Genomic DNA, 56770 nt, shown 5'->3' with positions numbered 1-56770 from the left:
TACCCGCCGCATCGGCTCGGTCGCGGGCTCGGCACCAATGCGCTGATCGTCGGCGTGTCGTTCGCGGTCGGGCCGACGGTGGCGTCGCTGATTCTGTCGGTCGCGACGTGGCCGTGGCTGTTCGCCGTCAACGTGCCGCTCGGCGTGCTCGCGCTCAGCTTCGCGATGCCGGCGCTGCCGCATACCACGCAGGGGCGGCATCAGTTCGATCCGGTGGCGGCCCTGCTTAACGTGGTCACGTTCGCCGCGCTGATCTTCGCGCTCGGCGAGGCGGCGCAACGCGCGTCGATGCAGATCGTGCTCAGCGCCACGGCGATCGCGGTCGTGTTCGCGCTGCTGCTGATTCGCCGCGAGGCGGGTCACTCCGCGCCGATGCTGCCCGTCGATCTGTTCAAGCGGCCGGTGTTCGCGCTGTCGGCGGTGACGGCCGTCTGCTCGTTCGCCGCGCAGAGCCTCGCATTCGTGTCGCTGCCGTTCTATTTCGAGGACGTGCTGCTGCGCAGCCAGGTCGAAACCGGCTTCCTGATGACGCCGTGGCCTGTCGTGGTCGCACTCGCCGCGCCGCTCGCGGGCGGCCTGTCGGACCGCTATCCGCCGGGGCTGCTCGGCGCGGTCGGGCTCGCGGTGCTGTCGGCGGGGATGGCCTCGCTGGCGATGCTGCCCGCCCATCCGCACGTGCTCGACATCGGCATCCGCATGGCGATCTGCGGCGCGGGCTTCGGTTTTTTCCAGTCGCCGAACCTGAAGGCGCTGCTGGCGAGCGCGCCGCCGGAGCGCAGCGGCGGCGCGAGCGGCATCGTCGCGACCGCGCGGCTAATCGGCCAGGCGACCGGCGCGGCGTTGGTCGCGCTGTGCTTCGGCATCGCCGGACGCCAGCATGGACCGACGCTCGCGCTCGGCCTCGGCGCTTTCTTCGCCGGCGCCGCGAGCCTCGCGAGCGGCTTGCGGCTCTTCGCGCCATCGCATCGCGCGGGCGTGCAGGCGAAGGCGGCGGTCAAGTGAGATGTGCGCCGGACGGCGCGTGAGACGAGGATAAAGCTTGCATGAAGCGCGGCTCGAACGAACCGCGCATGAGTTGAAGCCGGTGCGGGAAGACGAGGCGGCAACTATGCGAGCCGCCTCGCTTCCGACCATTGCGGCGCGATCAACGTGCCGCGAAATACCCTTTCACCGCGGCAATGAACGTGTCGATATCGTCGCGCGACACATCCATGTGCGTGACGAAGCGCGACGCATACAGCATCTGCGTGAGGATGCCCCGCTCCTTGAGCCACGCTTCGAGCGGCGCGCAATGCTGTTGCGGAAACTGCGCGAACACCATGTTCGTCGCGACCGACTGCACCTTCACCTGCTCGATGCTCTCCAGCCCCGCCGCCAGATGCGCGGCGTTCGCGTGATCGTCGGCAAGACGCTCGACGTTGTGATCGAGCGCGTACAGGCACGCCGCCGCGAGCACGCCAGCCTGGCGCATGCCGCCGCCGAGCACCTTGCGCCAGCGATGCGCGACGTCGATCAGCGCGCGGCTGCCGACCAGCACCGAGCCGACCGGCGCGCCCAGTCCCTTCGAAAGGCAGATCGACACCGAATCGAACGGCTCGGTGAGCGCCGCGACCGGCTTGCCCGACGCGACCGCCGCGTTGAACACGCGCGCGCCGTCGAGGTGGGTCGCGAGGCCGCGCTCGCGCGCGAGCTGCGTCGCGTCGGCGACGTACTGCTCCGGCAGCACTCTGCCGCCGATCGTGTTTTCCAGCGCGAGCAGCCGCGTGCGCGCGAAGTGATCGTCGATCGGCTTGATCGCGGCGGCGATCTTCTCGAGCGGGATCGAGCCGTCGGCGGCGTTTTCGAGCGGCTGCGGCTGGATGCTGCCGAGCACGGCCGCGCCACCGCCCTCGTATTTGTAGGTGTGCGCGAGCTGGCCGACGATGTATTCGTCGCCGCGCGCGCAGTGCGCCATCAATGCGGCGAGGTTGCTTTGCGTGCCGCTCGGGAAGAACAGCCCCGCTTCCTTGCCGGTGCGCTCGGCCAGCGTGGCCTGCAGACGCAGTACGGTGGGGTCGTCGCCCCAGACGTCGTCGCCGACTTCGGCCGCCGACATCGCCGCGAGCATCGGCGGAGTCGGGCGGGTAACGGTATCGCTGCGCAAATCGATCATTGTGTGTCCCTGTGCGTCCATGGATGACAACCTACGGCAGCCGGCCGCGCGTGCATTCCGGGAGGAACGCGTACGCGCCGGCAAACGAGCCATACAGTGTATTCAATTCAGGCGACGCTGAAAATCGGCGCGTCCCCGCAAAGCGCGCCGATCCGGCTGCGAGGAGTCGATAGACGCTAACTCAATAGACGCGACGGGGATGCTCAGCCGCCGGGCTTCGGCAGCCACTGCAGCGGATCGACCGGCTGGCCGTTCTGGCGCACTTCGAACTGGATCGACGCCGCACCGCGGCTATCGACCCCGACCTCGCCGATCGTCTGCCCTTGCGCGACCGCGTCGCCTTCCTTGACGAGCAGCTGGCTGTTCTGGCCGTACGCGGTGATCAGCGAGTCGTTGTGCTTGATGATGATGAGCGGGCCGTAGGCTTCGATGCCGGTGCCCGCGTAGACCACGCGGCCGGTCGCGGCGGCCTTGACCGGATCGCCGGGTTGCCCGCCGATCACGATGCCGTTGGACTTGCCCGGCGCGAACGCGCGCAGGACCGGTCCGCGCAACGGCCATTGCAGCACGCCCTGCTGCGGCCCGGCCGCGGGGGCCGGCGCACCGGGGACGGCGCCCGGCGGCACGTTCGCCGTCGCGCCCGGCGCGGCCGGCGCACCCGGCGCCACCGCAACCGGCGGCGTGACCACGCTGCCCGAGGCCATCGGCGGAGAAACGCGCAGCACCTGGCCGGGCGCGACCGCGGCGTTGACCGGCAAGCCGTTCCAGGCTGCGATTTCCTGCAGCTTGCGTCCATAAGCCGAAGCGATGCCGGCCAGCGTGTCGCCCGGATTGACACGGTAGAAGCCGGCAGGAACCGGGACGTTCGCGAGGCTGGTCGCGCTCGACGGCGCGTTGTTGTAGAACGGCGTGCTTTCCCACGGCATCGTCGTGCAGCCGCCGATCGCCACGCCGAGCGCCGCCGCCATCAGCACGCGGATCGCCGTCGGTTGCCATTGTTGTGTCATCTGATTTTCCTCGACGTGTGTCTCGTTCCGATTCAACCGACGCCTTAGCAATTGCCGTTCCGCCACGCTTGCATAAGATCGCGGCTGTCTGTAGCCGCCTGGATATTATGCGCGCGCACCATACGCACGCCGCGCTGGCGCGCGCCGTCAAACTGACGTGTTCTTCAGACGCTTCCCTGCGTTTCGACGACCAGCACGCGTGCCGTACCGAGCGGATGCGCGACATGCTCGGTGCCAACCGTCGCGTAGAACACATCGCCGGTTTCGAGCACCGTCGAACATTCGACGCCGTCTTCGCGATAGCGCATCTCGACGCGCCCGTCGAGCACGGCGAACACTTCCTCGCCGTCGTTCACGTGCCACTTGTACGGCTGGTCGGTCCAATGCAGACGCGTGGTGATGCCGTTCATGTTCGCGATGTCGAGCGCACCCCAGGCACGCGGCGCGGTAAAGCTTTTGCTGCGGATGATCTTCATGGTCGATGAGCAATTGGCAGGCGCGCAAATCCCGCGGGCGGCACCGTCCGCCCGCGGCGACGGCGCTTGCACGGCTGGCCCTATTATAGGTCGCATGGCCCGCGCGTCTCGGCGAGGGACCTGCCACGGCCGATTCGTCCGATTGTTGCGGGCAATCGGCCATCGCCTATACTCAGTCAAGCCGCGCGGAGCAGTACACGACAACGTTGGGATTCTGGGAGGAATCGAGGATGAACAAAGCCACCTTTCTGGCCGTGCAACTCAACGTCGACGATGTGGCGGCGTCTGCCGGCCTCGTCGAACTGCTGAACACCCATCTGATCTTCGCCGCCGACGTCGCCGAGGCCGCCGATGCGCTCGTGCAACTGGCGAGCGTCGCGAGACTGTCGAGCGGGGTCGAGGCGAGCGTCGAGCTGCCCGCGGTGGCGATCGAGCGTCTGCGCGAGGCGCTCGACAATCTGAGCGGCTACGACGAATCGTGGCTGCTCGCACTGGAGCCGAGCCGCGCGCTGTTCGACGACATCGGTCGGCGGCAGCGAACGCTGCATTGACGCGAATCCGCCGCAGCACGGCGCCGTAAACGACAAAACGCCATCCGATCGAACCGGATGGCGTTTTTTCTTGCCCGCCGCGCTCGCGCTACTCCACGACGCGGCGTCTACAGCGGACTACGACTTCCAACTACACCTGCACACTTCTACTGCGATTAGTTGCCGAAGTACACCGAGTTACGGTTGGCCTTCGCCGGAAGGACGGCGGGGCCTGCTTGCGACGTGCCGACAGCCGGAGCGCCGTAGCCGCTGGTGTCCGCGCGGTTGGCTGCGACGGCGGTGCCGCGCTGCGCATCGACGCGTGCTTGCGCTGCCTGGATATCGAGCGGGTAGTTGACGTCGTTGGCGGACGGGTTGTAGCCGGCCTTTTCGAGTTGGATCAGTTCAGCGCGAACCTGAGCGCGGGTCACCGGCTGGCTGGCTTGAGCGAACGAAGCGACCGGAACAACGAGGGCGGCGGCGATTGCAACTGCGGAAATCAGGGTCTTCATGATTAACCTCCAAATGACTTGTTGTGTGGTGCGCTTCGGGGTTTCTGCTTTTCCCTCAGCGATTGAAAACAAGTTTAGAGGCGTCACGATCTAGGGTAAACCCTTAAATGAGCGAAACTCTATTCCTCCTGGCGCAATAATCGTTTCGCATTTGCTCAAGCTTACAGATAACCCACGATGTATCTGGTAATAATGCAAGGCTCCGTTGCTGATCCCAGATGAACAACGGCCCGGCGCGCTGTCACCATCACGCGCGCCGGGCCGTTTTTTCGACTGCTAGCTCCACTGCGCGTGGAAGCTGCCCGGCTTGTCGATGCGTTCGAACGTATGCGCGCCGAAGAAGTCGCGCTGCGCCTGCACGAGGTTCGCGGGCAGACGCTCCGAGCGGTAAGCGTCAAAATATGCGATCGCCGACGCGAACGCCGGCACCGGCACACCAGCGTTGACCGCAGCCACCACGACTTCGCGCAACGCAGCCTGATAGTTCTTCGCGATGTCGCGGAAGTACGGATCGAGCAGCAGGTTCGCGAGCGCCTTGTCCTTCGTGTAGGCGTCGGTGATCTTTTGCAGGAAGCGGGCGCGGATGATGCAGCCCGCGCGGAAGATCTTCGCGATCGTGCCGTAGTCGAGATCCCACTTGTATTCTTCCGACGCTGCGCGCAACTGCGCGAAGCCCTGCGCGTACGAGATCACCTTGCTGAAGTACAGCGCGCGGCGCACCGATTCGATGAACGCCTCTTTCGCGCCTTCGAGCGGCTTGGCCTGCGGACCTTCGAGCACCTTGCTCGCGGCCACGCGCTGCGTCTTCAGCGACGACAGCACGCGCGCGAACACCGCCTCGGTGATCAGCGGCAGCGGCGCGCCGAGGTCGAGCGCGTTCTGGCTGGTCCACTTGCCGGTGCCCTTCTGCGCGGCACGATCGAGGATCACGTCGACGAGGTCCTTGCCGGTTTCGTCGTCCTTCTTGCTGAAGATCTTCGAGGTGATTTCGATCAGATAGCTGTCGAGCTCGCCCTGGTTCCACTCGGTATAGACCTTGCCGAGTTCCTCGTTCGACAAGCCGACGACCTGCTTCAACACCGCATAGCTTTCGGCGATCAGCTGCATGTCGCCGTACTCGATGCCGTTGTGCACCATCTTCACGAAGTGGCCCGCGCCGTCCGGTCCCATGTACGCGACGCAGGGCTCGCCGTCCGGCGCCTTCGCGGCGATCTCGGTGAGGATCGGCGCGACGAGGTCGTACGCGTCGCGCTGGCCGCCCGGCATGATCGACGGGCCTTTCAGCGCGCCTTCCTCGCCGCCCGACACGCCGGTGCCGATGAAGTGCAGACCCGCCTTCGCGAGTTCCTGGTTGCGGCGGATCGTGTCGGTGAAAGGCGTGTTGCCGCCGTCGATCAGGATGTCGCCTTTTTCGAGCAACGGCTTGAGCGAGGCAATGGTTGCGTCGGTCGGCTCGCCGGCCTTGACCATCATCAGAATGCGGCGCGGCTTTTCGAGCGAGTCGACGAACTCTTCCAGCGTGAAAGCCGGCACCAGTTTGCGGTCCGGATATTCGGCGATGAGTTCGTCGGTTTTCGCGCGGCTACGGTTGTAGACCGACACCGCGTGGCCGCGGCTCTCGATGTTGAGCGCCAGATTGCGGCCCATCACCGCCAGCCCCACCACGCCGATTGCCTGTTTGCTCATTTGAATTCTCCAGAGTCCAATAAATGTCGTGGCGCCGCGCTGCGAAAACACCGGCGCGGCGTCGAGGGTGAAAGGATAAAAGAAATGCGCGCTTGCCGCTTGATGGCGGGCAAGCACGCCAGTTGCTCGTGCTGCTGCGGTGCTCCTGCCGTGCTCCAGCTTGCGCGTAACGCCAGATAGACAGGTATTGTGCGCGCGTCGGCGCTTGCGCGGAGGGTTCGGATTGTGATCGGACTGAGGTTTGGCGGACCCCATGAACGAATACGCGACCCGCCGATCTACCCGCTACCCTGCCCGCTTCCTCAACACCAGACTGAAGTTGTTCGCGGGCATCGCGACCACCCGTTCGCACGTGAGCCCGGCCGCGTCGCCGAGCGCGACGACCGCTTCCATATCGCGCACGCCCCATCCGGGATCGCGACTCTTCAGCCACTGCTCGAACGCTTCGTTGCTCGGCGCCGTATGCGCGCCGCCACGCCGGTAAGGACCATATAGATAAAGCACGCCGCCGTCGACGAGCCGCCGCCCCGCGCCGTCGACGAGTGCCTGCGCCGCGCTCCACGGCGAGATGTGGATCATGTTGATGCAGACCACCGCATCGAGCGCATCGACGCCCCAGTCCGGCTGATGCACGTCGAGCGCGAGCGGCGCGCGCACGTTCGCGAGCCCCGCGTGCGCGGTCCACGCGGCAATCGATTCGCACGCTTGTTCGTCGGCATCGCTCGGCTGCCAGTCGAGACCGGGCAGCGCGCCGGCGAACCAGATTGCGTGCTCACCGGTGCCGCTCGCGATTTCGAGCACACGGCCGCGCGCCGGCAGCGCATCGCGCAGCACGGCGAGGATTGGTTCGCGATTGCGTTCGGCGGATGGCGAATATTGCCGGGCGTCGGTCATGGTCGGCCTTGCGTTCTGGTTTTGCGATGTGCGTTAGTACAGCGTGGCGCGCACGCGTTCGGGAAGCTCGCGATCGTAGGCGGCCGCGTCGAATTGTTCGCCGTCGTTCGCGGCGATGATGTGTTGCAGGATCTCGCCCGCGCTCGGCAGTTCCGAGCGCTCGATATGACGCGCCGGCTCCCACAGCTGCGAGCGCACGATCGCCTTCGAGCAATGAAAGTACACGGCATCGACGTCGATCAGCAGCACGGTGCGCGGCAGTTTACCGGCGACCGCGAAACTGTCCAGCAGCGCCGCGTCGTTCGAGACTCGGCCGCGGCCGTTTACGCGCAAGGTCTCGCCGATACCCGGAATCACGAACAGCAGCGCGAGGCGCGGATCGGCGATGACGTTGCGCAAGCTATCGAGCCGGTTGTTGCCGGGTCGGTCCGGCAGCGCGAGCGTGCGTTCGTCGACGACGCGCACGAAGCCCGGCGCATCGCCGCGCGGCGAGCAGTCGAGACCGGCGGGGCCGCTCGTCGCGAGCACCGCGAACGGCGCGGCCGCGATGAACGCGCGGTAGTCGTCGTTGACATAGGGGATCTCTTTGCGCAGCGAGCGCTCGGCTGGCTGTGCGTACAGAGCTTCGAGTTGTTCGATCGTCGTCAGCATGCGGTTTCCTCGGGTTTTAATTGTGATTCGCGGAACGTACTCGTTTTCAATCGCCCGCCAGCAACGCAGCGAGCGCGCTCAAGGTATCGCCGCACGGCGCGGCCACCTTCAGAGACAACAGCGGATCGGCGCGGGTGCGGCCCAGATTGATCGCCGCGATCGGCTTGCCCTGCCGCTGCGCCCACACGCAGAAGCGGTAGCCGGAATACACCATCAGCGACGAGCCGGCCACCAGCACCGCGTCGGCCGCATCGAGCGCATGCGACGCCGCAACGACCCGCGCCTTCGGCACGTTCTCGCCGAAGAAAACCACCGACGGCTTCAGCAGCCCGCCGCAGTTCGAGCATGCCGGCACGCGAAAACCGCCGAGATCGTGCCACTCGAGATGCGCGTCGCCATCGGCGGCGGCTTCTGCCGTGACGTCGAGCAGCGCGAGGTTGTCGGCTTCGAGCGTCTGCTGGATCGCTGCGCGCGAATGCTGCATGCCGCAGTCGAGACAACTGACTCCGTCGATGCCGCCGTGCAGCTCGATCACGTCGCGGCTGCCCGCGCGCTGATGCAAGCCGTCGACGTTCTGCGTGACCAGCGTCGGCACGTGACCGGCCGCTTCGAGCCGCGCGAGCGCGACATGCGCGGCATTCGGTTGCGCGCGCGCGACCAGCGGCCAGCCGACCATGCTGCGCGCCCAGTAGCGCTGACGCATCGCCAGCGTGCCGAGGAACTCCTGCAACGTGATCGGCGGCGAGCGCTTCCATGCGCCGTTGTCGTCACGATAGCCGGGGATGCCGGAGTCCGTGCTTATGCCCGCGCCGGTCAGCACGAACAGGCGCGGATGACGCTGCACGAAGCGATGCAGATCGTCGAGCGTGTGCGGGTCGGCGAGGGATTCGGTCGGCGTGAGCTGAAGGTCGGTCATGACGGGGACGTGGAGTTGCTTGTGCGCATCAGCGGTGTGGGTTCGGTTTGCCGCGCCTGGCGGTCGAGCGACGCGCGTCCGCTTGCGGCTTCGACTTCGCGCCGTGCGTGTCGGGCCGCCGCGCGGGCCGCGCTTTCTGCGCCTGCCGCTTCTGCCACGCAGCCAGCGCGATCTCGTAGCGCTCCAGTGCTTCGTCGTAGAGATCGAACACGCACTGCGTGCAGCCGCTGTGACAGCAGTCGTCGAGATCGGGCCGCACGGGCGGCTGCGGCGGCGGGTCGTCGCTGGGTTTGGCGCGGGGCACGGCGCGTGGCTTTGCTTCGAGAGACGGCGGAGCGCCCAGTATAAGTTGAACGCGCGCGCGCCGCTCCCGGTTGCGAGACGGTGCTGCGCGCCGCTCAGCCGCGCCCGACGAACGGCATCTTGCTCGCCATGATCGTCATGAACTGCACGTTCGCCGACAGCGGCAGGCTCGCCATATGCAGCACCGCATCGGCGACGTGCTGCACGTCCATCAACGGCTCGACCGCGATCTCGCCGTTGGCTTGCGGCACGCCCCGCGCCATCCGCGCGGCCATCTCGGTTCCCGCGTTGCCGATGTCGATCTGCCCGCACACGATGTCGTATTTGCGGCCGTCGAGCGACACCGCCTTCGTGAGCCCGGTAATTGCGTGTTTGGTCGCCGTGTAGGCGGCGCTGTTCGGACGCGGCGCGTGCGCCGAGATCGAGCCGTTGTTGATGATGCGGCCGCCGCGCGGGTTTTGCGTCTTCATCAGGCCGAACGCCGCGCGCGTGCACAGGAATACGCCGTTCAGGTTGGTGTCGACGATCGAGCGCCATTCGTCGATGCTCACTTCGTCGAGGTCGACGGGCGAGCCGTTGCGTCCCGCGTTGTTGAACAGCACGTCGAGCCGGCCGAAGCGTGCGCGGATCGTGTCGAATAGCGCGGCGACGCTGTCGGCGTCGGTCACGTCGCACGACACCGCGAGCGCGTCGCCGTGCTGCGCCTGCGCTTCCTGCGCGACCGCATCGAGTGCGGCCTGGCGACGCCCGGCGAGCACCACGCTATAGCCGTGCTTCGCAAGCGTCAGCGCGCACGCGCGGCCGATCCCGCTGCCCGCGCCCGTCACCAGCGCCACTTTGCCGTTTCCTGATTGCCACATCGCGCATCTCCTGTTGTATTGGGTCGGGACGCGCGCTTTTGCCGGCAACCGGTCCGATCGCCATCGACACGCGCGCCGCTTTTCGCTCCGCACCATACAACAGCGCATCGGCGATCGCAAACCGCAGCAGTCTTTCAGCGCGCTTGCGGCCGGCACGTGGCCGCCGACCGTGGCACGTCGGCGCGCGCAACAGTGGTATCGTTCGCGGTTGCGCATCGCGCGCAAGATTCACAGCCTTCCGTGGACCGACGAAGGCGTACTGGAAGCACGTTTCGATGAATGAATACCCGAACCCGCAGCGCCGCTGGCCGCGCAGCCGCAACTCCGCACTGCTGAACGGCACGATCGGCTGGCACGTGATCGTGCTGATCGGCGTGGCTGTTGCACCGGCCGCGTGGCCATGGTGGCTCGCCGCGATCGTCGCGAATCACGCGCTGTTTACGATCACCGGATTGTTGCCGCGCACGACGCTGCTCGGACCGAACTGGACCCGCCTGCCCGCGAGCCCGCGCAACGAGGATGCGATCGCGCTGACCATCGACGACGGCCCCGACCCCGTTGTCACGCCGCAAGTGCTCGATCTGCTCGACGCGTTCGATGTGCGCGCGACGTTCTTCTGCATCGGCTCGAAGGTCGAGCGCTATCCGCAGCTCGCGCGTGAGATCGTCGCGCGTGGACATGCGCTCGAAAACCATTCGCAAGTGCACGTGCATACGTTTTCGGTCACGTTTCCGCACGCGTTGACGCGCGAGATCGCCGCCGCGCAACGCACGCTCGAAACCGTCAGCGGCGCGCGGCCGATGTTCTTCCGCGCGCCCGCCGGACTGCGCAACCTCTTTCTGGAGCCGGTGCTGCGCAAGCTCGATCTGCGTCTCGCCGCATGGACACGGCGCGGCTACGATACGCGCGAGCGCAACCCGCACGTGGTCGCGCGGCGGCTGCTCGATGGCCTCGCCGCGCGCGACATCCTGCTGCTGCACGATGGCAACGCCGCGCTGACGGTCGAAGGCCAGCCGCTGATTCTCGCGGTGCTGCCGAGCGTGATCGAAGCGGCGCGCGAGCGGCATCTGCGGTTCGTCACGCTGCGCGAAGCGCGTGTCGATGCGTGACGATCGCACGTGAAGTGACACTCACCGCAAACAGCGCTACACGCGAAAATCCGCCGCCATATCCTCATCGGTACGCGCTTCGAGCTTGCCGCTGCGGCACGCTTTGATGAACACGTCGTAGTCGCGCTCCACCTGATCCGCATAAGCGCTCGCGTAGCCGCTCAGCGCTTCGGCGAACTGATCGCCGCGGCCGATGTACGCGCTGATCTCGATCGCCTGCCCGCTCGCCTTCGCGTGCGCGCGCGCCATGATCCAGCCGCATAGCCGCGCATAGCCGTCGAGCAGATCGCTGTCGAACAGCTCGATATTCGCGGACAGCCTCATGTCGCGCAGTTGGCGGAAATAGAACTGCCGCCCGTGCGGTCCCGTCCCCCAGCCGAGGAACACGTCGCTCGCGGTTTGCAGCAGCCGCTGTCCTTGCACGACGCGCTCGCCCTGATGCTTGACCGCCGGCGACTTATAGAACTGCGCGATCACCGATGGCCGCGCCTCCTTCATCTGGAGGAACAACGGCTTGCCCATGTGATCGACGAGCAGCACGACCAGACAACGCGTGCCGACGCTGCCGACGCCGGCCACTTTGAACACGACGTCGTGCCTCGTGAAGTGATCGAGCAGTTCGCGCCTATCGTGCGACATCGACTTGCGGTACTCGCCCCACACCTGCTCGATCGTCTTTTCGACGTTGCCGGTCCGGTAGGTTTCGGTTTCCTCGGCCGTAAACAGCGTGTTCGCACCGAGCACATGAAACAGCGCGGGCGGCGTGTCGTGGATGGTCCAACGATTGCCATCGAACGACGCCATTTTTTCCAGCAGGCTTTCGTGCGTGCGGCTCGCGGCCTTTTCCATGGCGCGCCGCACCGCGCGCCGGCGCTCGGGCGCCAATGCGATCTCGGCCATGCGGTCGAACGTGATGCGGTCGTACCACAGGTCGAGCGCGCCGAACTGCGCGTATTGCGCGACGCGATCGCGATACGAGCCGACCGCGGTCATCACGAGACTCTCGGCGGTGCCGCGGCTCAGGCGCATCTGCCGCGCAGCCACGACGAGGCCCGCGCACAAGCGTTTCAGGTCCCATTCGAACGGGCCGATCGAGACTTCGTCGAAGTCGTTCAGGTCGAAGACCAGCTGCCGCTCGGAAGTCGCGAAGCCGGCGAAATTCATCAGATGGCCGTCACCGCAGATCGGCATGCTGAGCCCGCTGTCGTGCACCTTGCTCAGATCGTGCGCTTGCAGAATCGCACTGCCGCGATGGAACGCAAACGGCGAGGCTGCCATGCGCCCATAGCGCAGCGGCACCAGCTTCTCGACGCGCTCCGCGCTGCTTTGCTTCAGCAGCTCGATCGGGTCGCGGTGCAACTCGCCGACCGCCCGATGGCTCGAGCGTTTCGAACGCTCGCGTGCGGCGCGGCCGCGCGCTTCCCGTTCGGCAATGGTGCTGGCTTTCATGCTTTCTCTCCGTTTTTGCTTTCCGCGCATCGCGTGGTTAAAACCGAGCGTTGCACGCGCAATCATAACGGGTTCGAAAACGGCATCGGTAAAAATGTTCCGGCGCTTTGCCCGCACCCGGATTCGCGCTCATCGCACTCAAAAGCGGACAAACTTACCGACTTTCTGCAACCGAAACTAACCGTTTGGTGAAATTTCATTTTTAGTCGCGCCATGCACTTCAGCAAACGCGAAGCGCGCCGTATACCCATCCATGCAGAAGTTCGCGACGCACGAAAAGCCCTTGAAAAAGGGCCCGTTCCGCACTGTTCACTAACGTGCGTCGCGCAAGGGAAAACGGAGAAAGCATGTTTGTCGCAATCGGGTGGGTGTTGGTAATCGGTTCTGTGATCGGAAGTTTTGTTGGCGTCGGCGGACATCTGCCGGCACTCGTTGCCATTCGAATTGCTATGTATTTTCGGTGCGGCAATCGGCGCGTTCGTCGTTAGCAATCCGACTTCGACGCTGAAGAAAACCATCAAGGTACTGCCGTCGTGCTTCAAAAGCGGCGGCTATACGAAAGAGAAATATCTGCAGTTGATCGCGTTGCTGTATGAACTGCTGCAAAAGGCGCGCAAGGAAGGGATGATGGCGCTCGAAACCGACGTCACCAGCCCGGAAGAGAGCGTGATTTTCCAGAAGTACTCGCACGTGCTGGAGGATCATCATCTGCTCGATTTCATCGTCGACTATCTGCGCATGATTTCGGGCGGCAACGTCAATGTGCACGAAATACAGGACCTGATGGACGAGGAACTGGCCACGCATCACGCGGAAGCGTCGGTGGCGGCCAACGCGATCCAGAAGATGGCCGACGGCCTGCCCGCGTTCGGCATCGTCGCCGCGGTGATGGGTGTCGTGCACACGATGGGCTCGGTCGGCGCGCCGCCCGCCGTGCTCGGCGAGATGATCGCGGGCGCGCTGGTCGGCACCTTCCTCGGCATTCTGCTTGCGTATGGTTTTATCGGCCCCGTCGCCGATCTGCTGAACGCGAAGGGTCGCGCTGAAGCCAAGCCTTATCAATGCGTGAAGGCTGTACTGCTCGCATCGCTGTCCGGCTACGCGCCACCGGTCGCGGTGGAATTCGGCCGCAAGGTGTTGTTCACCGCCGACCGCCCGAGCTTCCAGGAACTCGACGACGCGGTGCGCGCGACGAAGATGCCGAAGTCGGCCTGACCCGGGGCGGCAACATGAGAGAGAAAAGATCGCGCGCGTCGCAGTTAGAGACGCCCGCGCCGGTCATCGTGCGCCGTTCGAGGAAGGTCGATGAGCACGGCGCGCACCACGGCGGCGCATGGAAGATCGCCTACGCCGACTTCGTCACCGCGATGATGGCGTTTTTCCTGCTGATGTGGCTGCTCGGCTCGACGTCGAAATACCACAAGCAGGGCATCGAGGATTACTTCAACACACCGCTGTCGAGCCTGCTCGGCGGCAAGGAAGGCACCGCAGCGGCGCGGCCGAGCGTCGTGCAGGGCGGCGGGCGCGATATCTCCGATACGCGGCCCGGCGTCGGCACGAAGAGCCAGAGTGAGCCGACGCCGCCGCGCGCCGCGACGCCCGCCGCCACGCCGATGGATGCCGAGCGCTTGCAGCAGCTGAAGGCGAAACTCAGCGCGCTGATCGAGCAGAGCCCCGTGCTGAAGGCGTTCAAGGACCAGATCCGCATCTCCATCACGAACGAGGGCCTGCGCATCGAGATCGTCGATTCGCAGAACCGGCCGATGTTCGCGTCCGGCAGTTCGAAGCTGCAACCGTACGCGGTCATGATCCTCGCGCAGATCGGCGCGGCGCTGAACGATGTGGACAACCGCATTTCGATCGCGGGCCACACCGACGCGGTGCCCTACACGGCCGGCCCCGAAGGCTACTCGAACTGGGAGCTGTCGTCCGAGCGTGCGAATGCCGCGCGCCGTGCGCTGGTGGCCGGCGGCATGCGCGGCGAAAAGCTGCTGCAGGTGCGCGGCCTCGCCGACGTGCTGCCGCTGAACAGCCATGTCTCCGACGAGCCGACCAACCGGCGCATCAGCATCCTCGTGCTGAACAGGGCCGCGGAGCAGGCGTTCTTCCATGACGGCGGCCGTAGCACGCTGGATGAATCGTCACCAGTGAGCGCGGCGCTTCCGGCCTTGTCGGCGCGGCTGCAACCGGATTTGCGACCCGCCACCGTCACCCGTAGTACCCCGTAGCATTTTCGCAACCGCCGGCTCGCATACGCGCGAAAGCACATGCGAGCGCGCGCGCACCGCGCGTAGAATCGAGCGCATGCGCCCTACTCTCGTTCCGCAGCGCGAATCCGACCTGCCGCTGCATACGCCCAGTGTGTCGTCGCTGACGTTGGCGGCAGTCATTGCGCTGATCGCGTGGATGGCGATCCTCGCGCAAGCCGACCTGACGATCGATCGCACGCTCGCGCGCGGGCTCACCGTGTTCGATGCGCTCGCGCGCATGAGCAGCTACCTGACCAATCTGACGGTGCTCGCCAGCGCGTTCTGCTTCACCTGCGTCGCGCTATGGAAGCACCGCTCGCCGCTCGTGCGCTTTTTCCGGCAGCCGACCGTCGTGACCGCGGTGGTCGCGTACATGGTGTTCGTCGGCATCGCGTACAACGTGCTGTTGCGCGGACTGTGGCCGCTGTCACCCTACCGGCGCCTGCTCAACGAGTCGCTGCACAGCGCGCTGCCGATGCTCGCCGCGCTCTACTGGGTGCTGTTCGTGCCGCGCTTCCATCTGCGCTTGCGCCACTGCCTGTTGTGGCTCGTCTATCCGCTCGCCTATCTCGGCATCACGTTCTGGCGCGGCAGCCTGTCGGATTTCTATCCGTATCCGTTCATCGACGTCGAAACGCTCGGGCTGCGCCAGGTGCTGGTCAATTCCGCGCTGCTGTTCGGCGGTTTTCTGATGGTGCTGGCCGTGTTCGTCGGCATCAATTCCAGGCGCCGACGATGATGTTCCAGCACATTCCATCTGGCCGGATGCGTTGCGCCGCGTTGCCGGGCGCACTTCTTGCACCCCTTTCGTCACTGACGCAGGCTGACGCCGCACTGGCGCGGCTTGCGCGGCGCCCTTGTGCGGGCGCGTTGCAATTGCAGCGCGCCCGCACGTAAATATGACAACAGGAGCGATGCATATGGACACGAATTCAGCGGCAGGCGCGGTAAAGGAAGTCGCCGGCAAGGTGCAAAGCGCGGTCGGCGACGCAGTCGGCGACACCAGCGCGCAGGTGGCAGGCAAGGCGCGCGAATTGAGCGGCAAGGCGCAGCAGTTATGCGCGAACACGACGAGCCTCGTGCGCGACACGACAGCCGAAAACCCGTTCACGACGCTGGCTGTCGTCGCACTCGCCGGGTTCGTGATGGGCGCGCTGTGGTCGCGCGGCGGTCGCGACTACGACTGATGCAGGCGCGGCGCCGGATCTTAGGCGCCGATCGACAGTGCGAAGCAGTCGCACCAAGGCGGGCGGTCCGCGGCAAGCGGATCGCCCGCTGCTTTACTAGCCGCTCTTCTTCTTGCGGCTGGGACCCATCTCCAGTTCGATCCACGTCGGCGCATGGTCGCTCGCATGCGGTTCGCCGCGCACCCAGCGGTCGACGCCCGCATCGCGCAGACGCGGCGCGAGATCCGCGCTCAGCAGCAGATGATCGATGCGCAGCCCCGAATTCGTGTCCCAATGACGGCGAAAATAATCCCAGAACGTGTACACACGCTCGTCGCCGAAATGCGTGCGCAGCGCATCGGTCCAGCCTTGCGCGAGCAGCTTGCGATAGCGCTCCCGGCTCTCCGGCTGCAACAGCGCGTCCTTTAGCCACGAGCGCGGGTTGTAGATGTCTTCGTCGGTCGGCACGACGTTGAAGTCGCCGGCGATCACGACCGGGTGGCCGCTCTCGTACAGCTGCGCCGCATGCGCGATCAGATGATCGAACCACGCGAGCTTGTAGTCGAACTTGGGGCCGGGCTGCGGGTTGCCGTTCGGCAGGTACAGACACACGATCAGCACGCCGCCGACCGCGGCCTCGATGTAGCGGCTGTGCGTGTCGTCTTCGAAACCGGGCAGACCGCGCCGCCGCTCGAGCGGCGCGTCGCCTTTGGCCAGAATCGCCACGCCGTTCCATGCGCTCTGGCCTTGCCACACCGCGCCATAACCGGCTTCGCGCAATGCGTCGACGGGAAACGCGCTATCCACCGCCTTCAGTTCCTGCAGACACACGACGTCCGGCGCCTCGCGCTCGAGCCATTGCAATAACGCCGCCTGGCGCGAGCGGATTCCGTTGATGTTGAACGTCGCAATGCGCAGCTTCGCCATGATCGTCCCTCCGTCGCCTATGGCACCGCGAGCACCGACCCCATTTTGGCCCGGTTGGCCCGTTGCAAATTTATCACCCGCAACTTTCCATCCTGCTCGAACCGGTCGACATCCGCAGCGAAGCTGCCCGCAAGTCTGATGAATGGCGCTGAAAGCAGATGCTAATTGGAAGGTAAGAGAATGTGTATTCGATTATAATTTTGTGCGCCAGTGAGCCGTCGGTACGACGGCAGCTTCTGGCGAGGCGGGTTGCCCGCCTGCTTTTTACTGACTGACTTGAAATCGTTTCAATGGAAGCTGCAATGAACGCTGCCCCCGCATGCCCGCAATGCGCAATGGAAAACACTTACCCTGACGGCACGCTGTACGTGTGCGCGGACTGCGGTCACGAATGGTCGGCAAACGCCGGCGCCGATGCGAGCGATGAACCCACCGGCAGCGTCGTCAAGGATGCGAACGGCAACGTGCTGGCCGACGGTGATTCGGTCGTGCTGATCAAGGATTTGCGCGTCAAGGGTTCATCGATCACGCTGAAGATGGGCACCAAGGTGAAGAGCATCCGGATCGTCGGCGGCGATCACGAAATCGACTGCAAGACCGACGCCGGCAGCTTCATGCTCAAGGCCTGCTTTCTGAAGAAGGTTTGACGGGCCGTTCGCCGTTGGCGGCCCCGCTCCGAAGCGCGGTCCGCAGTGCATGATTCAATCGAATGGTTGGTTACCCGAGCATACCGAGAATGGCTGAGGATCGAACCTCGTACGACGCGTTCGTCAAATTCATGTCCACGCCAATCAGTGATGGTCAACCGTTCGTGCTGGAGACACAGCACGCGGTGTCGCTGCACTTCGATCACTTCTCCACTCAGAGCTTCATGTCGCTCAGGAACCCGGAGAAGCTCACGCTCGGCTACACGCGCGCGATGATGGGATTTCTGTTGCTGCAGCCCGCCCCCACGCACATCTGCATGATCGGACTAGGTGGGGGATCGCTGGCGAAATATTGCTATCGGCATCTGCCCGAGGTCGCGATCGACGCAGTCGAGATCAGCCCCGAGGTGATCGCGCTGCGCGACGTATTCAGAATTCCCGCGGACGACGCGCGGTTCAAGGTGGTTTGCGCCGATGGCGCGGACTACCTGATGCAGGATGACATCCGCACGGACGTGATCCTGCTCGATGCGTTTGTCGCGGAAGGAATCGCGAGCCGCTGTGCGAACCTCGCATTCTTCGCCGCCTGCCGCGAGCGACTGACCGAGACGGGCGTCCTCGTCATCAACTTCACGGACGATGATCCGGCCATACCGCAGCACCTCGAGTGGCTGAAATCCGTATTTGGCGCTTGCTATGCGCTCGTTCGGTGCGGCGACGACAGCAACTTCGTCGCGTTCGCGTGGAAAAGCGGGCATCGTTTGCCGCCCAGACACGTGCTATTGGAGCGTGCCCTCTCGTTTGCCTTTGCAGACGAAACTCAAGCTGTCCGTTACTGCTCGCCGCCTGAAAGAGGGAGAGCGCCTCGATCCGAAGCGACTGATCTGGCGTGAGCAAGGACAGGGGCACTGGGAAATCGGCGGTTGACCGGCGTGAGGTGTCGACCCGGGCGTTACTTTCCGCGCTTGGCAAGCGGGCTCTTGGTCTTGTAGGTCACGCCGTGACGCTCGAGATACTCGCGGATCAGTTGGCGGACGACTTGTGACGGCGTCAGATCCTGCGCCGAGCAGAGCATTTCGAATGCCTCTTTCTTGGCGGGGTCGATCAGGACGGTCAGGCGTGCGGTTTTCGTTTCCATTGCGAGGACGAGTCGGCAAATATGCTAACCAAATTATAATGCATTTGCCTTCGACGGCACGATCAGAACCGGCATTTCACGCCAGCATTCTGCCGTCCTCCCGTGAGTTCAGTGCCTGCGCTCGAACCGGCAGAGATAGGTCAGCAGATCATCGACGACCGGCACGATCGCCAGTGTGACGAGTGCGCCAGCGAGCGGCACGGTCGACACGTAGCCCACATGCTTGAAACCGATTGCGCCAATCAGGCCGCCCACGAAGAACGACGCGAGCATCGTGCCGTGGATCTTCAGCTTCGCGCGGTTTGCGATGACCGCGTGCTCATGGTCGACGAGTGCCGAGCGATTCCAGTAAAAAAGCTTACCCAACTCGATACCGAGGTCCGTGACGATGCCGGTCATGTGTGTGGTACGGATCTCCGCACCCGACAGCTTCGTGATCATCGCATTCTGCAACCCCATGATGAAGCACAGCAGGATCACGGTCAGAGGGACGAAAAACGCTTCGCGTAGCGCAAGGTGGCTGCCGAGCAGACCGAACAGCAGCAGCAGCGCGGCCTCGACCACCAACGGCAGCACGTACTGGCTTTGCAGGCTGCGGCGGCGCCCCCAGTTGACGAGCACCGCCGAGCACCCCGCTCCTACCAGAAACGACGCCAGCGAACCGATGCCGGCCAGCACGAGCCGCAGGTCGCCGAGCGCCGCCTGGTCCGCGATCGCGGACACGATGCCGCTCATGTGCGACGTGTATTGCCTGACCGCGAGGAAGCCGCCGGCATTGGTGGCGCCGGCGACGAAGGCAAGAGAAAACCCGAGCTGACGGTTCGCGCTCGTGCTGCGGTGTTTTCCCGTCAGGCTTCGAAAGTACTGCGCAGGCATAGGATCACTCAATCGCTTGGAACAACGGCAAAGACGTGGCGAACATGTGGTTCACATGATAATGACATTATCATATCCTGTTATCCAGATTGGTTTCTGATGTCATAATGGGTTTCGAGCGAGGCCGGCAAGCCGGAACTCATTGCGTGCTCCTCGTCCAAACCGAGCGTACTGGAGACATTCCGGATGGCACCCTTCCCGGTCGTCCATTTCGTCCTGCTGGTCGCAGCCGCCTGGCTCGCGGTCGGTACGGTGGGTCTCGGAGTTCTGCATCGCACGCGATTCGTCGCCCACGGGCTGTTTCCGCTCGGCGCGCTCGGAGGTCTGCTGCTGGGAGCGGCGGGACTCGCCGGCATCTTCACCGAACCGACCACCGCAGTGCTGCCCATCGGCCTGCCCGGGTTGCCGTTCCATCTGCGCGTCGATGCGCTATCCGGCTATTTCCTGTTCGCGCTGGGTGTCGTCAGCGCGGGGATCGGCGCCTTTTCCGCCGGTTATTTCCGCAAGGGCGAAGGATCGGCGCCAGGACTCATCTGCTTCGAGTACCACGTTTGCATCGCGAGCATCGCGCTCGTGCTGATCGCCGACGACGCGTATGTGTTCATGGTCGCCTGGGAAACGCTGACGCTGTCCGCGACGTTCCTCGTGATGACCAATCATCGGATCGGCGAGATTCGCCGCGCGGGTTACCTGTATTTCCTGATCTCCCACGTCGGCGCACTCGCGCTGCTGCTTTGCTTCGGCATCCTGCAGGCGCGCACTGGCGACTACACGTTTGCCAACCTGCGCGCGCAGTCGCCCGACGCGTTCTGGGCCTCGCTCGCCTTCCTGTTCGCGTTGGTCGGCTTCGGCGCCAAGGCGGGCGTGTTCCCGTTGCACGTGTGGCTGCCGGACGCCCATCCCGCGGCGCCATCCCCGGTATCGGCGCTGCTCAGCGGGTTCGTGCTGAAGGTCGGTCTGTATGGGCTGATCCGCACCGTGTTCGACCTGCTGCACGTGCAGATCGCGTGGTGGGGGGTGCTGCTGCTCGTGCTGGGTATCGCCACAGCGCTGCTCGGCGTGGTGTTCAGTACGATCCAGGTCGACATGAAGCGTCTGCTCGCGTATTCGTCGATCGACAACATCGGCCTGATGATCGTCGCGCTCGGGCTCGCGGTGCTGTTTCGCGCGTACGGGATGACGGAGCTGTCCGCGCTTGCGCTGACCGCTATGCTCTACCAGATCGTCGCGCATGCGGCCTTCAAGAGCCTGCTGTTCCTCGGCACCGGGGCTGTGCTGCACGCGACCGGCGAGCGCAATCTCGGCAAGCTCGGCGGCCTGATCCGTGTGATGCCGTGGACCGCCTGGGCCGTGCTCACAGGCGTCGCAGCCAGCGCTGGCTTGCCTCCGATGAGCGGCTTCGTTGCGGAGTGGCTGCTGCTGCAAAGCTTCCTGTTCACGCCCGGTCTGCAGAATTCCGTGCTGGCGATGACGGTGCCGATCGCGGCCGCACTCGTCGCGATGACGGCAGCGCTGGCCGGTTACACGATGGTCAAGTTCTTCGGCATCGTCTTCCTCGGGCAGCCGAGAGAAGCAAAACTGAGTCGCGCACACGACGCGAACAGATGGGAACGGCTCGCGTTCTGCTGGTTCGCGGTGGCCGGCGTGCTGCTGGGACTGATGCCCACGCAGTTCGTCAAGGTACTGGACCGGGTCACGCGCGCGCTCGTCGGCGCCGGCATCGGCGCGGAGAATCATGGCTGGCTAATCTTCGTGCCCGTATCGACCGCGCGGGCGAGCTACATGCCCGTCGTGTTCATGCTGTTTTTCGTCGCCTGCTGCGGCCTTGCGTGGGTGCTGGTGCGGCGCTTCTACCACGGTCGGCTGCGACGGGCCGCGCCGTGGAGTTGCGGCTTCCCGTTCACGACCGCGCGGATGCAGGACACGGCCGAAGGCTTCGGGCAACCGATCCGGGAGATCTTCGCGCCGCTGCTGCGCATCGAGCGGCAACTGCCGTCGCCGTTCGACGCGCAGCCGGCCTACCGGGTCTCGGTCGCCGACCGCACGTGGTCGATTCTGTACGACCGTATCGCGGCACTCACGCAACGCGCGGCGGAATGGGCGGGTCGATTGCAGACGGGCCGGATCGCCGTGTACCTGACCTACAGCTTCGCCGTGCTGATCCTGCTCCTGATGCTGGTGAGACGATGGTGACTGTATCCGGCGTGCTATCGCAAAGCCTCGAGATCATCGTGGCGCTTGCCGCCGCGCCACTGCTCACGGGCTGGGTCAACCAGTGCCGCGCGTGGCTGCAGAACCGGCGCGCGCCCAGCATCTGGCAGCCTTACCGGATGCTGCACAAGCTGTTCAACAAGGAGTCGGTCGTCGCTCATGGCGCGAGTCCGGTGTTCCGCGGCGCGCCCTATGTCGTGTGGGCAGCGATGACGCTCGCCTGCGCAGTCGTGCCGACGCTGTCGACCGAATTGCCGCTGTCTCCCGCCGCGGATGCGATCGCGCTCGTCGGCCTGTTCGCGTTCGCGCGCGTCGCGTTGTCGCTAGCGGCAATGGATATCGGCACGGCATTCGGCACGCTCGGCGCGCGCCGCGAGATGCTGGTCGGTTTCCTCGCGGAACCGGCCCTGCTGATGGTGCTGCTGTCGGCCTCGCTGATCACGCAGTCGACCCTGCTTACGAGCATCGTCGCGACGCTCGGCCACAGCGAACTGACCATCTACCCGAGCCTGGCGTTCGCCGGCATAGCGTTCACACTGGTGTCGCTCGCCGAGAATGCGCGGCTTCCCGTCGACAACCCGAGCACCCACCTCGAGCTGACGATGATCCACGAGGCGCTGATCCTCGAATACTCGGGGCGGCACCTCGCGCTGATGGAATGGGCGGCCAGCCTCAAACTGTTCGCCTACTCGTGCATCGGTATTGCGCTGTTCATGCCGTGGGGGATCGCCGCGGCCGGTAATCCGCTCGCGCTGGTGTTCGCGGTGCCGGCACTGTTCGTCAAGCTGATGGTCGGCGGCGCTGCGCTGGCGGTGGTCGAGACCGCCAACGCGAAGATGCGGATTTTCCGGGTTCCGGAGTTCCTTGCGACCGCCTTCCTGCTCGCCGTGATCGGCATGCTCGTCCATCTGCTGCTGGGAGCCTGAATGCACGCCTACGCGACGCAACTGATCAATTTCCTTGCGGCCGTGCTGCTGATGCTGTCGTTCGCGATGCTGAGCCAGCGCCGCATCCTGTCGCTGATCCATCTCTATACGTTGCAGGGTGTCGCGCTGGTGCTGGCAATCCTGATCCTCGGTTTCGTGACGGATGATGCGCATCTGTACGTGTCGGCCGGACTGACGCTCGTGCTGAAGGTCGGCGTGATTCCGTGGATCCTGTATCGGCTCGTGCGCAGGCTCGACATTCAGGCCGACGTCGAGCCGCTGATCAACATTCCGACGACGCTGCTGATCGGCATCGTGCTCGTGATCATCGCGTTCAACGTCGCGTCGCCGATCAGCCAACTCGCGACCTCGGCCGCGCGCGGCACGCTCGGGATCGCGCTGGCGTGCGTGCTGTTGTCGTTCATGGCGATGATCACGCGCGCGAAGGCGGTTCCGCAGGTGATCGGCTTCCTGTCGATGGAGAACGGGCTGTTCTTTGCCGCCACTGCCGCCACCAACGGCATGCCGATGATCGTTGAACTCGGCATCGGGCTCGACGTGCTGGTCGGGATCCTGATTCTGGGCGTGTTCATGTTCCAGATTCGCGAGCAGTTCGACAGCCTGGACATCCATCACCTCGAGAAGCTCAAAGATGAATGACGCCCACGTCGTGCTCGCCGTGCTCGGCATTCCGCTGGTGGCGGCCGCGTCTCTGGCGGCCGTGCGCCCCGCCCGGGTCGCGCGCAACCTGAACGCCGGCTTAAGCTTCGTGACGTTCGCGGCGACGCTCGTGCTCGCCGCGCGCACCGTCGAGCACGGACCGTCGTTCGCGTTCGACCGTGCATTCTTCGTCGATCCCCTGAACGTGTACCTCGTCGCGCTGACTGCGTTCGTCGGCTGGACGACGTCGCTGTTCTCCCGGCCGTACATGCAGATCGAGGAAGCGCGCGGCCGGATGACGGCGACGCGGATGCGCCTCTATCACAGCATGTACCAGTTGTTCATGTTCGCGATGCTGCTTGCGCTGCTGACCAATAATCTCGGCGTGCTATGGGTCGCGATGGAGGGCGCCACGCTCGCGACCGTGCTGCTCGTCAGCGTCTATCGAACCGCTGCAAGCCTCGAGGCCGCCTGGAAGTACTTCATCCTGTGCGGTGTCGGCATCGCGCAGGCCTTGTTCGGCACGATCCTGCTGTACCTCGCCGCGAGCCGGCAACTGAGCGACGGCGATGCGCTGCTGTGGACGAGCCTTGCTGCCGTCAAGACGCACCTCGACCCGTCCATCGTGTCGATCGCCTTCGTGTTCCTGCTGGTCGGCTACGGCACGAAAGTCGGACTCGTGCCGATGCACAACTGGCTGCCGGACGCGCATGCCGAAGGCCCGACGCCGATCTCAGCGGTGCTGTCCGGGCTGCTGCTGAACGTCGCGCTGTACGCGGTGCTGCGCTGCAAGGTGCTGGCGGACGGCGCACTCGGCAATGGCCTGCCGGGACGATTGCTGGTCGGCTTCGGGCTCGTGTCGGTGCTGATCGCGTCGTTCTCGCTGTTTCGGCAGAAGGACGTCAAGCGGCTGTTTTCGTATTCGTCGATCGAGCACATGGGACTGATGACGTTCGCGTTCGGCCTCGGCGGCCCGGTCGCGACATTCGCCGGTCTGCTGCACATGACCGTCCATTCTCTCGTCAAGTCGGCGATCTTCTTTGCCGTGGGCCACGCGGCGCAGAAGGCGGGAACGCAGGCGATCGAAGGCATTCGCGGGCTGCTGCAGGTCAGCCCGACGGTCGGCTGGGGCATGATGCTCGGCGCGCTCGCGATTCTCGGTCTGCCGCCGTTCGGCGTGTTCGCAAGCGAATTCCTGATCCTGACGACCGCGATGAACACGCTACCGTGGACGGCGCCGCTGTTGCTGCTCGGCCTCGCCGTCGCGTTCGCGGCGATCTTCGCGCGCGTGCAGCGAATGGTGTTCGGTGAGACGACGACGGCCAAGCCGCTCGAACATCGCCCCGCACCGCTGCCGGTATTCGTGCATCTCGGCTTGGGGCTGATGCTGGGGCTCTATGTGCCGCCGTATCTGGCAACGTGGTATCGCCAGGCCGCAACGATGTTGGCGGGGTGAACGATGCGACTCGAATCGATACAGCTTGCCGCCACCCGCCTCACACATCGTGCGGGCCAGATTCCCGCAGCAGTGGTGAGCGCCGATGAATCAGCGTGGCTCGAGCTTGCGCGCACCGCGCGATCGGAGCAGCGGCGCCTCGTTGCAATGTGGGGCAGCGAAGCAGTCGAAGACGATTTCTCGGTGAACGCCGCGTATGAATGCGATGACGGCATCGTGTGGGTGCGCCTGCCGATCGGGCGTCAGCAGAGTGCCGGTGGAGACTATCCCGATCTCGCCACCGTTTTCCCTTGCGCGACTCGCATGCAACGGGCGATCTTCGATCTGATCGGCCTGCGCGCGCGTGGCGCCCCGGACACGCGCCCGTGGCTCAATCACGGCAACTGGCCCGATGATTATTTTCCGCTGCAAAGGCAGGCGACCGGTGTCGAAGCCTTCGAGTCGAGCGAGGCGGACTACCCGTTCGTGCAGGTTGCGGGCGATGGCGTACACGAGATTGCTGTCGGGCCGATTCATGCCGGCACCATCGAGCCGGGGCATTTCCGCTTCTCGGTCGTCGGCGAGAAGGTGCTGCGCCTCGAAGAACGTCTCGGCTATGTGCATCGCGGCGTCGAGCGGCTGTTTGAACGGACTCCTGCATCGCAGGGTCATCGGGTTGCCGCCAGAATTGCGGGCGACTCGACCGCCGCGTTCTCGTGGGCCTTTTGCATGGCGCTCGAGCAAGCCAGCGGCACACAACTGTCGAAGCGCGCACTATATCTGCGTGCGCTTCTGCTAGAACGCGAGCGCGTGGCCAACCACCTCGGCGACCTCGGCGCGCTGGGCAACGACGCCGGGTTCGGCTTCGCACTCGCGCAATTCTCGCGGCTCAAGGAGGACTGGATACGGACGAACGCCCGCCTGTTCGGACATCGATACCTGATGGACCGGATCGTGCCGGGCGGTGTATCGGTCGACGTTCGCGCCGACCACGCGGCGGTGCTGACCGAGCAATGCGAACGCATCGAACGCGAGGTTCATGTGATGCGAAAAGTCTACGAGGACCAGTCCGGGCTGCAGGATCGGTTCCTCGGCACGGGCCGATTGACGCCCGCCGTCGTCGAGCATTTCGGCGTGCGTGGCATGGCTGCCCGCGCCAGCGGCCGAACCTTCGACGTTCGCGCGAACTTGCGCGCCGCTCCGTATGACGAGGTAGCGGTCAATGCGGTGACTGATGCGCGCGGCGACGTTGCGGCGCGCGTGGCCGTGCGCTTCGCCGAAATCGATGAATCCCTGCGCCTGATCCGCAAGCTGCTGGCCAATCTTCCTGATGACGGTCCCACGGTCGTCGCGATGACGCCTGCAACGGCGCACGCGCAAGGCATAGGCTGGGTGGAAGGCTGGCGAGGGGACATATTCGTCGCACTAGATCTCGCCCCGGGCGACGTCATCGGCCGATGCCATTGCCACGATCCGTCATGGCAGAACTGGCCGGCGCTCGAACATGCGATCATCGGCAACATCGTTCCCGATTTCCCGCTGATCAACAAGTCGTTCAACCTGAACTACGCGGGGCACGACCTCTGATGTGGCAACTGATCCGGCAATTCGCGCGCACCGATTTCCCCGACGAACCCGCGCCGGCGGCGGAAGACGCATGGCTTCACGAGGAGCGACGCATTCGCGAGGACATACTCGGTCTGCTCGGGCGGGCGCTGTGCATCCGGCAGATCGATGCGGGTTCATGCAATGGTTGCGAGCTGGAGATCCACGCGCTGAACAACCCGTACTACAACCTCGACGGGCTCGGCATCAAGTTCGTCGCGAGTCCGCGGCATGCGGACCTACTGCTCGTGACCGGGCCGGTGACGCTGAATATGCGCGCGGCCCTGCTCGCCGCGTACGACGCGACACCCGCGCCGAAACTCGTCGTTGCTGCCGGCGAATGCGCATGCACGGGCGGCATATTTGCCAATAGTTACGCGGTGTGCGGCCCCGTTTCGTCGATCTTGCCGGTCGACGTGACGATCCCCGGCTGTCCGCCGCCGCCGATCGATTTGCTGCGAGGCATCCGCACAGCCTGCCGGGCGCGTTGAACCGCAGGTCGTTTTCGCTTTTTTCCAAGCGCAAAACGTGCAATTTCGCACGTGTTTGCGCGACTCCAGCCGGGTTCCCCCGTGGTCATTGCGCATATTGGCCTGCCTTTATTGCGCAGATCGGCTTTGCGCTTGCAGCGAGTTTTTAATACCGTTGTAGCTGCGCCTGCAACGGCACTTAAATTGCTGCTCAATGGTTTTGTGTCAACGCGATGCGTTGGACATCGACGCGTCGTCAGCCTGCATTGACCTTTCAATGGAGTCAACAGATCGTCATGACCACGCCTACAGAATGTCAGCATTGCGGGGACACCCCCGCTTCAGAGTCGACTGCCGAGCAAACCACCACACCTTCCCAACCGTCCCGCCGCCGCTTCCTGCAATCGGCGGCGGCCGCCGCGACGATCGGCGCGGCGCCGCAACTGCGCGCGCAAGCGCAGGCACCCACCGGACCCGCGCCGCAAAGCAACCCCGTCGTGCCGCCGCGCTCCGTCACATTGACCGTCAACGGCCGCGCGTACGCGCTGCAACTCGAACCGCGCGTGACGCTGCTCGATGCATTGCGCGAATACGCCGGTCTGATGGGCACGAAGAAAGGCTGCGACCGTGGTCAATGCGGCGCCTGCACGGTGCTCGTCGACGGCCGCCGCATCAACTCGTGCCTGACGCTCGCGGTGATGCATGAAGGCGAGAACATCACGACCGTCGAAGGACTCGCGAGCAACGGCACGTTGAGTCCGCTGCAGGCCGCGTTCATCGAACACGATGCGTTCCAGTGCGGCTACTGTACGCCCGGGCAGTTGTGCTCGGCGACCGCCCTGCTCGGCGAATTCCGCAACGGCACGGCGAGCACCGTGACCGCCGACGTGCGCGCGCGTCCCGCCGCGCTCACCGACGACGAAATCCGCGAGCGCATGAGCGGCAACATCTGCCGCTGCGGCGCGTACGTGAACATCGTCGCCGCGGTGCGCGCCGCGCACGAGCACGCCTGACGGAGAGCGACATGGATGCGATCTCCTACGAACGCGCCGGCGACGTCGCCAGCGCGGTGCGCGCCGCGCAGCAGCCCGGCGCGGTGTTCATCGGCGGCGGCACGAATCTGCTCGATCTGATGAAGGGCGGCATCGCGCGGCCGGTGCGGCTCATCGATATCACGCACATCGGCGGCCTCGACTCGGTGACGACGCTGCCCGGCGGCGGTATCCGCATCGGCGCGCTGGTGCGCAATAGCGACGCGGCCAATCACGCGCTGGTGCGCGAGCAGTACCCGCTGCTGTCGCAAGCGCTGCTCGCGGGCGCGTCGCCGCAGTTGCGCAACATGGCGACGGTCGGCGGCAATCTGCTGCAACGCACCCGCTGCGGCTACTTCTACGACACCGCTTTTACGCATTGCAACAAGCGCATCCCCGGCAGCGGCTGCGCCGCGCTCGACGGCCATAACCGCGCGCACGCGATCCTCGGCGCGAGCCCGCAATGCATCGCGGTCAACCCTTCGGACATGAGCGTCGCGCTGGCCGCGCTCGATGCGCTGGTGCGCGTGAACGGCCCCAGCGGCGAACGCACGATCGCGTTCGCCGACTTCCATCGGCTGCCGGGCGACCGGCCCGACGTCGATACCACGTTGCAGCCCGGCGAGCTGATCACCGCGGTCGATCTGCCGCCGCCGTTGTTCAGCGCGCATTCGCACTATCTGAAGGTGCGTGACCGCGCGAGCTATGCATTCGCGCTCGTATCGGTCGCGGCCGCGTTGCAGATGGACGGCGAGCGCGTGCAGAGCGCGCGCATCGCGCTCGGCGGCGTTGCGCACAAACCGTGGCGCGCGAACGTGGCCGAACACATGCTGAGCGGCCAGCCGCTCAGCCAGGCCACGCTGAAGGACGCCGCCGCGGCCGCGTTGAGCGGCGCGCAGCCGCGTCACGACAACGCCTTCAAGGTCCAGCTCGCGCAGCGCGCGATCGTGCGCGCGGTGAACCAGGCCGCCGGCAATGCGGGAGGTGTCGCATGAACCTGATCGGACAACCGCTCGATCGCGTCGACGGACTGCTGAAGGTGACCGGCGACGCGCGTTACGCAGCCGAATTCCCCGGGGCGCGCCTCGCGCATGGGGTGCTCGTGACGAGCACGATCCCGGCCGGCACGATTTCGTCGATCGATGCGAGCCGCGCCGAAACCGTGCCCGGCGTGCTGCTCGTGATGACCTACCAGAACGCGCCGCGTCTACCGAACGGCGGCAAGCCCGCGCTCTCGCCGCCGGCCGGCCGGCACCTGTCGCTTCTGCAAGACAACCAGGTGCACTACAGCAACGAGCCGGTCGCGGTGGTCGTCGCCGATACGCTCGAACATGCGACCGATGCCGCGCGCCAGCTGCGCATCGTCTATCAGCCGGGCGCCGCGGCGCTCGACTTCGAGCAGGCGAAGCCGCACGCGCATGCGCCGGACAAGCCGCAAGGCCGGCAAACCGACACGCAGCGCGGCAGCTTCGAAGACGGCATGCAAAGCGGCGACGTGCATATCGAGGCCACCTACACGACGCCGATCGAGCATCACAACCCGATGGAGCCGCACGCGACGATGGCGCACTGGGACGGCCCGCAGTTGACGGTCTACGACTCGACCCAGGGCGTGAGCGGCGCCGCGCAGGTGCTCGCGAAGACGTTCGCGATCCCCGTGTCCGACGTGCGCGTGATTTCGCCGCTGATCGGCGGCGGCTTCGGCTGCAAGGGCTCGTCGTGGTCGCATGTGTCGCTGTGCGCGATGGCCGCGCGGCAAACCGGGCGGCCCGTGCGGCTCGTGCTCGAACGGCCGCAGATGTTCGGCCCGGTCGGCGCGCGGCCGCGCACCGAACAGCACTTCGTGATCGCCGCGCGGCATGACGGCACGCTGACCGCGATGCGCCACGACAGCATCTCGAACACGTCGATGATCGAAGACTGGACCGAGACCTGCTGCATGGTCACGCGCATGCTGTACGCGGTGCCCAACCAGGTGACGACGCACCGGCTCGTGCAGCTCAATGTCGGCACGCCGACCTTCATGCGCGCGCCGGGCGAGACCACCGGTTCGTTCGCGCTCGAATCGGCGATGGACGAACTCGCCGTTGCGCTGAAGATGGACCCGCTCGCGCTGCGCCTGAAAAACTACGCGGAAAGCGATCCGCAGGAGCACAAGCCGTGGTCGGGCAAGTCGCTGCGCGAGTGCTATCAGATCGGCGCCGAGAAGTTCGGCTGGTCGCGCCGCTCGCAAACGCCACGTTCGATGCGCAACGGCAACACGCTGATCGGCATGGGCATGGCGACCGCGACCTATCCGGCCAACCGCAGCGAGGCGTCGGCGCTCGCGCAGATTCTGCCGGACGGCACCGCGGTGGTCGCCTCGGGCACGCAGGACATCGGCACCGGCACCTACACGGTGATGACCCAGGTCGCCGCCGACGCGCTCGGCTTCACGCCCGAGCAGATCCACTTCGCGCTCGGGGATTCGTCGCTGCCGCGCGCGCCGGTGTCGGGCGGCTCGCAGTCGGCGGCCAGCGTGTCGCCCGCCGTGCGCGACGCGGCGAGCGAGGCGCGCAGCCAGCTGATCGCGCTGGCGCTCGCCGATACGGCTTCGCCCGTGCATGGCTTGCCGCTCGACGACGTCACCGTCGAAAGCGGCTGGGTCGTGAGCCGCTCGCAACCAAACAAGCGTGATCCGGCCGCGGCGATCATCGCGCGCGCGGGCGGCAAGCCGATCGAGGCGACCGCGACCGTGAAGCCCGGCGACGAGAAGCAGAAGTACTCGTTCCACTCGTTCGGCGCGGTGTTCGTCGAAGTCCACGTCGATGCGGAGTTGGGCACGATCCGCGTGCCGCGCGTGGTCGCGGTGTACGACGTCGGCCGCGTGCTGAATCAGAAGACCGCGCGCAGCCAGATGATGGGCGGCATCGTGTGGGGCATCGGCGCGGCGATGCAGGAAGAAAGCACGCTCGATGAGCGCTTCGGACGCTTCACCAACGCGAACCTCGCCGAGTATCACGTGCCGGTGAACGCCGATATCGGCACGATCGACATTGCGTTCATCGACCGGCCCGATCCGTACATCAACTCGCTCGGCGTGCGCGGTATCGGCGAGATCGGCATCACGGCCGTGGTGGCCGCGATCGCGAACGCGGTGTACAACGCGACCGGCGTGCGGGTGCGCGATCTGCCGATCACGCTGGACAAGGTGGTGCGGACCTGAACCGGCGGCAGCGCCGGAAAATGAGCAACAGCGAAAACGGGAGCGGCGGGCTTGCGTTGCCGCGCTTGCCTCCCGCCCCGTTGCATCGCACAATCTGCGCATTCCTCTCTACCGGTATCCGCCGATGGCCTATGCCTCGCTCGCCACTGGCGTGTTGCTCGCCGCCGGTTACGGCTCGCGCTTCGATCCGCGCGGGCTGCACAACAAACTGCTCGCACGTATGCCCGATGGCACGCTGGTCGCGCATGAAGCCGCGCATCGGCTGCTGCAGGTCGTCACGCGGGTGCTCGCCGTGGTGCGGCCGGGCTCCGACGCGCTCGCCCGCGTGCTGAACGATGCCGGCTGCGATGTTGTGTTCGCGGCTAGCGCCGAGCGCGGCATGGGCGCGAGCCTCGCCGCCGGCATCGAAGCGAGCGACGACGCCGAAGGGTGGATCGTCGCGCTCGCCGACATGCCGCGCATCGCAATTCCGACGATCGAAGCGGTAGCCCGCGCGCTCGACAACGGCGCGCCGCTCGTCGCACCGTTCTACGACGGCCAGCGCGGCCATCCGGTCGGCTTCGGCAGCGAGCACCGCGACGTGCTGCTCGCGCTGGACGGCGACACCGGCGCGAAAGCGCTGCTCAAGTCACGAACGCTGACACGCATCGACGTCGACGATCCCGGCATTCTGCGCGACGTCGATACGCCGGATGATTTGCGCACGCTTTAGCGGCTAACCTCCGCGTTGCCGGGACGCGACCTGTCGCGTATCTGACAGATTTTCGGCGTCTTCGAGTACATCATATGGACTCGTATCGTCAAACGAGGAGTATCGACGTGAGCTCATCCGCCATCAGTCTGAAGAACGACGTCTCCCCGGCCGAGTGGGAAGCACGCGTCGATCTCGCGGCCGCCTACCGTCTCACCGCGCTGTTCGGCTGGGACGATCTGGTGTTTACCCACATCTCGGCGCGCGTGCCAGGCCCCGAGCATCATTTCCTGATCAACCCCTACGGCATGATGTTCGATGAGATCACCGCGTCATCACTGGTCAAGATCGACCTCGACGGCCGCAAGGTCAGCGAATCGCCGTACGAGATCAATCCGGCCGGCTTCACGATCCATAGCGCCATACATGCGGCACGCGAAGATGCGCTTTGCGTGATGCACACGCACTCGATCAACGGCGTGGCCGTATCGGCTCAGGCGGAAGGCTTGTTGCCGCTGTCGCAGCAGTCGCTGGGTGTGCTCGCGTCGCTCGGCTATCACGACTATGAGGGCATCGCGCTCAACGAAGCGGAAAAACCGCGCCTCGTTCAGGACCTCGGGCACAACACGAATCTGATGTTGCGCAATCACGGCTTGCTGACGGTCGGCCGGACGCCGGCGGATGCGTTCGTCGCGATGTATTTCTTCGAAGTGGCCTGCATGATTCAGGTCCGCGCGCAGGCGGGCGGCGGCAAGCTTCTCCCTATCGCGCCGCCGATTCTCGACAACATCAAGGAGCAGATCAAGCTTGTGACGCGGGGCGCGACGCCAGGCGCGCTCGTCTGGCCGGGGCTGCTGCGACGGCTCGAGCGCCGTAACCCCGGCTTTGCGGACTAGAGGGTGTTGGTTGGCGATTCGTACCGCGCGGTTTCCTCGATCGCGGTTGCGACGCGGCAGCTGAAGGGCCTGGTGCTCTCGGGTGGTTTTGCCAGGAGCCCGATCATCTCGCCCTTGCTCAAGATGCTGGCGGCGCTTGCACCGTTCTTCCCCGGGCCCTTTTATCGACGGTTGACTCTTTCGTTCCAGGATTGCGACGGCTCGGCAAACGCGTGTCCTCCGGCGAGGCCGTTGGCGTATCATCGAACGAGGTTCCCGAACCGTTATCCGGGGCTGCAGATCGATCTGCGCGATGGAATCCGTAGTGACTCGGTGTAGCGCTGTGGGGGATCGTCAGGGTTGCCCCCCGGCCTGCGTAACCACCAATGCAAACGATCGACGTGACATCGCGAGGCAAACCCTCCCTGCTTCTGACCACGAAACTCGTGCCGCCGCGCTTGCCATCCGGCTTGATCGAGCGGCCGCGGCTCGTCGCTCTGACGGCCCAGGCCGAAAACAAACGGCTCATCGTGATCAAGGCGCCCGCGGGCTTCGGCAAGACGTCGCTCGCACTCGTGTGGCTCGAGCGGCTGCGCGCCACCGGCGCTCACGTGGCGTGGCTGTCGCTCGACCCCGAGGACGACGAGCCCGCCCGCTTCCTGCACTATCTCGCGCAGGCCTTGCGACACGCGTGCGGCAATGTCGGCGCGTCGGCGATCGGCCTGACGGCCGAGGCGTCCCTCGTGCCCGCGCAATCGATCGTCGCAACGCTGATCAACGAACTCGTCGAAGTCGATGACGAGGTCTATCTGTTTATCGACGACTATCACCTGATCGGCCTGCCCGTCATTCACGATGCCGTTGCATTCTTCATCGAGCACATGCCGTCGCGGGTGCACCTGGTGGTCTGCACGCGGAACGATTCCACGCTGCCGCTCGCGCGCTTGCGGGCCAGCAACGAACTGCTCGAAATCGACTCGGCGGCGCTACGCTTCAGCCTCGACGAGACGCAGCGCTTCATCGAACATGAATGTCCGGGCCTGGGTCCGTCCACCGTCAAGTCGTTGTTCGCGAGCACCGAGGGCTGGGCCGCGGCGCTGCGCATTTCGGCCTCGGTGCTGGCCCGCGAGCAACGTCCCCCCGGTGCGGAAGCTGATATGCCATCGGGCGCGTCGCGGCCGTTCGCCGCCTACCTCGAAGACATGCTCAAGCATCTGCCGGCGGACATGGTCGACTTCATGTTGCGCACGTCGATACTCGACCGGCTCAGTGCATCGCTGTGCGCGGCGGTGACGGGCGTCGAGGACAGCCAGCACATGCTGGAGGCGATCGTCGCGCGTCAGCTTCTGCTGCAACCGCTGGACATCGAGGGACGCGCGTTCCGCTATCACCATCTGATGCGCGACTACCTGTGCCAGCGGCTCGAAACCCGGTACGGTAAAGAAGTCGCCGACGTGCATCGCCGCGCTTGTCGGTGGTACGCGCAACAGCAGCAATGGACGGACGCGGTGCGCCACGCGATCGCGGCAGGGGCAACCGACGACGCGATCGCGCTGATGGGTCGTTGCGCGATGTCGCTCGTCACGAAAGGCGATCTGCTGACGCTGCTCGGCTGGCAGCGCCAGTTCCCCGCGCACCTGATGCGCGGGCAGTTGCAGGTCAGGCTCGCGATCACGTGGGGCATGGCGCTGGCACTGCGCTTCGACGACGCGCTGACGATGCTCGATGCGCTCGAACGCGAAACCGCAATCGACAAAGACCCCAAGACCACGCGTATGCGCTGGGAGTGCGAAGCGATCCGAGCGGTGCTCGCGGCATTGCAGGACGATCCGCCACGCGCGCTGTCGCTCGCGCAGGCCTGCCTCGATCATCCAGCGGCCGACGCGTGGACCGCCAACGTCCTGTCCAACGTGATCCGTTTCGCGCACTGGAAGGCGGGCCGCCTCGAAGCGCTGTATGCGACCCCGTGGATTCCCGATTCGATCGAGGACGACCAGCGCAACGTGTTCTCCTCCACATACCGGCTGTGCCTGCTCGGCCACGCGGAAATGCAGCAGATGCACTTCGTGCTGGCCGAGCGGTATTTCACCAGGTCGATGCATCTGGCCGAGCGTTACTCCGGCCCGCAGTCGATCTCCGCCGCGCTGTGCGCGCCGATGCTCGCGCAGATCCGCTACGAGCAGGGCCGCCTCGACGAAGCCGAAGCGCTGCTGCTCGATCTGATGCCGATCGTCGATGCGGCCGTGCTGCTCGATAGCGTGCTGATCGCGTATCGAGTGCTGATCCGGATCGCGATGGCGCGCGCGAACACCGCGCACGCCTATGCGCTGCTCGAGCACGCGCAAGACCTTGGCCATCGGCGAGGCTGGCGGCGTCTGGTCGCCGCGGGGTTCGTCGAACGCACTCGGCTGCATCTCGCCGAAGGAAGAATGACCGAAGCCGCCGCATGTGTTCATCAACTCGACGGACTCGCGGCACGCGACCCGCAATCGTCGACACCGGTGTCGGCGGAAATCGACAACTATCGCGCACTCGCCGCGGGCTGCCTGGCGATGGCGCGGGGCCGCACGAGCGAGGCCGTCGACCATCTGAACGCGGCACGGCGCAGCGCGGAGAGCCGTCACGGCGACTACCTGGCATTGCGCTTGCGCACCACGCTCGCGCTCGCGTGGATGAGCGCGGGCCGGCTGAGCGAGGCGATCGAGGCGTTCGGCGAGGTCGTCGAAGTCGCCGCGCCGGCCGGCATTTATCAGTCGATTCTCGACCAGGGCGCCGGCATCGGTTCGCTGCTGCAGGCGATGCGCGACGATAGCCGCAGCGTCGCGGGGAACCCCGTGCGAACGAAGGACGCGGCGCATTACATTGACCGTCTTTGGGACGGCTGGCGTGCTCTTTATCAGCCCCGCAGCCAAGCGCAGCGCGACGCCGAACGCGAAGCGCTGAGCGCGCGCGAAAGCGAAATCGTCGGGCTGATCGCGCAGGGGCAGTCGAATAAGGAAATCGCGCGCAGTCTCGGCATTGCGCCCGAGACCGTCAAATCGCACGTGAAAAGTATTTTCGTGAAGCTCGCGGTCGACAAGCGCGCGCATGCGGTGTCGCGCGCGCAAGCGCTGGGACTGCTGCGCAACGGCCAATGAGGCGCTATCGCGCCAGCCATTGCGCCAAGGCTTTTGAAGCGTTGCGATCCATCAGGCGAACTGCGCGCGCAACCACTTCTTGTTCAGCTTGCCGACGCTGGTCTTTTCGAGCGCGTCGACGAACCTGACGATCTGCGGCACCGCATACTTCGAGATTCGTCCCGACTCACTGAACGTCAGCACGTGACGCTTGATGTCGTCCTCGCTGACCGCGGCGCCTTCGCTGAGCACCACCAGCGCGACCGGCCGCTCGCCCCATTTCTCGTCGCTGATGCCGATGACCGCCACTTCCGATACGCCCGGGTACAGCGAAATCAGGCTCTCGATTTCCAGCGATGAAATCCATTCGCCGCCCGACTTGATCACGTCCTTCAGTCGGTCGGTGATCTGGATGCTGCCGATCGGGCTGATCGTCGCGATGTCCTGCGTGTGCAGGTAGCCGCCGCTCCATAGCTGCACCGACGCTTCGGGGTTGTTCAGATAGCCTTGCGTGAGCCACGGCGCGCGCACGACGATTTCTCCGTACGCGCTGCCGTCGTGAGCCGCCTCCTCCATGCCTTGATCGACGATGCGCAGATCGACGAGCGGAACCGGCCGCCCGGTCGTGCAGCGCAGGCGCAACTGCTGTTCCGCGTCGAGCGCCTCGGCACCCGGCGGCAGTTGCGCGAGACTCAGCAACGGACACGTTTCGGACATGCCGTAGCCGGCAAAGATGTCGATGCCGCGCTCGAGCGCGGCACGCGCGAGTCCGTGCGTGAGCGCACCGCCGCCGATCACGATCTTCCACTTGCTTAAGTCGACGGAGCGCGCCTGTTCACAGCCGAGCATCATGTGCAGGATCGTGCTCACGCAGTGCGAGAACGTCACGCCTTCGTCGCGCACCAGCTTCACGAGCCGGTCCGGCAAGTAGCGGCCCGGGTAGACCTGCTTCACGCCGAGCACGGTGGCGATGTAGGGCATGCCCCAGGCGTGCACGTGAAACATCGGCGTGAGCGGCATGTAGACATCGCCGCGGTGAAAGCGCTGCCCGGATTCGGGGCTCGCCAACGCCGCCATGCCGGTGATCGTGTGCAGCACCAGCTGCCGATGCGAAAAGTAGACGCCCTTGGGCAAGCCGGTCGTGCCAGTCGTGTAAAAGGTCGTCGCACGCGTGTTCTCGTCGAAGTCGGGGAACTCATAGTGATCCGAACTTTCTTCGAGCATCGCTTCGTATTCCGCCGAGAACGGAATCGTATGCGTAGCGACTTCGCTGCCTTCCTCGTCGATCCAGACGAAGGTTCGCACCGTTTCGAGCTGTCCCTTGATCGCTTCGACGAGCGGCAGAAAATCGCTGTGGACGAACAGGATCTCCGCGCCGGCATGGTTGATCGTGTAAGCGATCTCCTCCGGCGACAGGCGCACGTTGACCGTCTGCAGCACCGCGCCCATCATCGGCACCGCGAAATAGCATTCGAGGTAACGATGACTGTCCCAGTCCATCACCGCGACCGTGCTGCCGTGCCGCGCGCCGAGCCGCGACAGTCCATTGGCGAGCCGCGCGATGCGCTCGCGCAGTGTCGTATAGGTCATGCGAAGCTGTCCGCGATACACGATCTGCTGGTCCGGCGCCTGAACGAACGGCGTGTGCAGCAACTGCTTGATCAGCAATGGATAGGCGTAGGCCGAGGGCGCGTCGGCCGTGGCGTTGTCGCGCATCTGAGTCTCCTTGAGTCCTGAACTGGATGGATGGCCTTCCCGAATGGGCCAATGATCGGCGTGGCTGCGCGGGGGAACAATCCCCTGAACGGGGGAGGCGGGAGGACAGTGTTCGGCGAATTCGCGAACTACACAAAACACGTGCGCTCCAAGGGCCACGACAGCGACGCACGACGAGCCGAAAAGCCGCGACCGTCGCTGGATGGACCGATTGAGACCTTCGTCCGCGAACTTTCAGGCACGCGATTTGCGCGCTGCAAGTTTCGCGCGCAAGCCGCGCCGATTACGCCTAAGCTGAGGTGACGCCACGTTTTTTTACGTGCGGCGCCATGACGACCGATGGCCTCGACGCCTCATCCGCCCCGCCTCGAACCCCCAGACGCAAGCCCATGAGCGAAACCACTCCACGCCTTTTCATCGTCTCGCCCCATTTCGACGACGCCGTGTTCAGTTGCGGCGCATTGCTCGCAGCCCATCCCGACGCCGCCGTCTGCACCGTGTTCGCCGCGCCGCCCGAACACGACATGCATACCGAGTGGGACCAAAAAGCGGGCTTCGCGAACGCCCATGAAGCGGTCCGCGAACGCACGGTCGAAGACAACCGCGCGCTCGAAGTGCTCGACGCGATTCCGCTGCGCATGCCGTTTCGCGACAGCCAGTACGCCGACTCGCCGTCGATCAGCCAGATGGCGGCGGCGCTGGAGGAAACGATTTACCGCACGACCGCCAACACGCTGCTGATGCCGCTCGGCCTGCATCACGAGGATCATGCGCGGGTATTCGAAGCGTGCTGCGAAATCCTGCCGCGCCTCACGCATCTGGACTGGTTCGGTTACGAGGAAGCGATTCACCGGCTCACACCGGGCGCGGTGCAGGCGCGGCTCGCCGATCTCGCGCAGCGCGGCATCGTCGCGACGCCGGCGACGCCGAGCGCGGGCCACACGATCGACGTGCAGCGCCGCGCGCATCTGAAACGCGAAGCGGTCAACGCGTACGCGAGCCAGTTGCGGGCGTTCGGCCCCGGCAATTACGAAGACGTGTTCGCGACCGAGCGCTACTGGCAGCTCAGCGTTGGCCGCAAGCGCCCGAGAAAATAGCAAAAGGAACGAGCAGGAAGCGCGGCGAGCGCCTACGCTTGAAGACAGATAACCGACGCGGCGGCGGGCATCGGCGGTAGCAACCGCCCACGCCGGACCCGCGCATTTCAACCGCAAGGGTGACGCAATGAGCTACGACATGCATACCAGCCCGATTCCCGACCCGAACGCCGATCCGAACCGCGACCCGGAAGCCGACCCGCTGGTGCCGCCGTCGCCGGGGCATCATGTCGAGGAGCCGCAGCGGCCCGACGGGCCGCCGGACAAAGACCCGGTATAAGCGAGCCGCGCTCGACGCAGCGTCAGCGTGCCAAGTCGCTGAAGCCCTGCAGCAGGCGGTCGATATCGGCCGCGTGGATGTTGCCCATCGTCGAGATGCGGAACAGCTCCGCCGACAGCCCGCCCTGCCCCGCATAGATCACGAAGCCGCGCGCCTTCAGCGCGTCGTGCAGTTGCGGATACGCGATACCGTTGGGCAAGCGGTACGCGCGCAACACCACCGACGACTCCCCGGCCGGCAACACACTGCCGATGCCGCGCGCGGCCAGCCCCGCGCGCACCTGCTCGGCAAGCGCCGCATAGCGCGCATGACGCGCGCGCCAGCCGCCTTCGTCGGCGAGCTCGCGCAGCGCCTCGACCAGCGCGTAATACGCGTGCACCGAAGGCGTAAACGGCGTGTTGCGCTGATCCTGCAAACGCGCGAGCCGCGCAAGATCGAGGTAGTACGTGCGGCTCGCCGCGCGTGCGAGCGCCGCACGACGCACCAGCACGAACGACGCGCCCGGCACGCCATGCAGGCACTTGTTGGCGGTCGCCGCGAGCGCGTCGAGGCTCGCGTCCGCGAAATCGATCGCTTCGGCGCCGAAGCTGCTGACACCGTCCACCAGCAAACGCAGGCCGCGCTCGCGGCACAACGCGCCGAGCGCCGCGATGTCGTTCAGACGGCCCGTGGTCGTTTCATGATGAATCACCGCGACGTGCGTGAACGACTTGTCGGCGTCGAGACGTTCGGCGATCTTCGCGAGATCGGGCGCGGCCATCCAGTCGTGCTTCAGCGCTTCGTGCGCGATGCCGTATTGCGCGGCGATCTGCGCGATGCGCTCGCCATACACGCCGTTCTCGACGACCAGCAGCTTGCCGTTCTGCGGCACCAGCGCGGCCGTCATGCTTTCGACGGCGGCCGTGCCGGAACCGGTCATCAGCACTGCCTGCCATTCGTTCGGGTCGAGCCCGTACACGTCGACGAGACGCGTGCGCGCCTCCTCCTGCAGATCGAAAAATTCGCTCTCGCGATGGCACAGATCCGTCTGCAACAGGCTGTTGCGGACACGTTCGGTGAGCGTCACCGGGCCGGGATTGAGCAGCAGCATCGGCGCTCCTATTTGGTACGGGTTCAGATCGCGCCGATGTGGCGCATCAGGCGCGTCTTCACATCGGGCGGCGTAATGGTCGGGCGCGGCAGGCCGTCGGGCGTGCCGCGGCGGATCGTCAGGCGCGCGAAGCGAGGGCCGCCGAGCGGCGGCGCCGCGAACAGCTCGTCGATGACGGCCGGATCGTCGCTCTCGACCGCCGACGCGTAACCGCATGCGGCCGCGACACCAGCGAACGACACCTGCGACGACACCGTCGCCTGGCCGCCGGTCGAATCGTGCGCGCCGTTATCGAGCAGCACGTGCGTGAGGTTCGACGGTCCGTACGCGCCGAGGGTCGCGAAGACGCCCATGCGCATCAGCGCGGCGCCGTCGCCGTCGAGCGCGACCACGCGCAGGTCGGGGCGCGCGAGCGCGAGGCCGAGCGCGAACGGGGTCACGCAGCCCATCGAGCCGACCATGTACAACTGGTTCGCGCGATCGTCGATCGCGTAGAGTTCGCGGCCGCAAAAACCGGTCGACGCGAGCACCACCGTCGAGTCGAGCGGCGTATGCGCGATGACCTTTTGCAGCGCGTCGTGGCGCGTTGCGAGTTCGTTCGCGGCGACACCGCGGAACTGAGCGCGCGGCTCGACCGGCGTGCGCCGCGCGGGCGCGCCGCCGTCTTTCAGTTCATACGTCGCGACGCTGCCCTTCTGCATCACGAGCGCGTACGGACGGCCGGTGGCGTCCATGTGCGCGATCGCGCGATCGAGCGCCGGGCCGATCGCGTCCGCCTCGGTCGGGAACGTCTCCCACGGAATTTCCATCGTGTCGAGCATCGCCGGCGTGATCGGGCCCATCAGCGCGTGCTGCGGCTCGTCGGCAACGCCGGGCTGGCCGCGCCACGTGACGATCAGCAGTTGCGGCAGACGGAAAGTCCACGTCAGCGACGTCAGCGGGCTGACCGCGTTGCCGAGCCCGGAGTTCTGCATCATCGTGATGCCGCGCCGGCCGCTCTTCGCGCCGAGCGTGACGCCGGCGATCAGCGCGACCGCGTCGCCCTCGTTGGCCGCCGACACGTAGTGCAGCGATTCGTCCTGCAGCACGTAGTTGATGAACGGCGTCAGATACGAGCACGGCACGCCCGCATACCAGTCGAAACCGCGCTCGCGCGCCGCCTCGACGAACTGTGCTGCTTCGATCATTGCGCGCCTCCGTGTGCATCGTTCGCCGTTGCGCCGCCGACGGCCGTCGCGAACGGCACCTGCGCGTGCGCAAAGTCGCCCGCGCGGCGGAAATCGTCGAGATCGTTGACGCCGCGCCAGTGGCCGTGCACGTATTGCACCTCGATCGACTCGCCCGCTTCGATCAGCGCGTTCAGCAGCGCGGGCATGTCGAGCGACGCGAAATCGCCGCGCGTCTGCAACTCGCGCATCACCGCTTGCAGGCGTTCAAGGCCCGCGCCGCGCACATTCAGCAGACCCACCCAGCGGCCGTGCGGCACCTGCGCGGCACTCGCCGACGACGACTGCTCCCGCCCGCTCGCGACATGCCGCAGCACGATCCTGTTGCCGAACAGACCACGATCGTCGGCGGCCGAGCACCACGCGAAATCGCGCACGCTCGCGTTCTCCGTATCGGTCAGCGACGAATCGACGACCACGCTGAAGGCGGCCTCGCTTTCGACGAGATCGCGCAGGATGTAGCTGCGAAACAGCAGGTCGCCGTACGAAATGACGGTATCGCCGGTCAGTTTATCGAGTGCGCATGCGAGCGACGCGAGCTCGCCGGTCTGCGCGTGCTGCTCGTTGACGACGAGGCGGATGCCCGCGGTATCGATCGCGTCGGCGCGATAGCCGCCGACCACGGTGATGTCGTTGACGCCCTGCTTCTTGAACGCATCGACGAGCCAGCGCAGCAGCGGTTTGCCGGCGATCGGCAGCATCACCTTCGGACGCTCCCCGGTCACCGCTTCGAGGCCCTTGCCGCGGCTCGCGGCGAGCACGACGGCCGAGCCGGCCGCGCGGCCGCCCGACAGATAGCGGTCTTCGGCCTCCGAATATTCGTCGGCGTCCTGCAGACGGAAGATTTCGTTGACCGCGGCGATGCTGTCCTCGACGTTGACGAGCGTCTCGCTCGCATGGATTTCCTTCGCGACGGCCTGCATCGCCGACGTCGCCGCGCGGATCAGATGGTTCGCCCAGATCACGGTGCTGATGCCCGCTTCGCGGAACACTTCAGTGGGCGTGCTGTAGTACTTGGTCGGCACGATCACGAGCGGCGCGCGGCCGGCCCATTCGCGCGCGAATTCGAGGATCTCGTCGGGGCGCGACAGCTTGCTGTGAATCAGGATCGCATCGGCGCCGGCCCGTCGATACGCTTCCGCGCGGCGCAGCGCTTCGTCCATGCCCCAGCCCGCGATCAGCGCCTCGACGCGCGCGACGATCGAGAAATGCTCGTCGTTCTGCGAGTCCTTGCCGGCCTTGATCTTGCCGCAGAATTCGTCGATATCGGCAAGCGGCTGAGCCTCTCCATTGATGAAGCTGTTGGTCTTCGGAAACTACTTGTCCTCGATGCATACGCCGGCGATGCCGCGCTGTTCGAGCTTGCGCACGAGGCGGCGCACGTTGTTGAAGTTACCGTAGCCGGTGTCGCCGTCGAGCAGGATCGGCAGATCGCTCGCGTCGGCCATGAATTCGAGCGTATCGACCACCTGGGTCCAGCTCGCCTCGTTGTTGTCGCGCACGCCGAACTGCGCGGAGATCGCGAGACCCGAGCCCCAGATCGCCTTGAACCCGGCTTCGCGAACGATGCGCGCGGACAGGCCGTTGTGCGCCTCCATCATGAATTCGAGTTCACTGCTGACGAGCATCTGGCGCAGGCGCGCGCTGCGGGACTGGGAAACGAAAGCGGGTTCGCGTGCATTCATTCTTCGGGACTCCTGGTGGCGGGCTGATTGACGTTCTTCTATGCCCGGCTGGCAATCGGAAAAGGGCGACTATAGCGGAATTTTTTATCGCGAGTCTTTTGAATGTCTGAGCGGTTTTTCGTGGTTGCGCTTAAGTGGAAAAATGTGTCGTTTTTTGCATGCGCCGTCATTTAATGGGATTCCTGCATTTGATTGGCGTTTTGTGGAATGTTGACGCGAACCCTGCTGGATTTGGCTCCACAGCTTATCCGGCACCTCGTGGCGGCCGTTTTTACGTCGATTTTCGTGCGCATTTTTCAATCGCTGTGCCTTATCGAAAAATCGCCGGTTAATTCAAATTCCCGAATATTGCGCAAATGTCTTTTTCGAATTAGGCGCGCGCATGCGCCGCTAAAAAACCAATAAATCCGCTGATTAATCAGATGAATAGCGATGTAAGACAGCGGGTTTCCCCTGCCTCGACCAACAAGATTTCCCGCCGTTAACACAGCGAGCGGCATCCGACCGCAAACCACTGGACCTACTGGCAAAACCGTACATTCCCCTCGCTATGACTCTGAACCGAAAACTGACGTCGATGATCGCCGTGCTGTGGGTTGGCCTGATCCTGATCGGCGCGTTCGGCGCGTGGCAGAACCGCGCGTCGATGATCTCGGACCGACGCGAGCAATTGCGCTCGCTGATCGAAGAGGCGAACCACGTCACCGCCCATTACTACACGCTCGCGCAGCAGCATGCGCTGTCCGAGGACGACGCGAAAAAACAGGCGCTGGCGACGCTCGGCGCGATGCGCTACGGCAAGGACGGCTACCTGTCGATCAACGACTCGCAGCCGGTCATGCTGATGCATCCGTTCAAGCCCGAACTGATCGGCAAGAACCTCGCGCAGTTCACCGATCCGGCCGGCAATCATCTGTTCGTCGATATCGTCAACGCGGGCAATCACGACGGCGGCGGCTTCGTCGACTATCTGTGGGCCAAACCGGGCAGCGAGCAGCCGGTCGCGAAGACCAGCTACTCGATGCACTTCGCGCCATGGGACTGGTACCTCGTGACCGGCATGTATATGGACGACGTGCAAAGCGCGTTCTACCGCAATCTGCTGCGCTGGCTCGCGATCACGGTCGCACTCGGCGCGCTCTCCACGGCTGTGATGCTGGTCGTGCTGCGCAGCATCCGCCGCTCGCTCGGCGGCGAACTCGAAGTGGCGGTCAAGCATGCGCGGCTGATGGCGCAAGGCAACCTCGCGACGCCGGTGCCGATCGCTCCGCACGACAACGGCAGCCTGCTGCATGCGCTGCGCACGATGCAGGCGGGACTCGTCGACACGGTCTCGCGCGTGCGCCAGGGCACCGAGAACATCAACGTCGGCGCGAACGAAATCGCCGCGGGCAACACCGACCTGTCGCAGCGCACCGAGGAGCAGGCGGCCGCGCTCGTGCAAACCGCGTCGAGCATGGATCAGATGACGGTCAACGTGAAGCAGAACGCGGACAGCGCAAGCCAGGCCGCGCTACTCGCGAGCGACGCCGCGAACGTCGCGACGCGCGGCAGCCGCGTCGTCGACGACGTGGTGCGCACGATGGGCGAGATTACCGCGAGCTCGCGGCAGATCGGCGACATCATCGGCGTGATCGACGGCATTGCGTTCCAGACCAATATCCTCGCGCTGAACGCGGCCGTGGAAGCGGCCCGCGCCGGCGAACAGGGCCGCGGCTTCGCGGTGGTCGCGGCCGAAGTGCGCAGCCTCGCGCAGCGCTCGGCGACGGCCGCCAAGGAGATCAAGGCACTGATCGAAACTTCGACCGATACCGTCGAGACCGGCGCGTCGCTGGTCGCGAACGCGGGCGCGACGATGGGCGAGATCGTGCAGTCGGTGCGGCGCGTCAACGAAATTCTGGAAGAAATCAGCCACGCGTCGCGCGAGCAGAGCGCGGGCATCGAGCAGGTCAATCGCGCGGTCGGCGAGATGGACCAGGTCACGCAGCAGAACGCGGCACTGGTCGAAGAGGCCGCGGCCGCCGCGCATTCGCTGAAGGACCAGGTCGGCGTGTTGCGCGACGCGATTGCGAGTTTCGCGTTGCCGGCTTGACGCTCCCGCGCCGCGCCCGCGACGGGCGCGCATAAAAAGAAGGCGCTCCACAGGCGGGGAGCGCCTCATCAACACGCCGCGTCGGAGTCGACGCATCGATCGAACGAATCAGCCGCGCGGATTTTGCAAGTCCGCGCGGCTGTTCGTTTTTGAGCTTCGGCTCGGCTCGCGGTTGCTCGAAGGCAAACGCCGCTTCTTTCACATGCCTCGCATTTAAATTACGTTTGGTTTACACTCGGCCCAGCGACAGTCCTTGCCGCCAGGCCTCGTGGTTTTGGCGGCCCTGTTCAATCGAAGCTACGTAACGCCCGCTGCCCGCCGCCATGATCCGCCAGAAAAAACCTCCGTCACCCGATCCCTATGCGTTAGCCGCGAAGAACCCGCTGCTCGATGCGCGGCTGCCCGCGTGGCGCTCGAAGTTCATCGTGCTGCTGGTATTCGCCGCGTTCGCGACGCTCGCAGCCCGTGCGTTCTGGGTGCAGGTCGTAAATCAGGACTTCTACGTCGACCAGGGGCAGAAGCGCTATCAGCGCCTGCTCGAACTCGACGCGACGCGCGGCCGGATCGTCGATCGCAATGGTTCGATGCTCGCGGTCAGTCTCGCGACGTACGAAATCTGGGCCACGCCGAAGCTCGTCGACGAAAGCGCGTTCGCGCCGCTCACGAAGCTGCTCGATCTGCCACCCGCGGAACTGCGCCGGCGTCTGAACGGCGAGCGCAGCTTCGTGCTGCTCAAGCGCCAGGTCGATGCCGACACCGCCGAGCACCTGTCGCGCCTCGGGCTCGCCGGCATCACGCAGGTCGCCGACACCAAACGCTTTTATCCCGAGGGAGAGTCGGCCGCGCACGTGGTCGGGTTTACCGACATCGAGGACCACGGCCAGGAAGGCGTCGAGCTCTCCGCCGACGCGCAACTGCAAGGCGTGCCGGGCGAGCGTGAAGTGATCCGCGACCGGCTCGGCCGCGTGATCTCGGAGACGCGGCCGCTCGTGCCCGCGCGCAACGGCGGGACGATCCAGCTGACGATCGACCGGCGTATCCAGCAACTCGCGTACACGCAACTCAAAGCCGCGATCGCGGAGCATCGCGCCGAAGCGGGCAGCGTGGTCGTGCTCGATGCGCGCAACGGCGAAATCCTCGCGCTCGCCAACTACCCGAGCTTCGATCCGAACGACCGCACGCACCTGTCCGGCCGGCAACTGCGCAACCGCGCGGTGATCGACACGTTCGAGCCGGGCTCGACGATCAAGCCGCTCGTCGTCGCGCTATCGATCGACGAAGGCAAGGTGCGGCCGCAAAGCATCATCGATACCGCGCCAGGCTGGTATCGGATCGGTCCGGCCGTGATTCACGACACGTCGAATCACGGCGCGATGACGGTCGCCGAGGCGGTGCAGAAGTCGAGCAATATCGCGCTCGCGAAGCTCGCGCTGAACCTGCCGGCCGAAACGATCTGGACCAAGTACCAGCAATACGGTCTCGGCATGAAGCTCGAGCTGCCCTTCCCCGGCGTGGCCGCCGGCAAGCTGCGGCCGTACAGCCGCTGGCGCCCGATCGAGCAGGCCACGATGGCGTATGGCTACGGGCTGTCGGTGTCGCTGCTGCAAATCGCACAGGTCTACACCGCCTATGCCGGCGACGGCTCCCTGCGGCGCGTGAGCCTGCTGCGCGAGCCCCTCGATGCGAACGACCCGACGTCGTTCGCCGCTCGCAGCGAACCGGTCACGACGCCCGCCACCGCGCGCGCGATCCGCAACATGCTCGAAATGGCCACGGGCGCAGGCGGCACCGGGCGCGCCGCGAGCGTGGCGGGTTATCGCGTCGGCGGCAAGACCGGCACCGCGCGCAAGCAGATCGGCGCGGGCTACGCGCCGAATCGCTACCGCGCGCTGTTCGTCGGGATGGCGCCGATGAGCGATCCGCACCTGATCGTCGCCGTGATGATCGACGACCCGGCCGGCAAGGCGTTCTATGGCGGCACGGTCGCCGGACCGGTGTTCAGCGGCGTGATGGGCGGCGCATTGCAGCTGCTCGGGGTGCCGCCGGATGCGGCCGGGGTGTAATGCGCAGTTGGTGTTGGGGTTGGCGTCGCTCGATCAGCCCTGCTCATCGAGCGCATCGGCGTGCGCCTCGATGCGATTGCGGCCGTTACGCTTGGCCTGATACATCGCGCGATCGGCCTCGTCCATCATCGCCTGACCGAGCGACATCGCGTCGGCCGGGCTGCCCGCGACCACGCGCGCAGCCACGCCGATCGACACCGACAACTCGATGCGCTCGTCGTGCGCGTCGCGCACATCGAGATTCTCGACCGCCAGCCGCACGCGCTCGGCGACGGTCAGCGCGTCGCTGAGATCGCCTTGCACCAGCGCGGCGAACTCCTCGCCGCCATAGCGCGCGACGGTGTCGCCAAGCCGCACCTGCTGTCGCACGCAGGCCGCCACCGCCGCGAGCGCGCGGTCGCCGATCTGATGGCCATGGCTATCGTTGATGCGTTTGAAACCGTCGATATCGATGAACAGGCACGCGACCGGCGCGCGATAACGGACCGCGCGCATCAACTCCTCGCGCAGCCGCTCGTCGAAATAGCGGCGATTCGCGAGGCCGGTCAGCGCATCGGTCATGCCGAGCTGCTTGAGCCGCTCGCGATGCGCGACGTTGTCGAGACTCGCGGTGACGATGCTTGCGAAGCGCTCCAGGATGTCGGTGGCCATGCCGGCGACGAAGCGCGCGGGGTCGTCGCTGCCGAGGCATAGATAGCCGCTGACGCTCTTGCCCGCGGCGAGCGGCAGCAGGATCGCGCTGGCCGGCACCTGGGCCGGCACGGCGCCGAACAACGCGCGGCGCGCGTCGTCGTCGATCTCGCCAGGGCGGCCGAGCCACGGCCGATCGTCCTCGCACAGAGACCGCGCGATGAGACCGCCCTCGCGCGACGTCTTCAGCTGCGCATGATCGAGCGCTTGCAGGTTGCCCGGCTCGAGCAGTTCGAGCAGCATCGGCGCGCGGTCGTCGAGCCACAGCACCACGTTCGCGAGAGCGAACTCCCGCGGCAGATGGCTGAACAACGTATCGAGAAACGACGCGAAATCCTGCGCGCCGATCAAACGCAACTCGACGTTCTGGAAGCGCCGCAACGTGCGCTCGTTGTGCTGCACGGTGTCGACGAGCGAGCGAAGACGCTCGGAAAGCGGCGATTGGGCGGGTTTCGTCACGGTATCAGCAAGGCGGCCCTGAAGGCGAACGGGGTCGACGCCCCAACTCTACTGATAACGGCCGATCCGCCGGGGTCTTGAGGGCAGGCTCGCGACGCTTCGGCCAGCATGGGAGCGTGCGCGTCCACTGTTGTCAACTCTCGCTTGCATTCGCTTGCACTCGCTTACACGCTGCGAGGTCCGTTTGCGTAATGATTGCGGTTCTTAAGTTTCGCTTAATAGTTCGCTGCAAGTATGTACTTCATCCCCTGTTGAGCCGCCAGAACATCGGCGGCGTTTTTTCTTGAAGGGTGCCGAAAACGCGGCCGAGCATGGTCCCGCGCACAAGAAGAAGGAGGTAAATCATGGTTGAAGAGATGGTAGTCGAACACCTGCGTGCGATGCCCGACCATCAGTGGACTCGCCAGATTCATTCCTGCAAGGTCTCCGATCCGCTGCAACAGCCTTGGGGCCGCTCATACCGGCTCGTCGAATGGACGATGAAGCACGAGCCTGAATCGAGCCGTCGCGTCGTTCCCGCCGAAAGTACTCCACTCGAAATCGCCCAGGCCGTGGTCTCACATGTACCGGGCCGGCGCTTCTGTCAGCAGGCTGATTGAGCGCTCCGTTCGACGTTCATTGGCGCGCCGCGATCGCGTCGCAGTAGTCCAACGCGTCCTCCAGCCTGTCATTCCCCCAGAACATCTCGCCGCCGACAAAAAACGTCGGCGCACCGAAGATGCCCTTGCCGATGGCCCGTTCGGTCTGCTCGCGCAAGCGGAGCTTGTTCGCGTCGCTTTGCGCGGCGTCGATCACGCTCTGCACGGGTAAGCCAAGCGAGTCGAGCGCTTCGCTGACGACGTCGATCGAGCCGATGTCGCGGTCGTCGGCGAAATTCAACCGCATGATCTGGCGGCACCAGGCACCGATCCACGGCTCGTTCGCACCCAGTAGCGCGATGCGCATCGCGAGAAGCGCCGCGCGCGGAAACGTGCTGGGACGCGTGAGCGCAAGGCCGTATTTGCGGCATTGACGCTCCATGTCTTTCCACACGTATGCGCCTTTTTCTTTCTGCAATACGAAGGGCGAGTTCTCGAACCCGAGCTGGCGAAATACCGGGCCGAGCAGAAACGGCCGCCAGACGATCGTCACGTTGCGCGCGGCCGCCAACGCTTCGATCCGCATCATGCTCAGATAGCTGTAGTTGCTGCCGAAGTCGAACCAGAACTCGATCGCGCGCGCCGACGAGGTTGGATCTTCATTCATCGCTGTCTCCTGAATCGTGCGTGCCACTCGCGCATCCGCACTCAGCGTGTTTGCACCGCCACGCGCAGGCCGAGCGAAATGAACAGCACGCCGATGAGCTTATTCTGCCAACGCGTCAACCACGTCAAACGCTTCACGAGTTTGCCCAGCGGCCGGATCGTCAGAACGATCAGCGTCGTATAAAGCGCGCTCATGGCAACGAAAATCAGCCCGAGGGTCGCGAACTGCAGGAAGGTAGAGCCATGTTCGGGGCGAACGAATTGCGGCAGAAACGCGAGGAAAAACAGCGCGGTTTTCGGGTTCAGCACTTCCGCGGGAATCGCCTGCAAGAACGCCTTCGAACCCGACACCGGCGCGACGACCGGCAGATGCGCACTCGCCTGCTTTTCGCGCAACGCGCGAATGCCCAGATAGACGAGGTATGCGGCACCCACGAATTTCACCGCATTGAACGCGAGCGCGGATGTCATCAGCAGCGCGGAGAGGCCGATCGCGGCGCCCAGCGTATGCACGAAATCGCCGGCTGCGATGCCGAGACCGGTCAGAATGCCGGCCTTGCGTCCACCTTGCATGGTGCGCGTCAAAACCAGCAGCACGGCCGGGCCTGGAATCAGAAAGAGCCCGAGTACGACGGCAACGAAAGTCCCCAACGTGGACAGGTCAAGCATGTCGTCTCCTCGCGATGCGCGGCATCGAAATGATGGGCGCGGGTTCAGCGGACCATTGTAGTCGAAGCCGCGAACCTGCCCGCGGCGCCTCGCTCGCCTGGACGATCCGTTACCATGTCGGACATCGCGGCGCGTACCGCGTGCTTCTTTTCATCCACCGACGTTTCCGCCTTGCCCACCTATACCCTGCCCGCGCCGCTGAGCGCGGAACTCGAGATTCGCAAGAGCCGCTTCATCGCGTATGCGCTCCCGGTCGCCGATCGCGATGCCGCGATGGCCGAATTGCAGCGTCTGCGCGACGAACATCCGGCCGCGACGCACGTGTGCTGGGCGCTGCTCGCGGGCGGCCAATCCGGCATGTCCGACGACGGCGAACCGTCCGGCACCGCCGGTCGGCCGATTCTCGAAGTGCTGCGGCATCACGATCTGGATGGCGTGCTCGCGGCCGTCGTGCGCTATTACGGCGGTGTGAAGCTCGGCGCTGGCGGTCTGGTGCGCGCGTACACCGATGCGATCGCGTCCGCGCTGCTCGACGCGCCGCGCGTCGAGAGGATTGCCCAGGTTTCGCTGGGCGTCGAAGTCAGCTATGCAGACGAAGCCAAAGTCCGTCGATGGATGGACGCCGAAGGCTATCCGCTGGTGGACAGCGCCTACGGCATGCTGGTGAAGATGACGATGCGCGTGCCCGCCAATGCTTTCGACGGCGCCAAGGCAACGCTGACCGACATCACGCAGGGCAAGGCGGGCTTTTTCTGAGCGGCTGTGGTCGAACGCCCTTCGGGCGTTGTCCCGATGTCCATCGCTATCGCGGCCCGTTATGATGGCCGGGCTAGCCAGCCAGACGCAAGCTTCGCTGCTACCATGCTGTTCTTCACCGGGCTGACTCCACTTAAAAGGGCAACTCCTCTGACTTCGACCGCCGCTTTCTCCCGCATGGCTGCTGCGCGTTCGCCGTTGAGATCCGTTGTGCTCAAGGGCTGCGGCGCCGTGCTTCTGCCCACGCTGCTGTCCGCGTGCTCGTGGTCGTGGTTCGGCCTGAATAGCAGCGCCAGCGCGACGCACCCGAAGACCCACGGCACCGGCTCGCTGAGCGTCGCCCCTGCAAGCGACTTCGCGTATCTGCCCGCGCGCGACGGTCGTCTGTCCCCGAACCGCATCGAAAACACCGGGATGACCGGGCTCGTGCTGAAGGACGAGGTCAGCCTCGTCGTGCGCAATGGCGTCGCGAACAGCCTGCGAGTGGCCGGTTTCCGTATCGACGACAACAAGCGCGTGCTCAGCGGCAGCATCGAAGCCTTTACGGTGGACGATAAGCGCTCGCCGGCGCTGTGGACGCTGAAAATGCACTACGTGGTCGTCGATGCGGCGACCCAGAAGGTCGTGTACACGACCACGCGCACCGTGAAGCAGAAGTCACCGAAATTCACCAGCAACACGATCGCGATCGAAGACACGGTCAAGCTCAGCGTCGATACGTTGATCGGCGATCCTGGCTTTGTCAAGGCGGTGAACTAAACACTCGGCAGGCGGAGGCGCGGCGTGGTTTCGCTACAATCCCGGTAACGCATCGCGCGCGATCCTCCGCGCGATGCATCATGATCTATTCGGAATGCAGCCGTCATGTCCCTTACCGCCTGGCTATTCTTCTTGCCCGCCTGCTTTGCCATCAACCTCGCACCCGGGCCCAATAACCTGCTTTCGATCAACGTCGCGGCACGGCATGGCTTCATCAAGGCATTCGTCGGCGGCAGCGGCCGGCTGCTCGCCTTCGCGATGATGCTCGCGCTCGCCGCGACCGGTCTCGCCGTCGTGCTGCATGCGTCCGAGTGGATCTTTCTGACGATCAAACTCGCGGGCGCCGCGTATCTGATCTGGCTCGCGATCCAACTGTGGCGCAGCGACGCGCCCGCCATCGACACCTCGCAACCCCAGGAAGCCGCGCTCACGCGCATTGCACGGCACGAATTCTTCGTGGCGGCCGGCAATCCGAAGGCAATTCTGGTTTTCACCGCGTTTCTGCCGCAATTCGTCGACCTCGCGCAGCCGATCCTGCCGCAATTCGCCGCGCTCGGTGCGAGCTTTCTGGTACTCGAATGGGTCGCGATCGCCTTGTATTCGTGGGCCGGCATGTATCTCGGCAAATGGCTGATGCGCGCGAAGATCCGCCGCTGGTTCAATCGCTGCTGCGGCGGCTTTCTCGCGGCGATCGGCGTGAGTTTTCTGCTGGTTCGGCGTGCGTGAGGCGGGGCCTTTTCATAACGAATAGCTAATACATCGGCGGAGAAACTTTAACTATCAGCTTTCGTTGCTCCCCCTTATGCTCGAACCGTGACCGGCCGCGAAGTGGTGCAATGCGGCATTGGGCGAACGGCTTTTTCATCGTCACGGAGCGACATCATGAAGATCTGCATCTTCGGAGCGGGAGCGATTGGCGGTTTAATGGGCGTGCAATTGGCGCGCGCCGGCGCGGACGTCAGCTTCATTGCGCGCGGCCCGCATCTGGCGGCCATGCGTGAACACGGCGCGCGCCTGATCATGGATGGCGAAACATTCAGCGCGCCGGTGCGCTGTACTTCAGACCCAAGCGAACTCGGCGTCCAGGACGTCGTCATCGTCACGCTGAAGGCGCATTCGCTGCCCGGCGTGGTCGATTCGATGCAGCCACTGCTCGGCAAGCACACAGCGATCGTTACCGGCGTCAACGGCATTCCCTATTGGTACTTCTATCAGCATGGCGGACGCTTTGCCGGTACCCGCCTCGCGAGCGTCGACCCCGACGGTTCGCAATGGACCAAGCTCGGACCCGAGCGCGCGATCGGCTGCGTACTCTATCCGGCCGCGGAAATCGTCGAACCGGGGGTGATCAAGCACGTGTACGGCAAGAAGTTCCCGATCGGCGAACCGAGTGGCGAACGCACCCCGCGCATTCAGCAATTGCACGAGATCATGCAGGCAGCCGGCTTCGAAGCGCCGATTCGCGACAACATTCGCGACGAAATCTGGCTCAAGCTGTGGGGCAATCTGTGCTTCAACCCGATTAGCGCATTGACGCATGCAACGCTCGATGTCCTCACGAGCGACCCGGGCACGCGCGCGGTTTCACGCACGATGATGCTCGAAGCGAAGCGAATCGCGGAACAGTTCGGCGTGCACTTTCGTGTCGATGTGGAAAGGCGTATTGATGGCGCCGGCGCGGTCGGTGCGCATAAGACATCGACACTCGTCGACCTCGAGAACCGCAGGCCGATGGAAATCGATCCTTTGCTGACCGTCGTGCAGGAAATGGGCCGACTCGTTGCCGAACCGACACCCACCATCGACGTCGTGCTCGCACTGATCAAATTGCGCGAGAAGATGGCATTGCAAGGTAATTGACCAGGTACCCGTTAAGCTCATTTTTCTTCTTGCAACACGACAGAAAGGATCGGATGCCATGCATCCGATCCTTTTTCACATTAGCCGCTATTGATCGATCGCCACCCACACCGCTTTCGGTTCAGTGAAGTTCTCGATCGCGACATCGCCATGCTCGCGACCGAAGCCCGAATCGCCAGCACCACCCCACGGCAAACGCACATCCGTATAGCCGTAGGTATTGATCCACACCGTGCCCGCCTTCAGGTCGCGCGCCACGCGATGCACGCGGCTCAGGTCAGCGCTCCATACGCCGGCCGCGAGACTATACGATGTGCCATTGGCGATGCGGATCGCGTCCGCTTCGTCTTCGAACCGGATCACGCTTGCCACGGGCCCGAAGATTTCTTCCTGCGAAATGCGCATCTCGTGCTCGACATTCGCGAACACGGTAGGCTCGACGAAAAAGCCGCGATTGCCGACGCGCGCGCCACCCGTCACGAGCGACGCACCTTCCGAGCGACCTGTGTCGACATAGCTCAATACGGTCTTCATCTGAGCGGCCGAAATCAGCGGTCCCATCGACGTTTCGCGTAGCGACGGATCGCCGACCTTGATCGACTTCGCGCGAGTTGCGAGACGCTCGACCACTTCGTCGTACACGTCACGATGCGCGAGTATCCGCGACCCAGCGGAGCACACTTGCCCCGTATTGAAGAAGACGCCCGACGCCGCGGCGCGCACCGCATTGTCGAGATTCGCATCCGCAAAGATCACGTTGGCCGACTTGCCGCCGAGTTCCAGCGTCACGCGTTTGAAGTTGCCCGCCGCGCCCTGCAGGATGCCTCGGCCGACCGAAGGCGAACCGGTGAACGTGACCTTGTCGATACCGGGATGCGTCACCAGCGCGTCGCCCACCACACTGCCCTTGCCGGTGACGATATTGAGCACGCCCGGCGGCACACCGGCTTCGAGCGCCAGCTCGCCGACGCGCAACGCGGTGAGCGGCGTGATCTCGGCGGGCTTGACGATCAGCGTGCAACCGCATGCGAGCGCGGGCGCGATCTTCCACATGCCGATCATCAATGGAAAATTCCACGGCACGATTGCGGCGACCACGCCGACCGGTTCGCGCAGTGTGTAGGTCAATGCATCGGGACGCGTCGGCACCACCTGGCCGTTGATCTTGTCGCACCAGCCTGCGTAGTATTCGACGGTATCGATCGCGGCGGGCACGTCCTGACGCATCACCGCGGCAATCGGCTTGCCGCAGTCGAGACTTTCGAGCGAGGTGAGTTCTTCCATGTTCTCGCGCATCAGACCCGCAAGCCGTTGCAGGATGCGGCCGCGTTCGGCGGCGCGGATCGAATTCCATACCTTCAATGCGCTGCGCGCCGCGCGCACCGCGGCATCGACGTCGGCGGCGCTGCCTTGCGCGACCAGCGCGATCGGCTCCTCGGTCGCGGGGTTGATATCGACGGAATATTCGCCGGTGCCTGGCGGCATGCGCTTGCCGTCGATCAACAGATCATGTTGCCTGAGGTCGGACTGGATATCCATCATGAAGCTCCTTGAGTAGGACGTTATATGGCTGACTGGCGGCGCATCGATCGAATCCCGCGCATTGCGCGAGCTTGTCGGTCGGCCCCTATCTAAGGTTCTGGCAACAGGCTTTGCCGCACGGACTGCCAGCTGAAGCTTTGCGTTGCGGCAGCGGCTGCGGCAGGCATTTCGTCGGCGATCCGCGCATGACCGGTCGTCGATGCGACGAACTGTGCCCACGCAGCAGCCGCATTGGGACGAAGCGAGCGGTTTCTGCGGTGCACGAGTACCGTCGTCAATGTCGCTTCGGGGATCAGCGGACGACTCACCAATGAAGCTCCCGGCGATGGCCAATACGCATCGACAGGCAATACGCCGACACCCAGTCCCAATTCGACCATGCGCACTACTGCCGCAACGTGTCCGAGTTCCTGCATCGGCCGGCGCTTCAATTCGTTCGCGGCGAGTACCGGTTCGAGCGCGGCGCGCACGCCGGTATCGCCATTCAGCGTGATCAACGGACATTCGCGCAACGCGTGCCATCCGATGCTGTCGTGCTGGGCTAGCGGATGCACCGACGGAAGCACCGCATGCAGTGGCGTAGTGAAAAGTACCTGAGCATGTAATAGCGGACTATCGACGGGTGCAGTCACACAGAGAGCGCCGAAATCCACCTCGCCCTGCTCGACACTGGCCAGTACGCTGCATTGAGGCTGATCCTTCACCGACACGACCAGCTCGGGATAAACCGACGCGCACTGCGCCAAAGCCCGCGGCACCCAGCCCGACGACAACACCGGATTACTCGCGAATAACACGACGCCCGTCTGTCCGTCGTAAGCAGCGCGCTCTTCGAGCAGCGTCAATTCGATTTCGTCGAGCAGCCGGCCGATTCTTCTCTCGAGACTCGCACCCGCATTCGTCAGTTCGACCTGGCGTGTCGTGCGATCGAATAGCTTCAATTGGACCGCGTCTTCCAGCTCTCGCACACAACGGCTGATGGCCGACTGCGTCAGATCGAACTCGCGCGCCGCGCGCGTGAAACTGCGCTCGCGCGCGACCGCGACGAATACCTTGAGCTGCTGCAACGAAACATTCATGGCGTCGGTTCCGGGCGCGCGACGCTCAGCTTATTCGCCGGACTGTTCCGGCCAGTGACTCATTCTCGACGCATTGCCATTGCCATGGCCCGCGACGGCCAGCGCGCCCTGAGGTTCATCGTGCGATTCGATCCAGCGCGTGCGCATCGGCTCGAGGATGAACTTCGCGGAAATGCCGGCTGCGATCGTGATGACGGCAGAAACGATGAAGACGAGGTTCCAGCCGCCCGTCGCCGCGAGCACCGACGCGATCGGCACCAGCAACGAGGCCGTGCCCTTCGCGGTGTACAACGTGCCTGCATTGGCGGCCGCATACTTGCTGCCGAACGTATCCGCGCAAGTCGCCGGGAAGATCGAGAAGATCTCGCCCCAGAACAGGAAGATCAGCGCGGCAAAGACCATGAAGGCATACGGATTGCTGCCGAACTGCATCATGCCGAGCAACGCGAGTCCCTCGCCGATGAAGATCACGAACATCGTGTTTTCACGGCCGATCTTGTCGGAGATGAAGCCGCACAGCGGACGCGTCAAGCCGTTGAAGATATTGTCGATCGACAGCGTGAGAGTCAGCAGCGGCAACGTAGCGCCGAAGACCGACATCGGAATGCGCGCTAAGCCCCAGTCTTTCGCGATCGGGCCGATCTGTGCGGTCGCCATCAAACCACCCGCCGCGACCGCGACGAATGACGC

The 56770-nt window shown here is 65.1% G+C and carries 52 protein-coding genes and 3 pseudogenes (2 of these 55 cut by a window edge); 31 read left to right on the top strand and 24 right to left on the bottom strand.

The features are described from left to right. A protein-coding gene (locus tag AB3X89_RS19325; protein WP_368584711.1) for an MFS transporter crosses the window boundary here: on the top strand, positions 1 to 1002 show its 3' portion. It extends 369 nt beyond the left edge of the window; the window shows 1002 of its 1371 coding nt (coding positions 370-1371); its start codon lies beyond the left edge, outside the window; the stop codon is at positions 1000 to 1002. Between the two features lie 142 nt (positions 1003 to 1144). Here AB3X89_RS19325 and ltaE read toward each other — a convergent pair whose 3' ends face one another. From ltaE to AB3X89_RS19310, 3 genes are all read right to left on the bottom strand, one after another. Beyond that, positions 1145 to 2152, bottom strand: a complete 1008-nt coding sequence (gene ltaE / locus AB3X89_RS19320; protein ID WP_368584698.1) for a low-specificity L-threonine aldolase — start codon at positions 2150 to 2152, stop codon at positions 1145 to 1147. A gap of 203 nt (positions 2153 to 2355) precedes the next feature. Then, positions 2356 to 3159, bottom strand: coding sequence for a peptidoglycan DD-metalloendopeptidase family protein (locus tag AB3X89_RS19315; RefSeq protein WP_368584697.1), 804 nt, complete (start codon positions 3157 to 3159; stop codon positions 2356 to 2358). A gap of 164 nt (positions 3160 to 3323) precedes the next feature. After that, on the bottom strand, positions 3324 to 3635 hold the full coding sequence (locus AB3X89_RS19310; protein WP_368584696.1) for a cupin domain-containing protein: 312 nt from the start codon (positions 3633 to 3635) through the stop codon (positions 3324 to 3326). A gap of 230 nt (positions 3636 to 3865) precedes the next feature. Between AB3X89_RS19310 and AB3X89_RS19305 the strand changes: the two genes are divergently transcribed. After that, entirely contained in the window at positions 3866 to 4186 is a 321-nt protein-coding gene (locus AB3X89_RS19305) for a hypothetical protein (protein ID WP_013091261.1), read from the top strand. 155 nt (positions 4187 to 4341) lie between these two features. Here AB3X89_RS19305 and AB3X89_RS19300 read toward each other — a convergent pair whose 3' ends face one another. From AB3X89_RS19300 to AB3X89_RS19270, 7 genes are all read right to left on the bottom strand, one after another. Next, a complete protein-coding gene (locus AB3X89_RS19300; protein WP_368584695.1) occupies positions 4342 to 4677 on the bottom strand; it encodes a DUF4148 domain-containing protein in 336 nt (111 codons plus the stop codon). Between the two features lie 276 nt (positions 4678 to 4953). After that, complete coding sequence (gndA, locus tag AB3X89_RS19295; protein WP_013091259.1) at positions 4954 to 6363, bottom strand: NADP-dependent phosphogluconate dehydrogenase; 1410 nt, start codon at positions 6361 to 6363, stop codon at positions 4954 to 4956. Between the two features lie 285 nt (positions 6364 to 6648). Then, positions 6649 to 7257: a DUF938 domain-containing protein gene (locus AB3X89_RS19290; protein ID WP_368584694.1), complete on the bottom strand. Its 609-nt coding sequence runs from the start codon at positions 7255 to 7257 to the stop codon at positions 6649 to 6651. Between the two features lie 33 nt (positions 7258 to 7290). Continuing rightward, positions 7291 to 7908, bottom strand: a complete 618-nt coding sequence (locus AB3X89_RS19285; protein WP_368584693.1) for a pyridoxamine 5'-phosphate oxidase family protein — start codon at positions 7906 to 7908, stop codon at positions 7291 to 7293. A gap of 46 nt (positions 7909 to 7954) precedes the next feature. Further along, positions 7955 to 8824, bottom strand: coding sequence for an NAD-dependent protein deacetylase (locus tag AB3X89_RS19280; RefSeq protein ID WP_368584692.1), 870 nt, complete (start codon positions 8822 to 8824; stop codon positions 7955 to 7957). Positions 8825 to 8852: 28 nt separating this feature from the next. Beyond that, entirely contained in the window at positions 8853 to 9128 is a 276-nt protein-coding gene (locus tag AB3X89_RS19275; RefSeq protein ID WP_368584691.1) for an oxidoreductase-like domain-containing protein, read from the bottom strand. 94 nt (positions 9129 to 9222) lie between these two features. Continuing rightward, on the bottom strand, positions 9223 to 9987 hold the full coding sequence (locus tag AB3X89_RS19270) for an SDR family oxidoreductase (RefSeq protein ID WP_368584690.1): 765 nt from the start codon (positions 9985 to 9987) through the stop codon (positions 9223 to 9225). 275 nt (positions 9988 to 10262) lie between these two features. Between AB3X89_RS19270 and AB3X89_RS19265 the strand changes: the two genes are divergently transcribed. Beyond that, positions 10263 to 11096 carry a polysaccharide deacetylase family protein gene (locus AB3X89_RS19265; protein WP_368584689.1) on the top strand — a complete coding sequence of 278 codons (834 nt, stop codon included), beginning with the start codon at positions 10263 to 10265 and terminating at the stop codon, positions 11094 to 11096. A 36-nt stretch (positions 11097 to 11132) separates the two neighbouring features. Here the strand turns inward: AB3X89_RS19265 and AB3X89_RS19260 are convergent, their stop codons facing one another. Further along, positions 11133 to 12545, bottom strand: a complete 1413-nt coding sequence (locus AB3X89_RS19260; protein WP_368584688.1) for a DUF2252 domain-containing protein — start codon at positions 12543 to 12545, stop codon at positions 11133 to 11135. A gap of 347 nt (positions 12546 to 12892) precedes the next feature. On the opposite strand from AB3X89_RS19260, the pseudogene motA reads away from it, so the two are divergent. From motA to AB3X89_RS19240, 4 genes and pseudogenes are all read left to right on the top strand, one after another. After that, positions 12893 to 13760: pseudogene (motA, locus tag AB3X89_RS19255) on the top strand (flagellar motor stator protein MotA). Between the two features lie 14 nt (positions 13761 to 13774). Further along, positions 13775 to 14773: a flagellar motor protein MotB gene (motB, locus tag AB3X89_RS19250; protein WP_368584687.1), complete on the top strand. Its 999-nt coding sequence runs from the start codon at positions 13775 to 13777 to the stop codon at positions 14771 to 14773. 76 nt (positions 14774 to 14849) lie between these two features. Further along, entirely contained in the window at positions 14850 to 15533 is a 684-nt protein-coding gene (locus AB3X89_RS19245; protein ID WP_368584686.1) for a Pr6Pr family membrane protein, read from the top strand. A gap of 181 nt (positions 15534 to 15714) precedes the next feature. Then, a complete protein-coding gene (locus AB3X89_RS19240; RefSeq protein WP_013091250.1) occupies positions 15715 to 15981 on the top strand; it encodes a CsbD family protein in 267 nt (88 codons plus the stop codon). A 96-nt stretch (positions 15982 to 16077) separates the two neighbouring features. On the opposite strand, the gene xth is transcribed toward AB3X89_RS19240, so the two are convergent. Beyond that, a complete protein-coding gene (xth, locus tag AB3X89_RS19235; RefSeq protein WP_368584685.1) occupies positions 16078 to 16887 on the bottom strand; it encodes an exodeoxyribonuclease III in 810 nt (269 codons plus the stop codon). 302 nt (positions 16888 to 17189) lie between these two features. On the opposite strand from xth, the gene AB3X89_RS19230 reads away from it, so the two are divergent. Together AB3X89_RS19230 and AB3X89_RS19225 are read left to right on the top strand one after the other, a co-directional pair. Then, positions 17190 to 17534: a zinc ribbon domain-containing protein YjdM gene (locus AB3X89_RS19230; protein WP_013091248.1), complete on the top strand. Its 345-nt coding sequence runs from the start codon at positions 17190 to 17192 to the stop codon at positions 17532 to 17534. An 89-nt stretch (positions 17535 to 17623) separates the two neighbouring features. After that, positions 17624 to 18461: pseudogene (locus tag AB3X89_RS19225) on the top strand (spermidine synthase). A 25-nt stretch (positions 18462 to 18486) separates the two neighbouring features. Here the strand turns inward: AB3X89_RS19225 and AB3X89_RS19220 are convergent. Both AB3X89_RS19220 and AB3X89_RS19215 read right to left on the bottom strand, forming a co-directional pair. After that, positions 18487 to 18672 (bottom strand): CopG family transcriptional regulator, encoded by a 186-nt coding sequence (locus AB3X89_RS19220; protein ID WP_090809355.1) that lies wholly within the window; start codon positions 18670 to 18672, stop codon positions 18487 to 18489. Positions 18673 to 18780: 108 nt separating this feature from the next. Further along, entirely contained in the window at positions 18781 to 19548 is a 768-nt protein-coding gene (locus tag AB3X89_RS19215; protein WP_368584684.1) for a YoaK family protein, read from the bottom strand. 186 nt (positions 19549 to 19734) lie between these two features. Here AB3X89_RS19215 and hyfB point away from each other — a divergent pair, with 186 nt between their 5' ends. The 13 genes from hyfB to AB3X89_RS19150 all read left to right on the top strand — a co-directional run bounded on the left by hyfB (position 19735) and on the right by AB3X89_RS19150 (position 35794). Next, positions 19735 to 21741 (top strand): hydrogenase 4 subunit B, encoded by a 2007-nt coding sequence (hyfB, locus tag AB3X89_RS19210; protein WP_368584683.1) that lies wholly within the window; start codon positions 19735 to 19737, stop codon positions 21739 to 21741. Beyond that, complete coding sequence (locus AB3X89_RS19205) at positions 21735 to 22685, top strand: respiratory chain complex I subunit 1 family protein (RefSeq protein WP_368584682.1); 951 nt, start codon at positions 21735 to 21737, stop codon at positions 22683 to 22685. The genes hyfB and AB3X89_RS19205 overlap by 7 nt, the downstream gene beginning before the upstream one ends. Continuing rightward, positions 22686 to 23345, top strand: coding sequence for a formate hydrogenlyase (locus AB3X89_RS19200; protein WP_176368387.1), 660 nt, complete (start codon positions 22686 to 22688; stop codon positions 23343 to 23345). Beyond that, the gene (locus AB3X89_RS19195) at positions 23338 to 24801 is read left to right on the top strand and encodes a hydrogenase 4 subunit F (RefSeq protein ID WP_368584681.1); all 1464 of its coding nucleotides are present in this window, start codon (positions 23338 to 23340) and stop codon (positions 24799 to 24801) included. Before AB3X89_RS19200 ends, AB3X89_RS19195 begins: the two co-directional genes overlap by 8 nt. Before the next feature lie 3 nt (positions 24802 to 24804). After that, positions 24805 to 26367: an NADH-quinone oxidoreductase subunit C gene (locus AB3X89_RS19190; protein WP_368584680.1), complete on the top strand. Its 1563-nt coding sequence runs from the start codon at positions 24805 to 24807 to the stop codon at positions 26365 to 26367. Continuing rightward, a complete protein-coding gene (locus AB3X89_RS19185) occupies positions 26367 to 26876 on the top strand; it encodes an NADH-quinone oxidoreductase subunit B family protein (RefSeq protein ID WP_368584679.1) in 510 nt (169 codons plus the stop codon). Before AB3X89_RS19190 ends, AB3X89_RS19185 begins: the two co-directional genes overlap by 1 nt. Positions 26877 to 27151: 275 nt before the next feature. Then, complete coding sequence (locus tag AB3X89_RS19180) at positions 27152 to 27868, top strand: 2Fe-2S iron-sulfur cluster-binding protein (protein WP_368584678.1); 717 nt, start codon at positions 27152 to 27154, stop codon at positions 27866 to 27868. An 11-nt stretch (positions 27869 to 27879) separates the two neighbouring features. Further along, positions 27880 to 28881 carry a xanthine dehydrogenase family protein subunit M gene (locus AB3X89_RS19175; RefSeq protein ID WP_368584677.1) on the top strand — a complete coding sequence of 334 codons (1002 nt, stop codon included), beginning with the start codon at positions 27880 to 27882 and terminating at the stop codon, positions 28879 to 28881. Continuing rightward, positions 28878 to 31091, top strand: a complete 2214-nt coding sequence (locus tag AB3X89_RS19170; protein ID WP_368584676.1) for a xanthine dehydrogenase family protein molybdopterin-binding subunit — start codon at positions 28878 to 28880, stop codon at positions 31089 to 31091. Before AB3X89_RS19175 ends, AB3X89_RS19170 begins: the two co-directional genes overlap by 4 nt. A gap of 124 nt (positions 31092 to 31215) precedes the next feature. Then, the gene (locus AB3X89_RS19165; RefSeq protein WP_368584675.1) at positions 31216 to 31803 is read left to right on the top strand and encodes an NTP transferase domain-containing protein; all 588 of its coding nucleotides are present in this window, start codon (positions 31216 to 31218) and stop codon (positions 31801 to 31803) included. A 107-nt stretch (positions 31804 to 31910) separates the two neighbouring features. Further along, the gene (locus AB3X89_RS19160) at positions 31911 to 32678 is read left to right on the top strand and encodes a class II aldolase/adducin family protein (protein WP_368584674.1); all 768 of its coding nucleotides are present in this window, start codon (positions 31911 to 31913) and stop codon (positions 32676 to 32678) included. A 3-nt stretch (positions 32679 to 32681) separates the two neighbouring features. Further along, positions 32682 to 32996, top strand: a complete 315-nt coding sequence (locus AB3X89_RS19155; protein ID WP_368584673.1) for a hypothetical protein — start codon at positions 32682 to 32684, stop codon at positions 32994 to 32996. 47 nt (positions 32997 to 33043) lie between these two features. Continuing rightward, entirely contained in the window at positions 33044 to 35794 is a 2751-nt protein-coding gene (locus tag AB3X89_RS19150) for a LuxR C-terminal-related transcriptional regulator (RefSeq protein ID WP_368584672.1), read from the top strand. A gap of 51 nt (positions 35795 to 35845) precedes the next feature. Here AB3X89_RS19150 and AB3X89_RS19145 read toward each other — a convergent pair whose 3' ends face one another. Then, positions 35846 to 37489, bottom strand: a complete 1644-nt coding sequence (locus tag AB3X89_RS19145; protein WP_368584671.1) for a fatty acid--CoA ligase — start codon at positions 37487 to 37489, stop codon at positions 35846 to 35848. 389 nt (positions 37490 to 37878) lie between these two features. Here AB3X89_RS19145 and AB3X89_RS19140 point away from each other — a divergent pair, with 389 nt between their 5' ends. Together AB3X89_RS19140 and AB3X89_RS19135 are read left to right on the top strand one after the other, a co-directional pair. Beyond that, the gene (locus AB3X89_RS19140; protein WP_368584670.1) at positions 37879 to 38586 is read left to right on the top strand and encodes a PIG-L deacetylase family protein; all 708 of its coding nucleotides are present in this window, start codon (positions 37879 to 37881) and stop codon (positions 38584 to 38586) included. A 139-nt stretch (positions 38587 to 38725) separates the two neighbouring features. After that, positions 38726 to 38866 carry a hypothetical protein gene (locus tag AB3X89_RS19135; RefSeq protein WP_167335679.1) on the top strand — a complete coding sequence of 47 codons (141 nt, stop codon included), beginning with the start codon at positions 38726 to 38728 and terminating at the stop codon, positions 38864 to 38866. Positions 38867 to 38888: 22 nt separating this feature from the next. Here the strand turns inward: AB3X89_RS19135 and AB3X89_RS19130 are convergent, their stop codons facing one another. From AB3X89_RS19130 to aepX, 3 genes and pseudogenes are all read right to left on the bottom strand, one after another. After that, positions 38889 to 39956, bottom strand: coding sequence for a 2-aminoethylphosphonate aminotransferase (locus AB3X89_RS19130; protein WP_368584669.1), 1068 nt, complete (start codon positions 39954 to 39956; stop codon positions 38889 to 38891). Positions 39957 to 39979: 23 nt separating this feature from the next. Beyond that, complete coding sequence (gene aepY, locus AB3X89_RS19125) at positions 39980 to 41143, bottom strand: phosphonopyruvate decarboxylase (protein ID WP_368584668.1); 1164 nt, start codon at positions 41141 to 41143, stop codon at positions 39980 to 39982. Beyond that, a pseudogene (gene aepX / locus AB3X89_RS19120) lies at positions 41140 to 42867 on the bottom strand (phosphoenolpyruvate mutase). Before aepX ends, aepY begins: the two are co-directional and overlap by 4 nt. 550 nt (positions 42868 to 43417) lie before the next feature. Here aepX and AB3X89_RS19115 point away from each other — a divergent pair. Both AB3X89_RS19115 and AB3X89_RS19110 read left to right on the top strand, forming a co-directional pair. After that, a complete protein-coding gene (locus tag AB3X89_RS19115) occupies positions 43418 to 44959 on the top strand; it encodes a methyl-accepting chemotaxis protein (protein WP_368584667.1) in 1542 nt (513 codons plus the stop codon). Positions 44960 to 45282: 323 nt separating this feature from the next. Continuing rightward, a complete protein-coding gene (locus tag AB3X89_RS19110) occupies positions 45283 to 47022 on the top strand; it encodes a peptidoglycan D,D-transpeptidase FtsI family protein (RefSeq protein ID WP_368584666.1) in 1740 nt (579 codons plus the stop codon). Between the two features lie 33 nt (positions 47023 to 47055). On the opposite strand, the gene AB3X89_RS19105 is transcribed toward AB3X89_RS19110, so the two are convergent. Further along, positions 47056 to 48171, bottom strand: coding sequence for a DUF484 family protein (locus AB3X89_RS19105; protein ID WP_368584665.1), 1116 nt, complete (start codon positions 48169 to 48171; stop codon positions 47056 to 47058). Between the two features lie 344 nt (positions 48172 to 48515). Here AB3X89_RS19105 and AB3X89_RS19100 point away from each other — a divergent pair, with 344 nt between their 5' ends. Beyond that, on the top strand, positions 48516 to 48770 hold the full coding sequence (locus AB3X89_RS19100) for a DUF2866 domain-containing protein (protein WP_368584664.1): 255 nt from the start codon (positions 48516 to 48518) through the stop codon (positions 48768 to 48770). 16 nt (positions 48771 to 48786) lie between these two features. Here the strand turns inward: AB3X89_RS19100 and AB3X89_RS19095 are convergent, their stop codons facing one another. Further along, entirely contained in the window at positions 48787 to 49416 is a 630-nt protein-coding gene (locus tag AB3X89_RS19095) for a 2-hydroxychromene-2-carboxylate isomerase (RefSeq protein ID WP_368584663.1), read from the bottom strand. A 41-nt stretch (positions 49417 to 49457) separates the two neighbouring features. Then, entirely contained in the window at positions 49458 to 50084 is a 627-nt protein-coding gene (locus AB3X89_RS19090; RefSeq protein WP_368584662.1) for a LysE family translocator, read from the bottom strand. Between the two features lie 114 nt (positions 50085 to 50198). Here AB3X89_RS19090 and AB3X89_RS19085 point away from each other — a divergent pair, with 114 nt between their 5' ends. The 4 genes from AB3X89_RS19085 to AB3X89_RS19070 all read left to right on the top strand — a co-directional run bounded on the left by AB3X89_RS19085 (position 50199) and on the right by AB3X89_RS19070 (position 53459). Beyond that, positions 50199 to 50840, top strand: a complete 642-nt coding sequence (locus AB3X89_RS19085; protein WP_368584661.1) for a YigZ family protein — start codon at positions 50199 to 50201, stop codon at positions 50838 to 50840. A gap of 177 nt (positions 50841 to 51017) precedes the next feature. Continuing rightward, positions 51018 to 51599 (top strand): hypothetical protein, encoded by a 582-nt coding sequence (locus AB3X89_RS19080; RefSeq protein ID WP_368584660.1) that lies wholly within the window; start codon positions 51018 to 51020, stop codon positions 51597 to 51599. A 105-nt stretch (positions 51600 to 51704) separates the two neighbouring features. After that, positions 51705 to 52325 carry a LysE family translocator gene (locus AB3X89_RS19075; RefSeq protein ID WP_368584659.1) on the top strand — a complete coding sequence of 207 codons (621 nt, stop codon included), beginning with the start codon at positions 51705 to 51707 and terminating at the stop codon, positions 52323 to 52325. Between the two features lie 156 nt (positions 52326 to 52481). After that, positions 52482 to 53459: a 2-dehydropantoate 2-reductase gene (locus AB3X89_RS19070; RefSeq protein WP_176107661.1), complete on the top strand. Its 978-nt coding sequence runs from the start codon at positions 52482 to 52484 to the stop codon at positions 53457 to 53459. An 87-nt stretch (positions 53460 to 53546) separates the two neighbouring features. Here the strand turns inward: AB3X89_RS19070 and AB3X89_RS19065 are convergent, their stop codons facing one another. From AB3X89_RS19065 to oxlT, 3 genes are all read right to left on the bottom strand, one after another. After that, positions 53547 to 54998: an aldehyde dehydrogenase family protein gene (locus AB3X89_RS19065; RefSeq protein WP_368584658.1), complete on the bottom strand. Its 1452-nt coding sequence runs from the start codon at positions 54996 to 54998 to the stop codon at positions 53547 to 53549. A 92-nt stretch (positions 54999 to 55090) separates the two neighbouring features. Then, positions 55091 to 56080 carry a LysR family transcriptional regulator gene (locus AB3X89_RS19060; protein ID WP_368584657.1) on the bottom strand — a complete coding sequence of 330 codons (990 nt, stop codon included), beginning with the start codon at positions 56078 to 56080 and terminating at the stop codon, positions 55091 to 55093. Between the two features lie 30 nt (positions 56081 to 56110). Continuing rightward, positions 56111 to 56770, bottom strand: partial view of an oxalate/formate MFS antiporter gene (gene oxlT, locus AB3X89_RS19055; RefSeq protein WP_368584656.1) — the end only. It continues 690 nt past the right edge of the window; only the last 660 of its 1350 coding nucleotides appear in the window; its start codon lies off the right edge, out of view — the gene reads right to left on this strand; its stop codon occupies positions 56111 to 56113.

Source organism: Paraburkholderia sp. BR14320, assembly GCF_040948665.1.
Lineage (GTDB): Bacteria > Pseudomonadota > Gammaproteobacteria > Burkholderiales > Burkholderiaceae > Paraburkholderia > Paraburkholderia youngii.
Note: the sequence above shows the minus strand (reverse complement) of the source record. Positions and strands in the feature narration are given on the sequence as shown.

Bases quoted from the DNA above. Each gene is read 5' to 3' on its own strand.
- ltaE (WP_368584698.1), bottom strand. From the start codon at position 2,152: ATGATCGATTTGCGCAGCGATACCGTTACCCGCCCGACTCCGCCGATG.
- AB3X89_RS19315 (WP_368584697.1), bottom strand. From the start codon at position 3,159: ATGACACAACAATGGCAACCGACGGCGATCCGCGTGCTGATGGCGGCG.
- AB3X89_RS19310 (WP_368584696.1), bottom strand. From the start codon at position 3,635: ATGAAGATCATCCGCAGCAAAAGCTTTACCGCGCCGCGTGCCTGGGGT.
- AB3X89_RS19305 (WP_013091261.1), top strand. From the start codon at position 3,866: ATGAACAAAGCCACCTTTCTGGCCGTGCAACTCAACGTCGACGATGTG.
- AB3X89_RS19300 (WP_368584695.1), bottom strand. From the start codon at position 4,677: ATGAAGACCCTGATTTCCGCAGTTGCAATCGCCGCCGCCCTCGTTGTT.
- gndA (WP_013091259.1), bottom strand. From the start codon at position 6,363: ATGAGCAAACAGGCAATCGGCGTGGTGGGGCTGGCGGTGATGGGCCGC.
- AB3X89_RS19290 (WP_368584694.1), bottom strand. From the start codon at position 7,257: ATGACCGACGCCCGGCAATATTCGCCATCCGCCGAACGCAATCGCGAA.
- AB3X89_RS19285 (WP_368584693.1), bottom strand. From the start codon at position 7,908: ATGCTGACGACGATCGAACAACTCGAAGCTCTGTACGCACAGCCAGCC.
- AB3X89_RS19280 (WP_368584692.1), bottom strand. From the start codon at position 8,824: ATGACCGACCTTCAGCTCACGCCGACCGAATCCCTCGCCGACCCGCAC.
- AB3X89_RS19270 (WP_368584690.1), bottom strand. From the start codon at position 9,987: ATGTGGCAATCAGGAAACGGCAAAGTGGCGCTGGTGACGGGCGCGGGC.
- AB3X89_RS19265 (WP_368584689.1), top strand. From the start codon at position 10,263: ATGAATGAATACCCGAACCCGCAGCGCCGCTGGCCGCGCAGCCGCAAC.
- AB3X89_RS19260 (WP_368584688.1), bottom strand. From the start codon at position 12,545: ATGAAAGCCAGCACCATTGCCGAACGGGAAGCGCGCGGCCGCGCCGCA.
- motB (WP_368584687.1), top strand. From the start codon at position 13,775: ATGAGAGAGAAAAGATCGCGCGCGTCGCAGTTAGAGACGCCCGCGCCG.
- AB3X89_RS19245 (WP_368584686.1), top strand. From the start codon at position 14,850: ATGCGCCCTACTCTCGTTCCGCAGCGCGAATCCGACCTGCCGCTGCAT.
- AB3X89_RS19240 (WP_013091250.1), top strand. From the start codon at position 15,715: ATGGACACGAATTCAGCGGCAGGCGCGGTAAAGGAAGTCGCCGGCAAG.
- xth (WP_368584685.1), bottom strand. From the start codon at position 16,887: ATGGCGAAGCTGCGCATTGCGACGTTCAACATCAACGGAATCCGCTCG.
- AB3X89_RS19230 (WP_013091248.1), top strand. From the start codon at position 17,190: ATGAACGCTGCCCCCGCATGCCCGCAATGCGCAATGGAAAACACTTAC.
- AB3X89_RS19220 (WP_090809355.1), bottom strand. From the start codon at position 18,672: ATGGAAACGAAAACCGCACGCCTGACCGTCCTGATCGACCCCGCCAAG.
- AB3X89_RS19215 (WP_368584684.1), bottom strand. From the start codon at position 19,548: ATGCCTGCGCAGTACTTTCGAAGCCTGACGGGAAAACACCGCAGCACG.
- hyfB (WP_368584683.1), top strand. From the start codon at position 19,735: ATGGCACCCTTCCCGGTCGTCCATTTCGTCCTGCTGGTCGCAGCCGCC.
- AB3X89_RS19205 (WP_368584682.1), top strand. From the start codon at position 21,735: ATGGTGACTGTATCCGGCGTGCTATCGCAAAGCCTCGAGATCATCGTG.
- AB3X89_RS19200 (WP_176368387.1), top strand. From the start codon at position 22,686: ATGCACGCCTACGCGACGCAACTGATCAATTTCCTTGCGGCCGTGCTG.
- AB3X89_RS19195 (WP_368584681.1), top strand. From the start codon at position 23,338: ATGAATGACGCCCACGTCGTGCTCGCCGTGCTCGGCATTCCGCTGGTG.
- AB3X89_RS19190 (WP_368584680.1), top strand. From the start codon at position 24,805: ATGCGACTCGAATCGATACAGCTTGCCGCCACCCGCCTCACACATCGT.
- AB3X89_RS19185 (WP_368584679.1), top strand. From the start codon at position 26,367: ATGTGGCAACTGATCCGGCAATTCGCGCGCACCGATTTCCCCGACGAA.
- AB3X89_RS19180 (WP_368584678.1), top strand. From the start codon at position 27,152: ATGACCACGCCTACAGAATGTCAGCATTGCGGGGACACCCCCGCTTCA.
- AB3X89_RS19175 (WP_368584677.1), top strand. From the start codon at position 27,880: ATGGATGCGATCTCCTACGAACGCGCCGGCGACGTCGCCAGCGCGGTG.
- AB3X89_RS19170 (WP_368584676.1), top strand. From the start codon at position 28,878: ATGAACCTGATCGGACAACCGCTCGATCGCGTCGACGGACTGCTGAAG.
- AB3X89_RS19165 (WP_368584675.1), top strand. From the start codon at position 31,216: ATGGCCTATGCCTCGCTCGCCACTGGCGTGTTGCTCGCCGCCGGTTAC.
- AB3X89_RS19150 (WP_368584672.1), top strand. From the start codon at position 33,044: ATGCAAACGATCGACGTGACATCGCGAGGCAAACCCTCCCTGCTTCTG.
- AB3X89_RS19145 (WP_368584671.1), bottom strand. From the start codon at position 37,489: ATGCGCGACAACGCCACGGCCGACGCGCCCTCGGCCTACGCCTATCCA.
- AB3X89_RS19140 (WP_368584670.1), top strand. From the start codon at position 37,879: ATGAGCGAAACCACTCCACGCCTTTTCATCGTCTCGCCCCATTTCGAC.
- AB3X89_RS19135 (WP_167335679.1), top strand. From the start codon at position 38,726: ATGCATACCAGCCCGATTCCCGACCCGAACGCCGATCCGAACCGCGAC.
- AB3X89_RS19130 (WP_368584669.1), bottom strand. From the start codon at position 39,956: ATGCTGCTGCTCAATCCCGGCCCGGTGACGCTCACCGAACGTGTCCGC.
- aepY (WP_368584668.1), bottom strand. From the start codon at position 41,143: ATGATCGAAGCAGCACAGTTCGTCGAGGCGGCGCGCGAGCGCGGTTTC.
- AB3X89_RS19115 (WP_368584667.1), top strand. From the start codon at position 43,418: ATGACTCTGAACCGAAAACTGACGTCGATGATCGCCGTGCTGTGGGTT.
- AB3X89_RS19110 (WP_368584666.1), top strand. From the start codon at position 45,283: ATGATCCGCCAGAAAAAACCTCCGTCACCCGATCCCTATGCGTTAGCC.
- AB3X89_RS19100 (WP_368584664.1), top strand. From the start codon at position 48,516: ATGGTTGAAGAGATGGTAGTCGAACACCTGCGTGCGATGCCCGACCAT.
- AB3X89_RS19095 (WP_368584663.1), bottom strand. From the start codon at position 49,416: ATGAATGAAGATCCAACCTCGTCGGCGCGCGCGATCGAGTTCTGGTTC.
- AB3X89_RS19090 (WP_368584662.1), bottom strand. From the start codon at position 50,084: ATGCTTGACCTGTCCACGTTGGGGACTTTCGTTGCCGTCGTACTCGGG.
- AB3X89_RS19085 (WP_368584661.1), top strand. From the start codon at position 50,199: ATGTCGGACATCGCGGCGCGTACCGCGTGCTTCTTTTCATCCACCGAC.
- AB3X89_RS19080 (WP_368584660.1), top strand. From the start codon at position 51,018: ATGGCTGCTGCGCGTTCGCCGTTGAGATCCGTTGTGCTCAAGGGCTGC.
- AB3X89_RS19075 (WP_368584659.1), top strand. From the start codon at position 51,705: ATGTCCCTTACCGCCTGGCTATTCTTCTTGCCCGCCTGCTTTGCCATC.
- AB3X89_RS19070 (WP_176107661.1), top strand. From the start codon at position 52,482: ATGAAGATCTGCATCTTCGGAGCGGGAGCGATTGGCGGTTTAATGGGC.
- AB3X89_RS19065 (WP_368584658.1), bottom strand. From the start codon at position 54,998: ATGGATATCCAGTCCGACCTCAGGCAACATGATCTGTTGATCGACGGC.
- AB3X89_RS19060 (WP_368584657.1), bottom strand. From the start codon at position 56,080: ATGAATGTTTCGTTGCAGCAGCTCAAGGTATTCGTCGCGGTCGCGCGC.